The 57,671-nt window shown below is 47.8% G+C and carries 47 protein-coding genes (2 of these 47 running past the window's edge); 38 read left to right on the top strand and 9 right to left on the bottom strand.

Annotated features, from left to right (window positions below; all coding sequences use genetic code 11):
- The 23 genes from Q4Q52_RS02975 to Q4Q52_RS03085 all read left to right on the top strand — a co-directional run.
- Positions 1–56: the 3' portion of a hypothetical protein gene (locus tag Q4Q52_RS02975; RefSeq protein ID WP_006080046.1), read on the top strand. The gene continues 400 nt to the left of window position 1, outside the view; the window shows 56 of its 456 coding nt (coding positions 401–456); its start codon lies beyond the left edge, outside the window; it ends in the stop codon at positions 54–56.
- A 270-nt stretch (positions 57–326) separates the two neighbouring features.
- A complete protein-coding gene (locus Q4Q52_RS02980) occupies positions 327–1,811 on the top strand; it encodes an NAD(P)H-hydrate dehydratase (RefSeq protein WP_311989806.1) in 1,485 nt (494 codons plus the stop codon).
- 102 nt (positions 1,812–1,913) lie between these two features.
- The gene (gene tsaE, locus Q4Q52_RS02985) at positions 1,914–2,372 is read left to right on the top strand and encodes a tRNA (adenosine(37)-N6)-threonylcarbamoyltransferase complex ATPase subunit type 1 TsaE (protein ID WP_106651688.1); all 459 of its coding nucleotides are present in this window, start codon (positions 1,914–1,916) and stop codon (positions 2,370–2,372) included.
- A gap of 8 nt (positions 2,373–2,380) precedes the next feature.
- The gene (locus Q4Q52_RS02990; protein ID WP_311898582.1) at positions 2,381–3,802 is read left to right on the top strand and encodes an N-acetylmuramoyl-L-alanine amidase; all 1,422 of its coding nucleotides are present in this window, start codon (positions 2,381–2,383) and stop codon (positions 3,800–3,802) included.
- Between the two features lie 13 nt (positions 3,803–3,815).
- Positions 3,816–5,702 (top strand): DNA mismatch repair endonuclease MutL, encoded by a 1,887-nt coding sequence (gene mutL, locus Q4Q52_RS02995; RefSeq protein ID WP_371824968.1) that lies wholly within the window; start codon positions 3,816–3,818, stop codon positions 5,700–5,702.
- Positions 5,695–6,621 (top strand): tRNA (adenosine(37)-N6)-dimethylallyltransferase MiaA, encoded by a 927-nt coding sequence (gene miaA / locus Q4Q52_RS03000; RefSeq protein WP_106651685.1) that lies wholly within the window; start codon positions 5,695–5,697, stop codon positions 6,619–6,621. The genes mutL and miaA overlap by 8 nt, the downstream gene beginning before the upstream one ends.
- 92 nt (positions 6,622–6,713) lie before the next feature.
- A complete protein-coding gene (gene hfq, locus Q4Q52_RS03005; protein WP_006084207.1) occupies positions 6,714–6,986 on the top strand; it encodes an RNA chaperone Hfq in 273 nt (90 codons plus the stop codon).
- Positions 6,987–7,009: 23 nt separating this feature from the next.
- Positions 7,010–8,317 (top strand): ribosome rescue GTPase HflX, encoded by a 1,308-nt coding sequence (gene hflX, locus Q4Q52_RS03010; RefSeq protein ID WP_106651684.1) that lies wholly within the window; start codon positions 7,010–7,012, stop codon positions 8,315–8,317.
- Positions 8,318–8,353: 36 nt separating this feature from the next.
- Positions 8,354–9,493 carry an FtsH protease activity modulator HflK gene (hflK, locus tag Q4Q52_RS03015; protein WP_106651683.1) on the top strand — a complete coding sequence of 380 codons (1,140 nt, stop codon included), beginning with the start codon at positions 8,354–8,356 and terminating at the stop codon, positions 9,491–9,493.
- A 3-nt stretch (positions 9,494–9,496) separates the two neighbouring features.
- Positions 9,497–10,390 (top strand): protease modulator HflC, encoded by an 894-nt coding sequence (gene hflC / locus Q4Q52_RS03020; protein ID WP_311890132.1) that lies wholly within the window; start codon positions 9,497–9,499, stop codon positions 10,388–10,390.
- Between the two features lie 370 nt (positions 10,391–10,760).
- The gene (gene petA, locus Q4Q52_RS03025; RefSeq protein ID WP_106651681.1) at positions 10,761–11,351 is read left to right on the top strand and encodes a ubiquinol-cytochrome c reductase iron-sulfur subunit; all 591 of its coding nucleotides are present in this window, start codon (positions 10,761–10,763) and stop codon (positions 11,349–11,351) included.
- Positions 11,351–12,565, top strand: a complete 1,215-nt coding sequence (locus Q4Q52_RS03030; RefSeq protein ID WP_006080061.1) for a cytochrome bc complex cytochrome b subunit — start codon at positions 11,351–11,353, stop codon at positions 12,563–12,565. The genes petA and Q4Q52_RS03030 overlap by 1 nt, the downstream gene beginning before the upstream one ends.
- The gene (locus Q4Q52_RS03035) at positions 12,565–13,263 is read left to right on the top strand and encodes a cytochrome c1 (protein WP_311989807.1); all 699 of its coding nucleotides are present in this window, start codon (positions 12,565–12,567) and stop codon (positions 13,261–13,263) included. Before Q4Q52_RS03030 ends, Q4Q52_RS03035 begins: the two co-directional genes overlap by 1 nt.
- A 96-nt stretch (positions 13,264–13,359) precedes the next feature.
- Positions 13,360–13,989, top strand: a complete 630-nt coding sequence (gene sspA / locus Q4Q52_RS03040; protein ID WP_006080065.1) for a stringent starvation protein SspA — start codon at positions 13,360–13,362, stop codon at positions 13,987–13,989.
- Positions 13,989–14,426 carry a ClpXP protease specificity-enhancing factor gene (locus tag Q4Q52_RS03045; RefSeq protein ID WP_006080066.1) on the top strand — a complete coding sequence of 146 codons (438 nt, stop codon included), beginning with the start codon at positions 13,989–13,991 and terminating at the stop codon, positions 14,424–14,426. Before sspA ends, Q4Q52_RS03045 begins: the two co-directional genes overlap by 1 nt.
- A 192-nt stretch (positions 14,427–14,618) precedes the next feature.
- Complete coding sequence (locus Q4Q52_RS03050; protein ID WP_311989808.1) at positions 14,619–15,203, top strand: aminodeoxychorismate/anthranilate synthase component II; 585 nt, start codon at positions 14,619–14,621, stop codon at positions 15,201–15,203.
- Positions 15,204–15,410: 207 nt separating this feature from the next.
- The gene (locus Q4Q52_RS03055) at positions 15,411–17,891 is read left to right on the top strand and encodes a prolyl oligopeptidase family serine peptidase (protein WP_311989809.1); all 2,481 of its coding nucleotides are present in this window, start codon (positions 15,411–15,413) and stop codon (positions 17,889–17,891) included.
- Positions 17,892–18,095: 204 nt separating this feature from the next.
- Positions 18,096–19,241 (top strand): HDOD domain-containing protein, encoded by a 1,146-nt coding sequence (locus Q4Q52_RS03060; RefSeq protein ID WP_006084202.1) that lies wholly within the window; start codon positions 18,096–18,098, stop codon positions 19,239–19,241.
- Between the two features lie 55 nt (positions 19,242–19,296).
- Entirely contained in the window at positions 19,297–20,208 is a 912-nt protein-coding gene (locus Q4Q52_RS03065) for an alpha/beta hydrolase (protein WP_063881800.1), read from the top strand.
- Between the two features lie 308 nt (positions 20,209–20,516).
- Positions 20,517–21,734, top strand: a complete 1,218-nt coding sequence (locus Q4Q52_RS03070) for an aspartate aminotransferase family protein (RefSeq protein WP_311989810.1) — start codon at positions 20,517–20,519, stop codon at positions 21,732–21,734.
- A 127-nt stretch (positions 21,735–21,861) separates the two neighbouring features.
- Positions 21,862–22,881, top strand: a complete 1,020-nt coding sequence (gene astA, locus Q4Q52_RS03075) for an arginine N-succinyltransferase (RefSeq protein WP_012197665.1) — start codon at positions 21,862–21,864, stop codon at positions 22,879–22,881.
- Between the two features lie 9 nt (positions 22,882–22,890).
- Positions 22,891–24,351 (top strand): succinylglutamate-semialdehyde dehydrogenase, encoded by a 1,461-nt coding sequence (gene astD / locus Q4Q52_RS03080; RefSeq protein ID WP_286992888.1) that lies wholly within the window; start codon positions 22,891–22,893, stop codon positions 24,349–24,351.
- Between the two features lie 209 nt (positions 24,352–24,560).
- Positions 24,561–25,364, top strand: a complete 804-nt coding sequence (locus Q4Q52_RS03085) for a DUF1338 domain-containing protein (protein WP_311989811.1) — start codon at positions 24,561–24,563, stop codon at positions 25,362–25,364.
- 99 nt (positions 25,365–25,463) lie between these two features.
- Here Q4Q52_RS03085 and Q4Q52_RS03090 read toward each other — a convergent pair whose 3' ends face one another.
- The 4 genes from Q4Q52_RS03090 to crp form a co-directional block, all read right to left on the bottom strand.
- Complete coding sequence (locus tag Q4Q52_RS03090) at positions 25,464–26,792, bottom strand: ATP-binding protein (protein ID WP_071939969.1); 1,329 nt, start codon at positions 26,790–26,792, stop codon at positions 25,464–25,466.
- Complete coding sequence (locus Q4Q52_RS03095; protein ID WP_006080080.1) at positions 26,789–27,463, bottom strand: response regulator transcription factor; 675 nt, start codon at positions 27,461–27,463, stop codon at positions 26,789–26,791. The genes Q4Q52_RS03090 and Q4Q52_RS03095 overlap by 4 nt, the downstream gene beginning before the upstream one ends.
- Positions 27,444–27,791 (bottom strand): PepSY domain-containing protein, encoded by a 348-nt coding sequence (locus Q4Q52_RS03100; protein ID WP_006080081.1) that lies wholly within the window; start codon positions 27,789–27,791, stop codon positions 27,444–27,446. Before Q4Q52_RS03100 ends, Q4Q52_RS03095 begins: the two co-directional genes overlap by 20 nt.
- 82 nt (positions 27,792–27,873) lie before the next feature.
- Complete coding sequence (crp, locus tag Q4Q52_RS03105) at positions 27,874–28,509, bottom strand: cAMP-activated global transcriptional regulator CRP (protein WP_006080082.1); 636 nt, start codon at positions 28,507–28,509, stop codon at positions 27,874–27,876.
- Between the two features lie 430 nt (positions 28,510–28,939).
- Here crp and Q4Q52_RS03110 point away from each other — a divergent pair, with 430 nt between their 5' ends.
- A complete protein-coding gene (locus Q4Q52_RS03110; RefSeq protein ID WP_311890139.1) occupies positions 28,940–29,719 on the top strand; it encodes a sel1 repeat family protein in 780 nt (259 codons plus the stop codon).
- Between the two features lie 126 nt (positions 29,720–29,845).
- Here Q4Q52_RS03110 and thpR read toward each other — a convergent pair whose 3' ends face one another.
- Positions 29,846–30,391 (bottom strand): RNA 2',3'-cyclic phosphodiesterase, encoded by a 546-nt coding sequence (gene thpR, locus Q4Q52_RS03115; RefSeq protein WP_311890140.1) that lies wholly within the window; start codon positions 30,389–30,391, stop codon positions 29,846–29,848.
- A 199-nt stretch (positions 30,392–30,590) separates the two neighbouring features.
- On the opposite strand from thpR, the gene Q4Q52_RS03120 reads away from it, so the two are divergent.
- The 7 genes from Q4Q52_RS03120 (at position 30,591) to Q4Q52_RS03150 (ending at position 40,069) form a co-directional block, all read left to right on the top strand.
- Positions 30,591–32,810: an EAL domain-containing protein gene (locus Q4Q52_RS03120; protein WP_311989812.1), complete on the top strand. Its 2,220-nt coding sequence runs from the start codon at positions 30,591–30,593 to the stop codon at positions 32,808–32,810.
- An 82-nt stretch (positions 32,811–32,892) separates the two neighbouring features.
- Positions 32,893–35,442, top strand: coding sequence for an ATP-dependent helicase HrpB (gene hrpB / locus Q4Q52_RS03125; RefSeq protein ID WP_311989813.1), 2,550 nt, complete (start codon positions 32,893–32,895; stop codon positions 35,440–35,442).
- A gap of 82 nt (positions 35,443–35,524) precedes the next feature.
- Complete coding sequence (gene mrcB, locus Q4Q52_RS03130) at positions 35,525–37,849, top strand: penicillin-binding protein 1B (RefSeq protein ID WP_311989814.1); 2,325 nt, start codon at positions 35,525–35,527, stop codon at positions 37,847–37,849.
- A gap of 152 nt (positions 37,850–38,001) precedes the next feature.
- Positions 38,002–38,280 carry a peptidylprolyl isomerase gene (locus Q4Q52_RS03135; protein WP_006084190.1) on the top strand — a complete coding sequence of 93 codons (279 nt, stop codon included), beginning with the start codon at positions 38,002–38,004 and terminating at the stop codon, positions 38,278–38,280.
- 90 nt (positions 38,281–38,370) lie between these two features.
- Complete coding sequence (locus Q4Q52_RS03140; protein WP_063881784.1) at positions 38,371–38,766, top strand: DUF2391 family protein; 396 nt, start codon at positions 38,371–38,373, stop codon at positions 38,764–38,766.
- Between the two features lie 159 nt (positions 38,767–38,925).
- A complete protein-coding gene (locus Q4Q52_RS03145) occupies positions 38,926–39,156 on the top strand; it encodes a hypothetical protein (RefSeq protein WP_006080092.1) in 231 nt (76 codons plus the stop codon).
- A 211-nt stretch (positions 39,157–39,367) separates the two neighbouring features.
- Positions 39,368–40,069, top strand: a complete 702-nt coding sequence (locus Q4Q52_RS03150; RefSeq protein ID WP_006084189.1) for a DUF3581 domain-containing protein — start codon at positions 39,368–39,370, stop codon at positions 40,067–40,069.
- Between the two features lie 81 nt (positions 40,070–40,150).
- Here the strand turns inward: Q4Q52_RS03150 and Q4Q52_RS03155 are convergent, their stop codons facing one another.
- The 4 genes from Q4Q52_RS03155 to dsrO all read right to left on the bottom strand — a co-directional run bounded on the left by Q4Q52_RS03155 (position 40,151) and on the right by dsrO (position 46,788).
- Entirely contained in the window at positions 40,151–41,455 is a 1,305-nt protein-coding gene (locus Q4Q52_RS03155; protein WP_311989815.1) for a PAS domain-containing methyl-accepting chemotaxis protein, read from the bottom strand.
- Positions 41,456–41,790: 335 nt separating this feature from the next.
- Entirely contained in the window at positions 41,791–44,898 is a 3,108-nt protein-coding gene (locus Q4Q52_RS03160; protein ID WP_311989816.1) for a tetrathionate reductase subunit A, read from the bottom strand.
- Between the two features lie 35 nt (positions 44,899–44,933).
- Positions 44,934–46,016: an NrfD/PsrC family molybdoenzyme membrane anchor subunit gene (gene nrfD, locus Q4Q52_RS03165; RefSeq protein ID WP_311989817.1), complete on the bottom strand. Its 1,083-nt coding sequence runs from the start codon at positions 46,014–46,016 to the stop codon at positions 44,934–44,936.
- Positions 46,006–46,788, bottom strand: a complete 783-nt coding sequence (dsrO, locus tag Q4Q52_RS03170; protein ID WP_259582659.1) for a sulfate reduction electron transfer complex DsrMKJOP subunit DsrO — start codon at positions 46,786–46,788, stop codon at positions 46,006–46,008. The genes nrfD and dsrO overlap by 11 nt, the downstream gene beginning before the upstream one ends.
- A gap of 344 nt (positions 46,789–47,132) precedes the next feature.
- Here dsrO and Q4Q52_RS03175 point away from each other — a divergent pair, with 344 nt between their 5' ends.
- The 7 genes from Q4Q52_RS03175 to Q4Q52_RS03205 all read left to right on the top strand — a co-directional run.
- A complete protein-coding gene (locus tag Q4Q52_RS03175) occupies positions 47,133–49,145 on the top strand; it encodes a PhnD/SsuA/transferrin family substrate-binding protein (RefSeq protein ID WP_311989818.1) in 2,013 nt (670 codons plus the stop codon).
- A complete protein-coding gene (locus tag Q4Q52_RS03180; protein ID WP_311989819.1) occupies positions 49,145–49,765 on the top strand; it encodes a response regulator in 621 nt (206 codons plus the stop codon). The genes Q4Q52_RS03175 and Q4Q52_RS03180 overlap by 1 nt, the downstream gene beginning before the upstream one ends.
- 360 nt (positions 49,766–50,125) lie before the next feature.
- Entirely contained in the window at positions 50,126–53,800 is a 3,675-nt protein-coding gene (locus Q4Q52_RS03185; protein WP_311989820.1) for an ATP-binding protein, read from the top strand.
- Between the two features lie 112 nt (positions 53,801–53,912).
- The gene (locus Q4Q52_RS03190) at positions 53,913–54,566 is read left to right on the top strand and encodes a hypothetical protein (protein ID WP_006080105.1); all 654 of its coding nucleotides are present in this window, start codon (positions 53,913–53,915) and stop codon (positions 54,564–54,566) included.
- Between the two features lie 48 nt (positions 54,567–54,614).
- Positions 54,615–55,835 carry a hypothetical protein gene (locus tag Q4Q52_RS03195; RefSeq protein ID WP_011845750.1) on the top strand — a complete coding sequence of 407 codons (1,221 nt, stop codon included), beginning with the start codon at positions 54,615–54,617 and terminating at the stop codon, positions 55,833–55,835.
- On the top strand, positions 55,823–56,695 hold the full coding sequence (locus Q4Q52_RS03200; protein ID WP_311989821.1) for a Wadjet anti-phage system protein JetD domain-containing protein: 873 nt from the start codon (positions 55,823–55,825) through the stop codon (positions 56,693–56,695). The genes Q4Q52_RS03195 and Q4Q52_RS03200 overlap by 13 nt, the downstream gene beginning before the upstream one ends.
- Before the next feature lie 402 nt (positions 56,696–57,097).
- Positions 57,098–57,671, top strand: partial view of a dicarboxylate/amino acid:cation symporter gene (locus Q4Q52_RS03205; RefSeq protein ID WP_311989822.1) — the 5' end (the start) only. 671 nt of this gene lie beyond the right edge of the window; 574 of the gene's 1,245 nt are visible here — the first part of the coding sequence; it begins with the start codon at positions 57,098–57,100; its stop codon lies off the right edge, out of view.

The following is a 57,671-nucleotide window of genomic DNA, read 5'->3' on the forward strand; positions in this document are numbered from 1 at the left end:
AGAAAACTCAGCAACAACGTTTGGTCCACAGCACGATTCGGATGGACGATATCTAAACCGTCATCGCTTCTCAGTTCCCAAAGCCAGCCTAGTGCTGGCTTTTGTCTTTGTGTCATCTGTGTATCGACGACTTTTGCGCTACTTTGCTCCATTTGGACGGGTATCTGCGCCTGAACTGATTTACGTCATGATTTCCCAATCCGATTCTTGCTACTTTCTTGATCTATTGGCTGATTTTATTATCGGCCTTGCTCAATGCTGCCAAGACTCCTATGGTGAGGTAACTCATTGTGGAATGAAGTTGTTGGCGTCTAAGGAGATCCTTCATGGCACAAGATCTATCGCAATTTCCCAAGGCCTTATTTACCCAAGCACAAGTTCGCCAAGCTGAACAGCGTGCTGTGTCGCAGGGAGCCTCTAGCCTCTATGAATTGGTCGAGCGTGCTGGCGCGGCGGCTTTTGAGTGTTTAGTGAAGCATAACCCCAACGCCTCTTCTGTGTTTATCCTCGCTGGCAGCGGTAACAATGGTGCCGATGCCTTAGTGTGCGCTCGTTTAGCCCTTGCCAGTGGTATGGCCGTTTCAGTGATGATGACGTCAGCTGCAGGCACGCCTGAGTGTCAGCAAGCATTGGCCCATTATCTTAAAGACGGCGGAGAGTTACTGCCGAAAGCCGTTGCGCCCATTCTTGCGGCCAAAATCATCGTCGATGGTTTACTCGGCACAGGTGTGCGAGATGCCGTGCGCGACGATATGGCTGAGTATATTCGCGCCATCAATGATAATGCAGCTTGGGTATTGAGCCTTGATTTACCGTCTGGAGTGATTGCCGATACCGGCGCTGTGGCGGGTGTTGCTGTGATGGCGGATGTCACCTTGTGTTTTGGTGGCTGGAAGCAAGGTTTGTTAACGGGTAAGGCGCGGCATTACAGCGGCGAACTTGAATTTGCCGCTTTAGGATTAACACCTTTCTTCGCTGAAGCGAGTGCACAAAGAGTCGGAAAAGAGACGCTTAAAGATTACTTTGCCGCCAGAGCGCGCGATAGCCATAAAGGCCAGTCGGGTAAGGTCACTGTTATCGGCGGTGATATGGGCATGGCTGGCGCCGTGCGACTGGCCAGTGAGGCATGTCTGCGTGCCGGTGCTGGATTAGTTACTGTGATCAGTCGACCTGAGCATCAATTGACTGTGAATGTCTCTCGTCCGGAATTGATGTTCTGGGGTTGTGACTTAGTCGATATGGAAGTGTATCTGCGCCTTGGTTGGGCGCAGGTTATCGTACTTGGCCCAGGTTTAGGTAAGCATGACTGGGGCTATAACTTGTTTAAAGCCGTGGGCTTAAGCGATAAACCCTGTGTTTTGGATGCTGATGCTTTAAATCTACTCAGTAATGAGCCGCGTCGGCAAACCAATTGGGTGCTAACACCGCATCCGGGTGAGGCGGCGCGTTTACTCGGTTGCTCTGTGGCAGAAATTGAGCAGGATAGGTTTGCGGCAGTGCGGGCTATACAGCAAAAGTACGGCGGTGTTGTGTTGCTAAAAGGCGCTGGAACCGTCATTTTTGATGGCAAACAAATGGTTGTTGCGCCTGTTGGTAATCCTGGGCTTGCCAGTGGTGGGTGTGGTGATGTGTTATCTGGTATTATAGGCGCGCTCATGGCTCAAGGAATGGATAACATGCAAGCGACTGTGCTGGGTGTTGTTGTACATGGTTGCGCCGCCGATCTTGCGGCAATACAGGGAGAACGTGGCATGTTAGCGAGCGATTTAATGCCTTTTATTCGCCAATTAGTGAATAGTGATTTACTCTAGGCGGTATGTGAGACTCAAGCGGGGCTGGACTTTGTTCTGTGCCCTGTGCCTTTTTAGGCTTGAGTCGCTTCTCCATCAATAACAGCAGTGATATAAGCGGATATGACAGAGTTAACTTTTTTCTTAGACAACGAAGACGACACTATTGCGGTTGGACAAAAATTAGCCCGCCATGTCCAAGCGCCTTTGACTCTGTATCTTACGGGTGATTTAGGTGCCGGTAAAACGACGCTGAGTCGCGGCTTAATTCAAGGTTTAGGTCATAAAGGAGCCGTTAAAAGCCCGACTTACACTTTAGTTGAACCATATGAGCTGGATGGTGTCGAAGTTTATCATTTTGATTTGTATCGTTTAAACGATCCAGAAGAACTGGAGTTTATGGGTATTCGTGATTATTTCACGGATAAGAGTCTGTGCATTGTTGAATGGCCAGATAAGGGAGAGGGTTTATTGCCCGATGCCGATGTCCATATGCATTTAAGTTATCAAAATAGTGGGCGTGAAATACGCATAGAGGCCTTGTCAGAGCTAGGTGAAAAGTTATTAAAAGCGATAAAATAAAAACTAAAATGATAAAAAATAACCCCTTTTTTCAAATTATTATTCTTTCTTTATGTTCTTTTTTATCTGTGACGGCCCATGCGGCTAATCAGTTAGAAAGCGTACGTATTTGGGCTGCGCCTGAGTCAACTCGAATCGTGTTTGATTTAAGTGAAGCGCCAGATTACACCTATTTCTCTTTAGATGGCCCTAATCGCTTAGTGGTGGATTTAAAAAAGTCCGCCACTAAAGTTGCGCTTAAAAATCTTGAAAACAATAGTAAGTTAGTCAAGGGCGTGCGAGTCAGTAAGTCGCCGACTAAGGGCGATTTGCGCTTAGTCATAGATTTGGTGAAGCCACTGAATGCGAGCTTGTTTTCGTTGCCCGTAACTGCGCCCTATGGCAATCGTCTCGTGGTTGATTTAGAAGATAAAACCTTAACAACCGCCACCGCAGTTGTGTCATCTACCCCTGTTAAAACGGTTACTCAAGCGGCAAAGTCATCCCGTGACATTGTGATTGCTATCGATGCGGGCCATGGTGGCGACGATCCCGGCTCCATTGGCCCTTCGGGCGTTTATGAAAAAAAGGTGGCCCTGGAAATCGCCAGACGTGTTTCGAGTAAAATCAATGACACGCCCGGCATGCGCGCTGTGATGATCCGTACCGGCGATTATTTTGTGAATCTGAATAAGCGCTCTGAGTTGGCCCGTAACAGTAAGGCCGATCTGCTCATTTCTATCCATGCCGATGCTTTTACATCACCCAATCCGCGCGGGGCCTCTGTGTGGGTATTATCTATGCGTCGTGCTAACAGTGAAATTGGCCGTTGGTTAGAGCAAAAAGAAAAACATTCTGAGTTGCTGGGCGGCGCGGGTGAGATTATCCAAAATACGGATAATGAACAGTATCTTGCAATGACCTTGCTCGATATGTCGATGAACAGTTCGATGGCCATTGGTCATTCAGTTGCGGGCGATATTCTTAAGGATTTAGGCAGCGTGACTGAATTGCATAAGAGTCGCCCAGAATCGGCGAGTTTAGCTGTGCTGAAATCACCGGATATTCCTTCTATCTTGGTGGAAACGGGCTTTATTTCGAATCCGAAAGAAGAGCGTTTGCTGTCGAGTAGCCGCCATCAAGAAAACATCGCTAATGCTATCTACAAGGGTGTGAGTCGTTACTATCACAATAATCCGCCGGCGGATACCTTGCTTGCCCAGCGAGGCGGCGCAAGCTCTAGCAGTACTAAATCGACAAAAGAGAGAACGCCAACCGCTTATGTGGGAAGTTCAACGGCATCGAATGTCAAACATAAAGTCAGTCGTGGTGAGTCTTTATCAGCCATTGCGCAGCGTTACCGTGTGCCTATGTCTAGCATCAAACAAGCGAATGGGATGAAGTCCGATGTGGTGCAGTTAGGACAAACGTTAGTCATACCCCAGAGTTAAATAGGAAAGCATGATGGGCATTCAGATCCTGCCACCGCAATTAGCCAACCAAATTGCGGCGGGGGAAGTGGTTGAGAGACCCGCTTCCGTAGTCAAAGAATTGGTCGAGAATAGCCTCGACGCAGGAGCGAGCCGAGTCGATATTGAAATCGATAAAGGCGGCAGCAAGCTGATTAAAATTCGCGATAACGGCTCTGGCATACCCAAAGATGAACTCGCATTGGCCTTATCGCGCCATGCGACTTCAAAGTTGCACACCTTAGACGATCTTGAAGCTATCCTCAGTTTTGGTTTCCGTGGTGAAGCGTTAGCCAGTATCAGCTCAGTCTCACGCTTAACGTTGACGTCGCGAACTGCAGATCAAACCGAAGCATGGCAAGCCCATGCCGAAGGTGCCGACATGGCGGTTAAAGTCATGCCCGCCGCGCATCCTGTTGGTTCGACGATTGAAGTGGTGGATTTATTCTTTAATACGCCGGCTCGCAGACGCTTTTTAAAGAGCGATAAAACCGAATTTACCCATATTGATGAATGGTTAAAGCGCATTGCATTAGTGCGCGGCGATATCCATTTTACACTGACCCATAACGGCAAGACGGTACGCAATTATCGTCCCGCCATGAATGAAGCCCAGTATTTACAACGTTTGACGCAAGTAAGTGGTCGTCCATTTGCTGAGCAAGCGCTTAAGATTGAATGTCAACACGATGATTTGCGCCTCAGTGGTTATTTACAGTCACCTTGGTCGCCGGTGATTACTGATACCCATTATTTTTATGTCAACGGACGGCTTATCCGTGACCGCTTAGTCAATCATGCTGTGCGCCAAGCCTTTGCCCAAAAAGCAGAACTGGAGCAACCCGGTTATGTGTTGATGTTGGATATCGATCCCCATCAAGTGGATGTAAACGTGCATCCTGCTAAACATGAGGTACGATTCCATCAGAGTCGCTATGTGCATGATTATATTTTGCAGGCACTGCAATCGGCGCTGGAAGAAGCAGGGGAACTCAATGTCGTTCACTCTAGTTCCTTGGATGAAGTTGAAGATGTGTTTGTGGATGCTCCAACAAGCGCAGTTGGAATAGCTGCCCCTTTTGCACTTGGTGCTGATTCATTTGAGTCTGCTCAAGATGCAGTTTCCACTGCCGTTCAAGTAAAATCGGTCGGCGCAGGACGAGAAGGCGCCAGTTTTGGCACTCAAACCAATGCCTTTGGCAGCATGGCCACGCCAAGGGACAGTAGTCGCAGCAGTTATTCTGCAAGTGAATCTCGGCAACGTACTGAATTACCGTCAAAAGCGGCAATTGCAAGTTATGGTGCTTTATTGCAAACACCTTCTTACAGTGTAAAAGATCAAGATTATCAGCCATCTTTACCTATGCCTGCTATTTTAGATGGCCAATATTGGGTAATGGCGACGGCGGATAAACTGAGTCTATTGCCAATAAAATCAGTAGCATTGGCGACGCGTTGCCAAGAGATTGAGGCTAAGCTAGCGACCGGATTAATTGGTCAGCCTTTATTGATGCCAGTGTCTGTCGCGGCCGATGCGGATTGGCAGGCTGTGCTCGATGAACATGACACGCTAATCCGCCAGTTAGGTTTAGAACTAACAATTCGTTACCAGCAGTTGATTATTAAAAAAGTGCCCCCATATATCAGAGAGAGCCAGTTAGCCAAAGTGATCCCTGAGTGGTTACAATCGCTGCGTTTTGAAACACCTGCGCCAAGCGCATTGGCATTTTGGTTGGCAAAACACAGTTTAACGGGATTCGTTTCGGCGCCAGAAATTTGGGCAGCATTTTCGCAGTTAGCTGACGAGAAAAAACAGCTTATTGCCAACAAAGCAATATCATTACCTTGGCAATCGTGGCTAGAAGAGCAAGCAAGTGAATAAAGAATTACAGCCTAAAGTGATATTTTTGATGGGGCCAACGGCCTCAGGCAAAACTGCTTTAGCATTAGAATTGGCCGAAAAGCATAACTGCGAAATCATTTCGGTCGATTCAGCATTAATTTATCGCGGTATGGACATTGGCAGCGCCAAGCCTTCAGCCGACGAATTGGCCCGTGGGCCACATAGATTGATCGACATTCGCGATCCTAGCGAAAGTTATTCGGCAGCCGACTTTAGAGCCGATGCGATAGCCGAGATAGAACAGATTGTCAGCATGGGTAAAACGCCAGTATTAGTTGGCGGAACCATGATGTATTTCAAAGCGTTACTCGAAGGTTTATCACCTTTGCCGAGTGCGGACGAGGCCATTAGAGCCGAGATCCAAGCGCAGGCGGATGAAAAGGGATGGGAAGCACTGCATGACCAATTAAGGGAGATAGATCCCGTGTCGGCAGAAAGAATTCATCCTAATGATCCACAAAGACTTTCAAGAGCGCTGGAAGTCTATAGAATAAGCGGCAAGAGTATGACTGAGCTGACTCAGACCAAATCTGCTCCCTTGCCCTATGACGTAGTGCAGTTTGCTATTGCACCGCGTGAGCGCAAAGTGTTACATGACTTAATTGCGCAACGTTTTGCGATTATGCTCAAGCAGGGCTTTCTTGAGGAAGTCACAGAGCTGAAAGCCCGTGGAGACCTGCATTTAGACTTGCCTTCAATGCGTTGTGTGGGTTATCGACAGTGCTGGCAATATCTCGATGGTGAGTTTGACTATGATACTATGGTCGAAAAAGCGGTTGCTGCTACTAGGCAATTGGCTAAGCGTCAATTAACATGGTTGCGCAGTTGGCCAGAGTTGAATTGGCTCGAAAGTGGTGCTGAGGGGAATTTAGTTACACTTATGCGTCAATGCCGCTAGCTTATTAGCCCTTGCTGTATAATACTAAAACTAAACAAAAAACTATCACTGATATCGATTTATTTTATATAAATTAAAAAGGAAATAATAAAATGGCTAAGGGGCAATCTTTACAAGACCCATTTTTGAACGCATTGCGTCGCGAGCGCGTTCCTGTATCAATTTACTTGGTTAACGGCATTAAACTCCAAGGACAGGTAGAGTCGTTTGATCAATTTGTCATTCTGTTGAAAAACACAGTGAGCCAAATGGTTTATAAACACGCTATTTCTACTGTCGTGCCAGCACGCCCATTCAACGTTACTGGTCACCAAAATGCCCAAGGCGGATATGGTGCTCAAGATGATGCGCCTAGTGGCGAATAAGTTTTATCTAAGGAGTTTACTTCTTGTTTGATCGTTATGAGGCGGGAGAAACTGCGGTTCTTGTCCATATCGACTTTTCCGATGAGGAACGCCGAGAAGATTTAGTCGAGCTGCAGCTATTAGTAGAATCAGCTGGAGCCCGATCAGTCGGGGTGATTACTGGAAGTCGACGTTCGCCGGATCGCAAATTTTTTGTGGGTTCTGGTAAAGCTGAAGAGTTAGCCGCATTAGTGGCGGCGACCGAAGCCAATGTGGTGATTTTTAATCATGCATTGAGTCCAGCCCAAGAGCGTAATCTTGAGCAAGTGTGTCAATGTCGAGTACTCGACCGTACGACGCTTATTCTCGATATTTTTGCTCAAAGAGCGCGAACTCACGAAGGTAAGTTGCAGGTGGAGCTAGCGCAATTGCGCCATATGTCGACTCGCCTGATCCGTGGTTGGACGCATCTTGAAAGGCAAAAAGGTGGTATTGGTTTACGTGGTCCAGGGGAAACCCAGCTCGAAACCGATAGACGTTTGCTCAGAGGACGGATTAAAAATATCAACAAACGCTTAGAGCGAGTTGATAAACAACGTGAACAGAGTAGACGTGCACGTAAGCGCAGTGATTTGTCGACAGTATCATTAGTCGGCTACACCAACGCCGGTAAATCAACGCTGTTTAATGCCTTAACATCTTCCGATGTTTATGCAGCAGATCAGCTGTTTGCCACACTCGATCCCACGTTAAGAAAGTTAGATTTACCCGATGGTGCCGTGATACTCGCGGATACAGTAGGGTTTATTCGTCATTTGCCCCATGATCTCGTTGCTGCATTTAAGGCGACTTTACAAGAGACAAGGCAAGCTGAGTTACTACTGCACATTGTTGATTGTGCAGATGAAAACATGGCGGATAATTTTGATCAGGTTCAATCTGTACTGAAAGACATCGAAGCCGATGAAGTCATGCAACTCGTGGTATGTAACAAAATCGATTTACTCGAGGATGTAACCCCAAGAATTGAATATAACGACATAGGCAAACCCGTTCGAGTTTGGGTTTCAGCACAGAAGCGTTTGGGATTTGATTTGCTATTGAAAGCCATCACTGAGCTTATCGGTGAGGTGATTAAAGAGCTAACACTAAGAATTCCGGCAACTGCTGGACATTATCTTGGCCAGTTTTATCGACTGGATGCGATACAGCAGAAAGAGTACGACGATCTGGGGAACTGTATTTTGTCTGTTCGTTTATCGGACGCCGATTGGCGCCGATTAGCTAAACAGAGTCAGGGTGAGTTAGAAACCTTCATCTACGAAGATTCGATAGATGAGGCTGTTTGTTAATAATCTAATTTATTTCATCCACTTATGGAGTGCTAAATGGCTTGGAACGAGCCCGGTAACAAGGGTAATGATCCTTGGGGAAATAAAGGTGGTAACGACAAAGGACCACCGGACCTTGACGAGGTTTTTCGTAATCTTTCAAAGCGCTTTGGCGGCAAAGGAAATGGCTCAGGCCAATCTTTTAGTTCGTTTAGCCTAATCATCATTCTTGCTGTTGCTTTGGTTGTTTGGGGACTTTCGGGTTTTTATACAATTAAAGAAGCGGAGCGTGGTGTGGCACTGCGATTTGGTCAACATAATGGCGAAATAGGACCAGGTCTTCATTGGAAAGCGACTTTCATTGACCAAATTTATCCCGTTGACATTCAATCGGTTCGCTCTATTCCTGCGTCTGGTAGCATGCTGACATCCGATGAAAACGTCGTGAAAGTTGAGCTTGATGTGCAGTATCGTATTTTAGATGCTTACTCATATCTGTTCAGTGCCGTCGATGCGAACGCCAGTTTGCGTGAAGCGACCGACAGTGCATTGCGTTATGTCATCGGACATAACAAGATGGATGATATTCTGACTACTGGCCGTGATGCTATCCGTCGCGATACGTGGAAAGAGTTAGAGCGCATTCTTGAGCCCTATAAATTGGGTCTGGCGATTGTCGATGTTAACTTCTTGCCGGCACGTCCGCCTGAAGAAGTGAAAGATGCCTTCGATGATGCGATTTCTGCCCAAGAAGATGAACAACGTTTTATTCGTGAAGCTGAAGCCTATGCCCGTGAGATTGAACCTAAAGCTCGTGGTGAAGTTGAACGTATGGCACAACAAGCGAATGCTTATAAAGAGCGTGAAGTCTTAGAGGCTCGCGGTAAAGTGGCTCGATTTGAGCTGTTATTACCTGAGTATCAAGCTGCGCCTGAAGTGACTCGCAAGCGTTTGTATCTCGATACAATGCAGCAAGTGATGACTGATACGAATAAAGTGCTGATTGATGCCAAAAACAACGGCAACTTAATGTACCTACCGCTAGATAAGTTAATTCAGCAGAAGCCTGCGACAATTGAGCTGGAAGCTAAGCCACAGCAAAATGTCAATTCTTCATCTGTATCAACGACTCGCGCGAATGAGCCTTTGAGTGGACGTCCATCCCGCGATGATCGTACTCGCCAAGGGAGGGAGTAATCCATGGGTAGATTAAGCGTTATTCTTATCGCCGTACTTTTAGGTATTGGTTTGTCATCTTTAATGGTGGTGAATGAAGGCGAGCGCGCAATTGTGGCGCGTTTCGGTGAAATTTTAAAAGACAATGTGGATGGCAAGCAAGTCACTCGCGTCTATGGTCCAGGTTTACACGTTAAAGTACCTGTGATCGATAAAGTAAAATTACTCGATGCCCGTATTCAAACACTCGATGGTGCTGCGGATCGTTTTGTAACTTCAGAGAAGAAAGACCTTATGGTCGATTCTTATGTGAAGTGGCGTATTTTGGATTTCGAAAAATATTACCTGTCTACAAATGGTGGTATTAAATCGAATGCTGAATCGCTTTTACAACGTAAGATCAACAACGATTTACGAACTGAGTTTGGTCGCCGCACAATCAAAGAGATTGTCTCTGGTAAGCGTGATGAGTTACAGAATGATGCATTGGAAAATGCTTCAGAAAGCGCTAAAGACTTAGGTATTGAAGTTGTCGATGTGCGTGTAAAGCAAATCAATTTACCCGCTAACGTCAGTAACAGTATTTACCAACGTATGCGTGCTGAGCGTCAAGCTGTGGCAAAAGAGCATAGAGCACAAGGTAAAGAGCAATCTGAAATTATCCGTGCAACGATCGATGCTAATGTAACAGTGAAGATTGCTGAAGCTGAGCGTAAAGCCTTAACCATTCGTGGTGAAGGTGATGCATTAGCGGCTAAGATATATTCTGATGCTTATAGCAAAGATGCTGAATTTTTTAGCTTTGTTCGTAGCTTAGAAGCCTATCGTGCTAGTTTCTCAGGCAAGTCAGATATCATGGTATTAGAGCCTGATAGCGAGTTCTTCAAGTATATGAAGAGCACTTCACCCAAGAAGTAATACGTTAAAAGTGTTGATCTAATAGGCCCTGTTACCCAGGGCCTATTTTTTTATCTGGCGATTGTTAACTTAGATAGAAAAGTTAAGGCTAATTTATATTAGCGATGCATGCTTTATGCCGATGTCACAGACAAGATGCTCAAAAAACCTTCCAAATTGATTAAAACGGCTTAATAGTTGGGGCTTTTTTCGACTTTTTTCAAAAAACACGCAATCTCCCTAACTTACTTGCGTGTTTTCACTATGATCTGCTTCTAATTTTTAGCTATAATGAGCCCCGCTTCAAACTTCGATTTTTGACCCTAGTGATGACTAAGGGCCGAAAGTCTTTGAAATATAAAAATTCCAACACCCTCTGGGAGATAAGTGGATGAGCAATGCGCCAGTCGATACCGGACGTCGCAGATTCCTGACAGCCGCAACCGCCGTAGTAGGTGGTGCTGGTGCCGTCGCTGTAGCGGTTCCTTTCATCAAGTCATGGAATCCGAGTGCCAAAGCGAAAGCTGCAGGTGCACCGGTCGAAGTAAATATCAGTAAAGTAGAGCCAGGTCAGCTGATCCGTGTTGAGTGGCGTGGAAAACCTGTATGGGTTGTCCGTCGCACAGATGCTGTGATCAATGAACTGCCAACACATGATGATAAGTTAAGAGATCCTGCTTCTGCTGAAATGCAGCAGCCTGAATATGCAACAAATCCTTTGCGCTCAATTAAGCCAGAGTATTTTATTGCTGTCGGTATTTGTACCCACCTCGGATGTTCACCTACTTATTTACCAGATTCATTTGGTGAGCAAGTTGAAGGTGTCACTTCTGGTTTCTTCTGTCCATGTCATGGCTCTAAGTTCGATATGGCTGGCCGCGTCTTCCAAGGCGTACCTGCTCCATTGAACCTAGTTATTCCTCCACATCAATACGTTGATGATGGCACCGTGATTATCGGTGTAGATAAAGGAGTGGCGTAATGGTTAAGAATTTAATTAATTGGATTGATGCGCGTATCCCTATGACGGCGACTTATAACCGTCACGTGGGTCAGTATGCGACGCCAACTAACTTTAACTTTTGGTACTTTTTCGGTTCGCTAGCGATGTTGGTATTGGTTAACCAATTACTGACGGGTATCTGGTTGACGATGAACTATGTACCAACAGCAGAAGGCGCATTCGCTTCTGTTGAGTACATAATGCGTGACGTTGAATACGGTTGGTTGCTGCGTTACATGCACTCAACGGGTGCATCAGCCTTCTTCGTAGTGATCTATCTGCACATGTTCCGTGGTCTGATTTACGGTTCATATCAGAAGCCTAGAGAACTACTGTGGTTGTTCGGTATGCTGATTTTCCTCGTGCTGATGGCTGAAGCCTTTATGGGTTATTTGCTGCCATGGGGACAAATGTCGTACTGGGGCGCGCAGGTAATTATTTCTCTGTTTGGTGCTATCCCTGTTATTGGTGACGATTTAACCCTGTGGATCCGTGGCGATTACGTGATCTCTGGTGCAACATTGAACCGATTCTTCGCACTGCACGTGATTGCGCTGCCGTTAGTATTAGTGGTACTCGTGTTCTTACACTTAATTGCGCTACACGAAGTGGGTTCAAACAACCCTGACGGTATCGAGATTAAGAAGAACAAAGACGAGAATGGCTGGCCAGTCGATGGTATTCCATTCCACCCATACTACACAGTTAAAGACATCATGGGCGTTGCAGGCTTCCTGATTGTGTTTTGTTATGTGTTGTTCTTCATTCCTGAAGGCGGCGGTTACTTCCTTGAAAAGCCAAACTTTGAAGCGGCTAACCCGATGAAGACACCTGAACACATTGCACCTGTATGGTACTTCACACCTTTCTACGCCATTTTACGTGCCATTCCTGATAAATTAGCAGGCGTAATAATGATGGGGCTATCGATTGCTGTACTGTTCGTATTGCCTTGGTTAGATCGTTGTAAAGTTAAATCAGTTCGCTACCGTAGCACACTGCACAAGTTGAACATTGCTCAATTCGCAATTTCTTTCATAGTGTTAGGTTACTTAGGTGTAGTTCCTGCTACGCCGACGCTGACGATAGTTGCACAGGTGTTTACTTTTACTTACTTTGGTTTCTTTGTGGCGCTGTGGGTATACAGCAAGAATGAAAAAACTAAACCTGTTCCAGCGAGGTTGACACACTAATGAAAAAATTACTGATTGCATTAGTCACCTTGTTGCCGACGCTGGCTATGGCCGCAAGCGGGCATAAAATACATTTAGAAGACGCTAATGTTGACCTGCATGATAAAGCTTCTTTAGAGCGTGGTGTGGACCTGTTCCAACATTATTGTTCTGGTTGCCATAGCACTCAGTATCAGCGTTATGAACGTGTCGCTACTGATCTCGGTATCTCTATTGATGACATGCGTAACAAGTATATGTTCACCGATGCCAAAATTGGTGAGCTTATGCAAAACGCGATTCCGCATAAAGATGCTGCTAAATGGTTTGGTGCTACACCGCCTGATTTAACATTAGTTGCACGCGTTCGTGGCGAAGATTGGGTTTATTCCTATCTAAAAGGCTTCTATAAAGATCCTAGTCGCCCATTTGGTGTGAATAACACAGTGTTCCCATCTGTTGGTATGCCACATGTACTCGAAGAGTTGCAAGGCACACCAGTTAAACAAGAAGATGGCACTATTGTGGTGACTGGCGCTAAATTAAATGCGGAAGAATATGATCAAGCGGTTCGTGATATCACGGGTTTCTTAGTCTATTCGGCTGAACCTGTTAAGCTAGAGCGTCAAGCTATGGGTTGGTGGGTACTCGGATTCCTGTTTATATTCTTTATTGTGGCCTACCTCTTGAAGAAAGAGTATTGGAAAGATGTACACTAGGCACCAATAACGGGTAAAATGTAATATCCGCATAGTGTAAACGGGGGGCTTAGCCCCTCGTTTACTTTTGTTTTATTTCGATTCTGGAGGGTATCAATGGCTGTTGCTGCCAACAAACGCTCTATCATGACACTGTTTTCAGGTGCTGATGATCTGTATAGCCATCAAGTACGTATCGTGTTAGCTGAGAAAGGGGTTACTGTTGATGTTTTACAGGTCGACCCTAACGAAATGCCTGAGGATTTGCTCGAAGTAAATCCATATAACTCAGTGCCAACTTTGGTAGATCGTGAACTCGTTTTATACGAATCACGCATTATCATGGAATATTTGGATGAGCGTTTTCCTCATCCGCCTTTGATGCCAGTTTATCCAGTATCTCGCGGCCAAAGCCGTTTGATGATGCACCGCATAGATACAGACTGGTATTCGCTAGTTGACCGTATCCGTAAGGGTGATCGTGTTGAAGCCGCTCGTAAAGAGCTGACTGAAAGCTTGATCGCTATTGCACCTATCTTCGGTGAAGTGCCTTACTTCATGAGCGAAGAATTTGGTCTAGCGGATTGCTACCTTGGCCCATTGTTATGGCGCTTACCTGTGTTAGGTATTGAGCTAGATAGCCGTGTAGCTAAAGATATCAAAGCGTACATGACACGTATTTTTGAGCGTGAATCGTTTAAAGCTTCTCTAACTGAAGCTGAACGCGAAATGCGCATGGGTATGTAATGAAACCTTTGACTCCAAATCGTCCTTATTTACTAAGGGCTTACTATGATTGGTTGATGGACAACCAATTGACTCCTCACGTTGTGGTGGATGCCTTTGTTGAAGGCACTCAAGTACCGCAGCAATACGTGAAGGATGGCCAGATAGTGTTGAATATCGCTGCTGGCGCAGTGGGCAATTTGCAAATTAGCAATGAGTTTGTGGAGTTCAATGCGCGTTTCGGTGGTGTTCCCCAGCAGGTGATGTTGCCAATGGCGTCGATTGTCGCTATTTATGCCCGTGAAAACGGTGCTGGCACTGTCTTCGATATTGAAGATGCTTACCTGGTGGACGATGAAGTCGATTCATCTTTATCGGTTGTTGAAACAAACGATAAAGCACCTGAGCCGACAGATGAACCACCTAAGCGTCGCAGCCATTTAACCGTCGTAAAATAACGACCGCTAAATAGCTGTGGTGAAATGCCCAAGTTGTTTTAAAACTAAGCCAGTCCTATGACTGGCTTTTTTGTCGCTGTATTTTATCGCCGTAATTGGCTAAACCTTGAGGATAAGGTGTGGTAGCATTTGCGCCCGCATTCATCCGTCGGATATGCGTTACCTTTACCCATTTAGGCCAATGGATCTTGTATGTTGCTAATGATCGATAATTACGACTCTTTTACCTTTAACTTAGTGCAGTATTTTCAGCAGCTAGGGCAAGAGATAGTGGTTAAACGTAATGATGAAATTAGCATCGCCGAAATCGAGGCACTTGCGCCTACTCATCTGGTGATTTCGCCCGGCCCTTGCACTCCCAATGAGGCGGGGATTTCCCTTGCGGCGATTGAGCATTTTGCCACGCGTATGCCGATCCTAGGTGTGTGTTTAGGGCATCAGGCGATGGCGCAGGTTTTTGGTGCCAATGTGGTGCGTGCCTCGCGGGTAATGCACGGCAAGGTCAGCGCCATTGCGCATACTGGCCAGCGGTTATTTGAGGGATTAAATCAGCCCTTAACCGTCACACGTTATCACTCGTTATTGGTAGATGCTGTGCCTGAAGGTTTTGTTCTCGATGCTTGGTTTGATGATCCAATCCATGGCCGAGAAATCATGGCCATGAGCCATCAAGACTTACCGCTGTATGGGGTGCAATTTCATCCCGAATCCATTCTTACCGAGCAAGGTCTCGAACTGTTAGCTAATTTTTTAGCGCAACCTACTGTGCCTGTATAATTTCCTCGCCCTAAAAACTCCTCGCTCTAAAAATTCCCCGCACTATATTCGTAGTATCAATTTCTGTTACAAGATTTATCCTTTTTTTAAGCAAGTTTAGCGATTAACTATGCTATAACTGCGGCAAAACTACGCGAATAGGCAAAACCAGCAGATAAACTAGACTGGGTCATTTAGCCGTTGCGATAACAATAAAAGGAAGGACAAATGAGAAGCGTAATGCGAAATTTGGGTTTAAGTGCGTTAGCGGTTGCCGTGTTGGCAGGTTGCGCAGCGACATCGACTGAAACAGCACCTCCTGCATCATCCCCGCAAGCATTCCAAGTTCCCTTAGCCCAACCGCCACAGGTTTCACAGGCGCTTACGCTTAATCAAATTATGGCAAATCCCGATTGGATGGGGGTTTTCGCTAAGGAGGCTTACTGGAGCGACGATAGCCAAAGCGTGCTGTTTGCCCGCCAAGCGAGTGCTTCACCTCTGCGCAGTTATTATCAGCAAGGCATCAATGACAGTCGCGCCGTCGAGCTAGCGCTTGATAAATTACACGCGGCAGATCAGCAGTTTGGCGTGTTTGATCGCACTAAGTCCCACAAGGCTTATCTGTATCAGGGCAACATTTTTGTTAAGCAATTAAGCACAGATAAAATCAGCCAACTGACTCGTCAGCGCAGTGCCATCGATGGCGTGCGTTATCTCAATAATGGCGATATCGCCTATTGGCAGGGCGACAATGTTTTCCAAATTCATCAAGACTCAGGCTTAGTCGAGCAACTTGCTGAAATTAAAATGGCGAAAGCCCCAGAAGGTGTAAAAGAGCCAACGTCTTACCTTGCCAAGCAACAGCACAGATTGATTAAGTATGTGGCGCTGCAGCAAGAGAATGCTAAAGCCAAAGCACAGTACAAAGATGAATTGCAAAAAAGCGACCCGACGCTCGCCGCCAGCACTTGGTATTTAGGCGATAGCGAAGTGGTGTCAGAGCTTAGCCTGTCACCGGATGGCCGCTATATTTTACTCGCCTTGACCGACAAGAATTACACCGGTAGTAGCGAACACGACATCATGCCTAACTACTTAGGCAGCGACGGGTATATCGACCCTGTACCCGTACGTGCACGTGTGGCTGAAGATACGCCGCCAGGACAACGCTTTGTAGTGCTTGATTTAAACCAGCATAAACAAGTCGATATCACTATCGAGGGCCTGACTGGTTTTGATGAAGATGTGCTTGCCAAAGTGAAAGCTGAGAATGCTAAAGCGAAAGGCGAAACTTACCAAAGCACTAAAGCGCCACGCAAAATTCAGCTGATGCAAGATTGGGGCTGGACCCAGAGCGCGATTCAGTGGCATGAATCGGAAGATAAATTAGCCCTGATGCTAGAAGCCACCGATAACAAAGATCGCTGGATCGCCAGTGTCGATCTCGCTAAAGGTAAATTCACCACAGAACATCGTTTGCATGACGACGCTTGGGTGAATTACGACTATAACCAATTCGGTTGGTTGCCGGGGACGGATTCGCTGTACTATTTGTCGGAAGAATCAGGTTATTCGCAGCTCTATGTGAAAGGACTCGGTGAAAAGCCGCGCGCCTTAACCCAAGGTAAGTTTGTAGTGAGCGACATCCAGCTGTCACCGGACGCGAATTACATCTACTACAAAGCTAACCAAACTCACCCTGGCATTTATAACGTTCACCGGGTGAACTTAGCCACAGGTAAAAATGAGCAATTAACGCAGTGGGATGGCAACTTAGATTACAGCCTAAGTCCTGATGGCACTCAGCTACTACTTAATGCTTCACGCCGCACACAGCCTAATGAACTCTATGTTCAACCCATTGGCGGTGAGTTAAAGCAACTGACGTCTTATACCAGTGATGCCTTTAAAAACTATCCATGGCAGGCACCAGAAGTGGTCGCTGTACCTTCAAGCCATGGCGCCGGCAAGGTGTACGCCCGCGTTTATTTGCCACAAGGCTATGATAAATCCCGTGCCGAGAAATACCCTGCGGTGATTTTCAACCACGGTGCAGGTTATCTGCAAAATGCTGACTATGGCTTTAGCGGTTACTTCCGCGAGTTTATGTTTCACAACCTGCTGACTCAGCAAGGCTATGTGGTGATGGACATGGATTACCGTGGCTCTAAAGGTTATGGCCGAGATTGGCGCACCGCGATTTATCGCAATATGGGTCATCCAGAAGTGGAAGACTTAAAGGATGGCGTTAGCTGGATGGGAACCAATACGAATGTCGATACGGAGCGTGTCGGGACTTATGGTGGTTCCTACGGCGGATTCTTAACCTTTATGTCATTGTTCACTGCACCAGACCTGTTCCAAGCAGGAGCCGCACTGCGTCCTGTGGCGGACTGGGCACATTATAATGCGCCTTATACCTCTAACATCTTAAATACGCCTGATGTTGATCCTATCGCCTATGAGCGCAGCTCTCCGATTGAGCATGCTCAAGGATTAACGAAACCACTGCTTATTATGAGTGGCGTAATGGATGACAACGTTTTCTTCCAAGACAGCGTGCGCATGGTGCAGCATTTGATTGAACTGGAAAAACCGACCTTTGAAACGGCGATTTATCCTGTCGAGCCCCATGGCTTCCGTCAGCCTTCTAGCTGGTTAGACGAATACCGCCGTATCTATAAGTTATTCGAACAAGAACTCAAATAACTCAGCTCGATTTCCTGTAAAGGCCTCTATGTGAGGCCTTTTTATTGGGTAACTGAGTAGGAAATATCCGGTATCACACTATGTTTGTGTTCTGCGACTTTGCGTTATTGCTAAGATTAAGTGTATGTGCTGAAATTGTAATGATTTTGAGAGTTTGATTGTTTTGACGTCACTCAAGCATTAGCGATATAGGAAAGATTTATAGTGGCGATTTCGGTTGCGGGCGGTGTAAGACCCGGCAAAATTATAGAGATAGAGCACAGACTCTACCAACAGTTGATCCTCGGAAAGCATAAAGCGAGCCCGACTCTTTTGGATGACCTCGACCTTGAATTAGAGGCCGATGCGAATAAGTTAGATGTTGAGCGCGAAGCGATTTTGGCACGTTTGATGAAGCAAATTAAAGCCAAAGAAGTGTTCGAAGCCGTGTCGAGCCAGTTGCATGAAACGGTCAATAACGCCATCGAGCATCAACTCGCGTCCCCCGAACTGGTTCTGGCTAAGTCAGAGATCAATGAATCGCAAATTCTGTTGCTGGAATTACTGCTGGCAAAAAATCTTGATGCGACGCGATTAAGACCGCTGATCAGCAACTTAAGTTGGTTGTGCCGTGACTTAACCAATATGGTCAACAGCCCGTCTTTTCGCGCTCGCCGGCCTCAGAGCTCAGATGTGCGAGTCACCGATATTAAATTGGTGATGAATTACATCGGCATCGAAAATCTGCGAACGATTATCCCTTATTTTTGCCTGCGTAATTGGCTGCCGAGCGCCAATGCTAAGTTGCTGTGGACTACCCGTAAATTATGGCGCTACAGCATAGTCAGTGGCATTGCGGCCAATGCGTTGGCTCAGCTTCATAATACTGACTCAGCCTTAGTTTACAGTAGTGCCTTGCTCAATCAATTAGGCACCTCGGTTGTGCTAAGTTTGAGCGCGCGCTTATTCGATCAAACTTGGGGCTCTTGGATAAGGGAAGCCAGCAGCAGCCGTGACAAGGAAGTGTATGATGCTGTGATTGCCACTGAGTTTCCGGCCAAGGCTGTGTTTGAACAAGTGTTAAGTCATGGTCATAAACTAAACTGGCAGTTATTAGAGCTGCTTAAGTTTGAAGCTAGCCCTTTGACTGGGTTATTGAAGGAGCTAGACCTGACCTTAAGTTATCGGGAGTTGTCACCGCAGGCGGCATTAGTCGCACGGGCAAACTGTTATGCTAAAGTGGTGTTACTCGAAGAGATGCGTCAAATCGATCCCCAAGAAAAGCGTTTAATGTTTGATTATTACGAGTTAACTGAGCAAGAAGTACTGCGCTTAAAAGCACAGAATTATAGAAAGTTAGATCTGCTGTAATCCACGACCTGCGACTTGAGCGTCGGGATGGCGGCGTTTAAGTAGAGGAAGGGATATGCCAAGCTGGCAAGCATCTGTACTGAATACTATTTTATCTTATGTCGCTAGGCCATCCATCAGTCGCGGCAAGGCCAAAGTCCCTCTAGCGCAAGTGCGTAAAAAGTTGCTTGATCTCGATAAACGTTGGCTACCTTGGCCGGATAAGTTAGTCAGTGCCACCATCCCTTTGCAACACTCTAGCTTGCTGCACTATGTGCTTCTCAATGAGCAAACTCGCCTTGGCAATCTGTTTTATATCCGTGGCGGAGGTTTTTGTTTTAAAACGCCCCATGCCCACGCAAGATTGATCGCAGATATCAGCCAACGTTGTAAATTGGATGCCTATATTCCTGATTATCGTCTCGCACCTGAGCATCCTTTTCCTGCGCCATTTGATGATGTGCTTGAAGCCTATAAGCGATTAATTGCGCTTAAGGGCGCTGAGAATGTGATCCTCATGGGCGACTCTGCTGGCGGCAATTTAGCCCTGAGTTTGTTGCTGGAATTAAAGCGTTTAACCCTGCCTTTGCCGACGGCTTGTATCTTGTTATCTCCCGCGTTGGATTTAGCACTAACCGGAGATACTGAGTTGATACTCGCGGCTGACGATCCCTTCTTCACCATCGAAGCTTTGCTGCGTTTACGTGGCGCTTATCTTGGGGGGGCCGACCCCATGTCAGCAAAAGTTTCCCCCTTGCAGGGGGACTTGGCAGATCTGCCGCCCATCTTAGTGATTGCGGGTACGCGGGAGCTGTTATTGCAGGATTCTGAGCGCCTAGTCGCTCAAGTCAAAGCCAGCGGTGGCGAGATAACGGGCTGTTTTTACCCTAACATGCCCCATGTGTTTCCCTTGTTCAATTTATTGCCAGAAGCCCTTGAGGTGAGGTCGAAAATTAGCCATTTTGTGCTTTCACACTTGATTCGTTAAAATGGTGTAGTTATTCACATTCAGTGAATAGCTAGCAAAATGAGGGGTAAATAACTTTTTTTCTGACTAATTATGCTGAAAGCCACGGGCATAACCGCTTGTATAGTTCTTAAACTGCAATCTTTATGCACTTTGGGTGGAAGTGCGAGGATTGATGTTTGTGAAAAACTGGTATTTTGATCACATTTTCGCTAATAATGGTTATTAATAGACACAAGCAATCCCAGTATCACTAACTCTAGATAAAGATACCTATGGGACTCTGACGGTGCAAGGCGCCGTTAAACAAACACAAAGGACGAAGAAGAATGAGCGTTGATATGAAGTTAGACCGTGCCCAGTTTGACGCAGTGATGGTGCCTAATTATGCGCCTGCTGCTGTGATCCCTGTTCGTGGCGAAGGAAGCCGAGTTTGGGACCAAGAGGGTAACGAGTTTATCGATTTTGCTGGCGGTATTGCGGTAAATTGCTTAGGTCACTGTCATCCAGCCCTTGTGAATGCCCTTAAAACACAAGGCGACAAATTATGGCATCTGTCAAATGTAATGACGAACGAGCCTGCCTTAGAATTAGCGACTAAATTAGTTAACAGCACGTTTGCCGACAAAGTGTATTTTGCCAACTCTGGCGCCGAAGCCAACGAAGCCGCATTGAAACTTGCCCGTCGTTACGCCTTAGAAAAACACGGCGTTGAAAAAGACGAAATCATAGCGTTTGATAAAGCCTTCCACGGCCGTACCTTCTTCACCGTTAGCGTTGGTGGGCAAGCTGCCTATTCCGATGGTTTTGGTCCTAAGCCACAGAGCATTACTCACCTGCCATTTAACGATGTTGCTGCATTAGAAGCTGCAGTAACGGACAGAACCTGTGCCATCATGCTTGAGCCGCTGCAAGGCGAGGGCGGTATTATTGATGCCGATCCTGCATTCCTAAAAGCTGTGCGTGAATTGGCTAACAAGCACAATGCGCTAGTGATTTTTGATGAAGTGCAAACAGGTGTGGGTCGTACTGGCGAACTGTACGCTTACATGGGTACTGAAATTGTGCCTGACATTTTAACCACAGCTAAAGCACTCGGCGGTGGTTTCCCTATCGCAGCTATGCTGACAACGGCTGAGATTGCTGAACATTTAAAAGTGGGCACTCACGGTTCTACCTACGGTGGTAACCCATTAGCCTGCGCTATCGGTAATGCTGTGTTAGACGTAGTGAATACGCCTGAAGTGTTAGACGGCGTTAAACATCGCGAGCAGTTATTGCGCGATGGTTTGAACAAAATTAATGAAAAATATCATGTATTTTCAGAAGTACGCGGTAAAGGTTTGCTGTTAGGGGCAGTTCTTAATGAACAATACCAAGGCCGTTCACGCGACTTCTTGGTGGCCTCTGTCGCTGAAGGCTTAATGAGCCTGATGGCGGGTGCTAACGTGGTACGTTTTGCTCCTTCTCTGGTGATCCCTGAGGCAGATATTGCTGAAGGTCTAGCTCGTTTTGAACGTGCTGTGGCGAGCATAGCTGCCGCCTAAATGACCAAAGGAGTGTTGAATTTATTCGCACTCCTTTTTTGTCAGGGAATACTTACGTGCATCATTACCTGTCTTTTCGAAGAGAGGTGCCTTGATGCACGGCAAGCCAAAGTGAGGAGACACTAAGATGTTAATCATACGTCCTATTCAGGCTGGCGATTTTGAAGCCTTATATCAAATTGCCGAAGAGTCTGGTCATGGTTTTACGTCATTACCCGTGAATGCCGATTTGCTCAGACATAAAATTGCGCGAGCAGAAGCCTCATTCGTCAAAACCGTCGATGCGCCCTTCGATGAAGGTTATCTGATGGTGCTGGAAGATACCGACACCCGAGAAGTGGTGGGTACGTGCGCTATCGAAGCAGCCGTGGGAATGGAAGATGCGTTTTACCATTATCGACTCGGTACCGAAGTCTATCATTCCGAACAAATTGACGTGCGCAACGAGGTCGAAACCCTCACCCTTTGCCATGACTACACTGGCGCCGCCGAGATGTGCACCCTGTTTTTGCGTGAAGCGTATCGCAAGGGCAACAATGGCCGCATGTTATCCCGCAGTCGCTTTCTGTTTTTAGCGCAACATGCAAAGCGTTTTGGCGAAACTGTAATTGCCGAAATGCGCGGTGTGAGCGATGCCGATGGTCATTCACCTTTCTATGGCTGGCTGCAAAAACACTTTTTAGGCATTGATTTTATTCAAGCAGATTATCTTTCTGGTTTGGGTAAAAAGGCATTTATGGCCGAAATGATGCCACGAAATCCGGTATATGTTTGTCTATTGCCAGAAGAAGCGCAGAAAGTGATTGGCGAAGTGCATACCAATACCCGTCCCGCATTAAGTCTGCTGCAGGCCGAAGGTTTTAGATGCCGCGGTTATGTGGATATTTTTGATGGTGGTCCAACGGTTGAGTGTCGTTTATCGGACATTCGCGGCGTGCGTGAAAGCCGTTTATTAACCGTTGATATTGGTGACATGGTCGAAGCCGACACTCAATTTATTATCTCAAATACTCAATTAGCCAATTATCGAGCGACGTCAGCCGCACTGGCTGTGGACGACAAATCCGAACATATCATCATTAGCCCTGAGCTGGCCGCGGGTTTGTTACTCGCAAAAGGCGATCAAATCCGTATTTTGGCAATGTAGGAATAACAAATGACACATTATATTCAAGGTCAGTGGCATGCTGGCAAAGGTCATGACGTGGCCTCAATTAACCCAGCCAATGCTCAAACTATTTGGACAGGTAAAACTGCCACCGCAGAACAAGTTAACGCCGCCGTTGATGCCGCGCGCGCCGCGCAGTTTGATTGGTTTATGTTAGGTTTCGATGCACGCTTAGCCATAGTCGAAGCGTATCGCAGCCAACTTGAAGCCAACAAAGCGGAATTGGCTGAAACGATTGCCCAAGAAACGGGTAAACCTCAGTGGGAAACGGCGACCGAAGTCGGCGCTATGATAGGCAAAATTGCACTATCAGCCGCGGCTTACAATAAACGTACGGGCACTGAAGCCAACGATACGCCAGCGGGACGCGCGGTTATCCGTCACAAACCCCACGGTGTTGTGGCGGTGTTCGGTCCTTACAATTTCCCCGGTCATTTGCCGAACGGTCACATAGTACCTGCGATGCTGGCTGGGAATACGGTGATTTTTAAACCTTCTGAATTGACGCCTAAAGTTGCCGAGCTGATGGTTAGCCTATGGGATAAAGCGGGTCTGCCTGCTGGCGTGCTCAACTTAGTCCAAGGTGAGGTGGATACGGGTAAAGCACTGGCTTCTCACCCGCAGCTCGATGGTCTGTTCTTTACCGGCAGCTCACGCACGGGTCATTTTTTACATCAACAATATGCAGGTCATCCAGGCAAGATTTTAGCACTTGAGATGGGTGGCAATAACCCACTGATCATTAAAGGTGTGCAGGATATTAAAGCTGCCGTGCACGATATTTTGCAGTCGGCTTATATCTCATCTGGCCAACGTTGCACTTGTGCGCGCCGTCTATATGTAGAGCAAGGTGAGCAGGGCGATGCCTTGATTGCCATGTTAGTCGATGCGGTCAAACAGATTAAAGTCGGTCCTTGGAACGCGCAGCCACAACCTTTTATGGGCTCAATGATTTCTGAAACTGCCGCCAAAGGTATGGTTGCGGCGCAGACGAATCTGCAGAACTTGGGCGGCGTATCGTTAGTCGAGTTAACCCATTTAGAAGCGGGTACGGGCTTAGTCTCTCCTGGCCTTATCGATGTGACGGCTATCGATGTCTTGCCGGATGAAGAATACTTCGGACCTCTGCTACAGCTAGTGCGTTATAGCGATTTCGATCAAGCTATCAAACTGGCTAACCAAACGCGTTACGGTTTGTCTGCGGGTTTACTGGCAGATAGCCGTGAAGATTATGACTATTTTCTCGCGCGCATTCGTGCAGGGATTGTTAACTGGAACAAACAAATCACTGGCGCATCGGGCGCGGCACCTTTTGGTGGCGTTGGCGCATCGGGTAACCACAGGGCGAGCGCTTTCTATGCCGCCGATTACTGTGCTTATCCCGTCGCTTCGGTCGAGGCCGATGCAGTGAGCTTACCCGCGACATTAAGCCCAGGTTTGAGCTTATAAGCGGGTAAAGATTTGTCTTTTATGTGGTAAAGAGTACGTGGTAAAGAGGAGGAAGGACGAATGTTCTTCCTTTTTAATAACAAGCAGTAACGTAACTTGAGCTTCTACTGTGGGTATGTGTGACGCTGCAACAGTGGCATCTAGGTCGTTACATTTAGTGTTCGCGGCAAAATAACAGCAATAACCGCAGCACAATAAAAGGAGTTTTTATGCATACCGACATCAACGCGTTATTTGCCGCCCTGTGGCAAGACTATATTCAAATGACCCCTTCGGCGGCAAAAGTGCATGCGCTGCTGGGCCATGGTAAGCCGATCATCAACGATCATATTGCCCTGCGTACTTTCAATATCGCTAAGGTGAATTTGGACGTGCTTGCTAAGCATTTTACTTCGTTAGGTTATGTGCCTTGCGGTGATTATAAGTTCGAGCAGAAAAAACTGATCGCTAAGCATTTTGAACACCCAGATTCGACTCAGCCTAAAGTGTTTATCTCTGAGCTGTTAGTTGAAGAATTTAGCCCAGCGCTGCAAGACACCATTCAAGGCTTAATCGCCCAAGTGGATGTAGCGGCGACAACGGCGGACAACTTTATTTACTCGGGTCGCCATTGGTCTTTAGATTCTAAAACCTATCAGGATTTATTAACTGAGAGCGAATATGCGGCTTGGGTAGCGGCTTTTGGCTATCGCGCTAACCATTTCACTGTGTCTATCAATCACCTCGACGGTTTTGAAACTTTAGAGTCAGTGAATGATGCCCTGAAGCAAGCGGGCTTTGTGCTTAATGGTTCAGGTGGCGAGATCAAAGGTTCGCCAGAAGTGTTATTAGAGCAATCGTCGACTATGGCCGATAAGATTGGCCTTGAATTCACCGATGCGACAGTGGAAATCCCAAGTTGTTTCTATGAGTTTGCGCTGCGTTATCCTATGGCCAATGGTGAGCTTTATACTGGCTTTGTGGCTGCGTCTGCCGACAAGATTTTTGAAAGTACGAACGTGAATAAAGCCTAACGTCATCAGACATTAAGCATAAAAAACGCCATCAATTCGATGGCGTTTTTTTATGAGTATTTTAAAGAGAGCATTTAACGCTGAGCATGTTAAGCGAGACTAACTGAAGGTCAGTTCGATCCTCAGTCCACCTAAGCGAGTGCTGTGGCTAAACTTAAGCCCAATCTCATACTGTTCGGCAATTTCCTTCACTATCGACAAACCTAAACCGTGCCCCATGACAGACTCATCTAGTCGAGTGCCTCTTTGAGTGAGTTTATCGAGTTCATCATCGGCAACCCCAGGACCATCATCATCGATACAAAGGCAGAGACGTTCCTGTTGGCGTGATAGCTGAATACTGACTCGGCTCTGGGCCCATTTAAAGGCGTTGTCCAGCAGATTGCCTAGGAGCTCCATGCCATCTTCCCTGTGGATCGGCAGCCTGAGAATATTAGGGTCGAGTTCGAAATCACATTCGATGGTTTTATTGCGGTGAACTTTGTTTAAGGTGTTGGCTAGGCTGTGTAAATCCCTTGGGATCACCAATTGCGCCGCAGGAAGCATATCGCCAGTGATCCTTGCCGCGGCCAGTTTGCGCTCGACCATCTTGTGGATAGAATCCAGCTGTTGCTGCAAGGCAATGGCGGTTTCAGGATCTTTAAGACCAAGGGCTTCGACCTGTTGCTGCATCACGGCCAGCGGGGTTTTAAGCCCATGGCTTAAGTTACCTAAGTTATTGCGGCTACGCTCAATTTGCTTGGCTGTGTACTCGAGTAACTCGTTGTAAGTTTTAGCGAGTGGCTGCACTTCGGGGGGGATGTTATTCAGCTCCAGCGCGTTAATTTCGCCTTCTCTTAGCCGCGAAAGCGCGTGCTGAATATGCTTAACTGGCTTAAAGGATTGGCGCAGGATCAGGAAGATCCCCGCGATCATCGCAACTAACATCGCCAGATTGATCCCAAGCTTAGTGCCATAGACTTCGCTAAATACGCGTCTGCCGATACTCAAGTCTTGGGCGACGGTTAAGGTAGCGCTGACATTGGCACTACTCGAATTTAATCCCAGTGATAACAGCTGCATATCGTTATTTTTTGGCCCTTTAGCTTGCCAGACACGGGTTTTATTCGGCGCGAGTGGCTCGATATCTAACTGCATATCCCACAGGGAGCGCGAGCGAATGACTTCATTAGGCAGGTTAAGCTGGAAATAGCGGCCTGAATAGGCGGGCTTATAGAAACTGGAAAGCTGGCTTTGATCTATGCTGATGTCCCCATCGTGGATATGGGTTGCCAACATAATATGTTCGAGATCCTCTTCTAAGCGATTGATAATAGAGTCATGGAAAGCCTGACGCAGCATGGACTCAAATAATATGAGCCCAATGACTGTGCCTATTACCAGTAAGCCAGTTAACCATAAACTGAGCTTAGTGCGGATCGAGATCATTCAATAATGCCGTGGAAGATATAACCTTGGCCGCGACGGGTTTCGATAGCGGTTTTGCCTAATTTTTTACGTAAGTGGGTCACATAAACTTCGACCACATTACTCTCTTTTTCATCGTCAAACTGATACAGCTTATCGGTGAGCTGTGTCTTAGATAACAGCTTCTTAGGCGACATCAGGAAGATTTTTAACAGTCTGAATTCCATCGCCGTTAGCTCAAACAATTGGTCTGCCACTTTCACCGTTTGCTCGGCTTCGTCTAAGATCACGCCGCCATAGCTTAATTGCTTGCTAGAGGTGTTTAAACGGCCATGGGCACGGTGGATAAGAGCTTGAATACGGGCCAATAATTCCTGTGCATGGAAAGGTTTACCTAAGTAATCGTCGGCGCCAGCATTAAAGCCTTCGACTTTTTCATGCCATTGGCTGCGTGCGGTCAGCATGATGACTGGAGTGCTGATCCCTTGATTACGCCAGCCTTCGAGCAGTTCGAGGCCGTTGCCGTCGGGCAAGCCGATATCTAAGATCACGCAATCGTATTGGGTTTCTTTGATCAGATAATCGGCTTCAAGCGCTTTGTCTGTAATATCGGTCACATAGCCAGCGAGTTTGAGTTGTTTCTCCAGCTCGGTGACTAGCATTGGGTTATCTTCAACGAGTAACAGTTTCATGTTTTCGACATTCGCTCGGTAATGCTATTGAGTGATCGGCTTGGCCATTGGTTGCATCAATACTGAGATTGACGATTTGGCCACGCTGAACTTTGATTTGCAAATCATAGCGCCATTTATGATCTTCTTGATAGAGATGAGCATCAATTAGTTCACCTTGGCAAAACTGATTAACTACGGCGAGTGTACCGTTTAAGGACAGTATTTGCCCAGAGTTGACGAGTGCCTTGGCTTGATAGTGTTCTAATTCAATAGGTTCGGCATTCAATTGCATTGGATGCGCCAGCGTGAACAGGCTGAAAAAACAGATTAAAAACAGCCGTTTCATTTGAGCTCTCCAATAAAAAATGGCCTAGAATTTATTCTAGGCCACTTTAATAAGGCAGGCTTAAATCAAGCTGAAGACTAACTTAACGGGTACCGTATACCACGATGGTCTTACCATGAGCTTGGATCAAATTCTGTTCTTCTAACATCTTCAAGATACGACCCACAGTTTCCCGTGAACAGCCAACGATTTGGCCTATCTCTTGACGAGTGATCTTAATCTGCATGCCATCAGGATGCGTCATAGCATCAGGCTGTTTCGCCAGATGTAACAGCGTTTGGGCAATGCGGCCAGCCACGTCTAAGAATGCGAGATTACCCACTTTCTGGCTGGTGCTTTGAAGGCGATAGGCCATTTGCGCAGACAGTTTCATCAGAATTTCAGGGTTAACTTGAATTAACTGTCTGAATTTCTTATATGAAATCTCAGCGATTTCACAAGCTTGCTTAGCACGAACCCATGCAGTACGTTCGGCTTGCTCTTCAAACAAACCTAGTTCACCGATAAAGTCACCTTGATTCAGATAAGAAAGGATCATCTCCTTACCTTCTTCATCTTTAATCAATACCGCTACAGAACCTTTTACTATGTAATAAAGAGTATCTGAATCTTCACCAGCATGAATAAGAGTGCTCTTTGCAGGGTACTTATGAATGTGACAGTGTGATAAAAACCATTCCAAAGTTGGATCAGGTTTTGGCTTACCAATCAGAGCCATGTTGGTGTTCCTCGATTGATTAAAACGAAAGTAAGAGTATTCTAAATAAGCATTTTACGTCAATTAAACTAACAAAAACTTGATGGAAGTCTTACTTTAGAATAAGTGAATAAATGCAATTAACCATCTAAAATTAGAGCTTATTTTGCTACTTTAGTGATTTAAGTCAACTAAATCGGCGTGAAACTCGCTGGATTCACTTAACTCTGTCGAGTTAATCACATCTTACCAGTCTAATTAAGCCGTTTTATTATAGATTATGGATAAAACAGGCCCCTAAATTACAGTATAAGATGTTTCACTTTTTAAATTCGGCGCTTATTTGCTTCAACGTCCCCCATTATCCTGAGGTTTGTGCGTATTTAGGCTCGACTTATTGGGTTAATTCTGGCTAACTTTGTGGGCAGTCGCTTTTAAGAGAGGTAAGCAAGTGAAATACAGATTATGGGTTTTAGGTGCAGGTTTAAGCTTAACGATTGGGCTTAGCTCTGCGGCGCACGCATTTTCTATCCCGCAGCCTGCTGCCGAGCTCGCAGCCAGTAAGTTTGTGCATATACAGGTGACGGCAGAGCAAGGCGACGCCGATGCCCAATTTTTGCTGGGATTAATGTACCTTTCTGGCCGTTTTGTGGCGCAAGAAGTGCCCTCTGGTTTGCACTGGATATCTCTTGCCGCCGAGCAGCAACATGAAAAAGCCCAGCAAACCTTAGCCGACCTGTCTTTTGAAGGCCAATTAATCAAGCGAGACTTATCCGTGGCCGAGCATTGGTATCGAGCCTTGAGTGAGCAGGGTAGTCGTTGGGCACAATTCCGTTTAGGTTTTATTTATGCTTCTGGCGGCGATGGTGTGCAACGTAATTGTGGTAAAGCGGTCGAGCAATTTTCCCAAGTGGGTGATGATGTTGCCTTAGGTAATGTGGCGTGGATTTTAGCGACTTGCCCAGAAGCTGAGTATCGCGATGGCTATAAAGCGGTCGAGTTATCCTTAAAGTTGCTCAAAGTGAATGAAAACGACCCGACAAATTTAGATAATCTGGCTGCGGCTTATGCCGAAGTCGGCGATTTTGGTGCGGCAATTTCTACGCAGCAAAAAGCAATTGAAGCGTTAAAGATGAGCGCCGAAATGACTAAGACAGATGAATTTATGCAGCGTTTACAAACTTACGAGCAAAAGCGTGCGTATCGCGAAACCTTACGTTTACTCGAATAAGGCATTGGTTATAGGAGCCCTTTAATTAAGCTCTATTGGTTTATTCATGTGTTAATTGATGCATAGATTTATAAGTTGAAAATAAAGCCTGAGTTAATACTCGGGCTTTTTTGTTTTTGATCCACGCTAATCGAGCGTCCAAGAATGTAGGATGTGATATTCCACACCCGTGCTTGTGCTTTTTGAATGATATAAATGCAAACATTCGGGCGTTAACGTTAGCGTATTCATGTCCTTGAGTTGCAATAACGCCGACTCATTTAGCGTCCATTCTTTAGCCTTCCTAAATAAACTGATGTGCGGGCAAAAGTGGTGTTCACTGCTATGCAATTGCAGGCGGCCTGCGATTGCTTGCGTCTGCTTAGCTAATTGCGCTAACGGCGGCTCAACGTCATCGCCTTTCAAGCAACAAACTTGGGCATTGGGCCATAAGTCGAGCTGGTTAAGCTGAGTGTTGAATCTAGGCTTAGCTAAGCGGTCAATTGCATCAAGGAGGGCGATGCGTTGCCCGTCGTCCACTTGTCCTAAAAAGCAGAGCGTTAAATGCATATTACTGACGCTAACCGCTTTCGCCTCCGGATTGAGGTGGCAAATCAGTTGCTGCTGTAAATCACTCAGCCTTGTCATTTGTGCAGCGGTAGGCGCGAAGCCGAGAAATAGCCTTTGTTGCATCGGTTTATCGTCCTTTGTGGCGTTCAACACGGATTATCTCTGGGAACACTTTGACGTTTAGCGTCTTTGAGCGTTAATCTAATTGTTGAATTTATCGGCTAATTTACGACTCAAGCAGACGTTTAATTCACTGTGGGCCTATACTCAATATACGTCGATAATACCTTAAATGGATTTTTAGGTAAGGAAGTCACTTTTCATGTTAGTAGGTTTAGCAAATCCACTCCAACAGGCCTTGGTGAGTATTTTTAGTGAGTCTCCGCTAGAAACCTTAGAGCAAAATGTTGACCGAGCACTTGAAACCATTACATTGCAGCTGCATTGTGACGGGGTATTTGTATTAACCGGCAGCCAGTCTCTGGATCGTTTACGCACGCGTAATTTGTATCTAAAACCCCAATTTGCCAAAGGCCAACAAACCCGAGTCTGGCCCTTAGCACGCATGCCATTTTTTCGCTCCCTTGTCCGCACCCCGCGACTATTAAATCTGCCCGATGTGAATACCTTGCCTGCCGATGCGCAGGCCGAGCGAGCCCTATTAAGGGACTGGGACGTGAAGAGTCTATTGGTATTGCCACCTGTGGTATTTGGCGAAACGCGTATCGCGCTGGGCGCGGTGAATTGCTCCGAGTGTTGCGAATGGAGCGAAGAGTTTATTCAGGAATTCAACCACGCCGCTGTGATGATTGGCTCGGCGATGGAACTGACGCGTATCGCTCTGAGCATGCTCGCCAGTGAGCATAAATACTGTGAAGTCTTCAATCAGTTACCCTTAGCCTGCGCCTTGTTAGATAAATATAATCAATTGACTATGCTCAATAAAGTCGCCCTGCAAACGCTGCCAATCCAACATGGTTATGATTTATTCGACATGGTGCGTGAGGAAGAACATGCCATGTTAACCGATACCTTGCATGTGGTACGTGAAGGTGTGCTTGGTCAGGCTTGGTGTGAGTTACCGTTGAAATCTATCCATCAATTGGCTTGGTTGAAACTCAGTTTTAGCCAGATCAGTGGCGATAAAGATACCTTAGTCATGATTGCCGAAGATGTCAGCGAGAAGTATCGCCTAGCCGATGAGCTGTCGTTCCATGCCAATTATGATGCGCTCACAGGATTGCCCAATCGGTTGCATTTCGAAGCCCTATTAGAAAACCTGCTGCACGCCCACGACGATATGCCCATTTGCGTGGCGTTTCTCGATTTAGACCAATTCCAAGTCATCAACAATATCAGTGGCCATCAGGCGGGCGATAAGCTGCTTTGCCAAGTGGCCTTACGCTTAAAACAGCTCGTGCGTAAGGGCGATATCGTCGCCCGTTTAGGGGGGGATGAGTTTGGTATCTTGATGCATTACTGCAATGTGGACTCGGCAAAACAAATCGCAAAACGTATCTGTACCCAATTGGCGAATCATGAATTTATTTGGGAAGGTCGCAGCCACAATGTCAGTGTCAGCATGGGGATTGCTAAACTCGATAAAAAAGCCGCCGACATTTATACCGTGATGAGTCAGGCCGATGCTGCTTGTCGCTTGGCGAAGGATCAAGGCCGTAATGGCTGGCATTTATACAGTGCGAGCGATCCTAAAATGAACCGTCTTTATACCGAGATGATGGCGTCGGTGGACATAGTCGGCGCACTGGCGTTAAACCAATTTGAGCTTTATTTTCAAAGCATAGTACCATTAAACCGCGAGGAGTCTGGTCTGCATTTAGAGATCTTACTGCGTATGGTGCAGGCCAACGGCACGATTGTGTCTCCAGCCATTTTCTTGCCCGCCGCCGAGCGATATAACTTAGCTTCTAAGGTCGACTTGTGGGTGATCGATAACTTGCTCAAGTGGGGCGGTTGCCATTTAGATATCTGGCAGCAATTGGATCTCGTGTCGGTGAATTTGTCAGCGACGTCTTTGGGCGACCATGAGTTTATGAACTGGCTAGAAATGCGTTTAATGGCCGAACCTGAGCTGGTGGACAAGCTTTGCATCGAAATCACTGAAACCGCGGCCGTGAGTCAGCTCGATCAAGCGACAAAGTTACTCGATATACTGCGCCCGCTCAATTGCAAGTTAGCCCTCGATGACTTTGGGGCTGGTTTTTCTAGCTTCGCCTACCTTAAGCGCCTTAATGTGGACTTTGTGAAGGTGGATGGCCAGTTTGTGGTGAACATCTGCGAAGACAGTGCGGATCAGGCGATCGTTAAATCTATCTGCCAACTCGGCCAAGATATGGGCTTTGATGTGGTTGCCGAATTTGTCGAATCCCAAGATATTGGCCGGAAACTGCAAACCCTTGGCGTCGACTATGCCCAAGGTTACGCCATCAATAAACCGATACGGTTAGCTGAATTACAGTCTGGACTCAGTCAGCCTTGGCTCGAAAAACGTGAGACCTTTGCCGCCTATCCACAACTCTAGTGTTCAGTACACTTATCTGCCGAGCCGGATTATGTTGCAGTGAAATGGTACTCACCGTCGATTGTTAGTACACTGACGGCCTGTGTTGGCCGCTGATGTCTTTTTCTTGAACTCTCTACCTATTCATAGCTTATTAGCACCGCTGCGTGCGGCTTTTTCTCGTCACGCTCAAGTGATCCTCGAGGCTCCGACAGGTGCGGGTAAATCTACCGCATTACCTTTGGCTATGTTGGATTGGCCAGAAATCAGCGGACGCATTTTAATGCTCGAACCGCGGCGTGTCGCTGCGCGCAGTGTGGCGCACTATATTGCCCATTGTCGCCAGCAAAAGGTGGGGCAAGAAGTGGGCTATCGCGTGCGCGGTGAAGCTAAAGTCAGCGCTAATACCCGCTTAGAGATTGTCACCGAAGGCATACTCACGCGGATGATCCAACAAGATCCCGAGTTAACTGGGATTGAGATGATCATCTTCGATGAAATTCATGAACGCCACCTCACTACCGATTTAGGCCTCGCCTTAGCGCTCGAAGTGCAAGCTTCACTGCGGGACGATTTAAAGATATTAGCCATGTCGGCCACCTTATCTGGCCTTGCCTTAGCTGAACTCATGCCAGAGGCTGTGACCTTACACAGTGAAGGCCGTAGTTTTCCCGTTGAGGTTGAATATCGCCCCGTGCCGACGCAGCAGCATTGGATCGATCATCTTGGCCGCTGCGTGCTCGATCTGGTCTCGGCCTGTAGCGCCGGTGTTGATAAAACGGCTAGCAATAATGCCGTGCTCGTGTTTTTACCCGGAAAAGGCGAAATATCACGATTGCAGCAGTATCTGCGTGAGCGTTTAGCGGATGATGCTTTTCTGATTTGCCCCCTTTATGGTGAGCTTTCAGGTGCAGAGCAAGATAGCGCGATTGCGGCAACTACGGACGGCAGGCGCAAAATCGTGCTAGCGACTAACGTGGCGGAATCGAGCTTAACCATTGAAGGTATAGGGTTTGTCATCGACAGCGGCTATAAACGTCAGGCCAGTTTCAACCCTAAAACTGGCGTCACTCGTTTAGGCTTAAAACGCATTAGCCAAGCCTCGGCGACTCAGCGCAGTGGCCGCGCCGGACGTTTATCTGCGGGCATATGTGTGCGTTTGTGGAGCCAAGAAGAACATGGCCGCATGCTCAGGGCCGATGAACCCGAGATCAGCCAAGCGGATCTGGTGGCTATGGCCCACGATTGTGCTTATTGGGGCGCAAAATCTTTCAGTGACTTGATGTTGTTAACGCCGCCACCGAGTGTGAATGAGGCGCTGGCGTGGCAATTACTGCAGCGCTTAGGCATGGTCGATGGCCAAAATAAACTGACTCCCCACGGAAAAGCGGCCTATGAGCTAGGGTGTCACCCAAGGCTTGCCCATATGTTATTGGGCGCGAAAAGCTTAGGCGCTGATTATGAGCAAACTGCGCAATTGGGCAGTTTGGCCTGTTTGCTGTCGGGGATTTTAGAAGCGCGCGGTTTGCCTAAAAAGGGCGCCGATATCATGAATTACTTGCACTTTGCCTGTCAGGGGCAAGCGGGACAGCAGGCAAAACAGTGGCAGAAAAAGCTCGGTTTAACTGCTGACTTAGTGAAGGTCGCGACCCATGCTCACCACAGTGATGTGGGATTATTGCTGGCACTGGCGTATCCAGATCGCATCGCCAAAGCCCGAGGCGTTGAGGGTTATCAATTAGCCAATGGGACTGGCGTGGTGTTAGCAGCCGAAGATGCCTTGTCGCAAACGCCTTGGATGGTGGTGGCGGATTTCCAAGAAACTGAAGGCAGAAACGCTGGGCGGATTTACTTGACGAGTCAGCTTCAGCCGAGCTTGTTCGATAGCGAGCTAAAAGACTTGCTGGAAATCCACGAGATCTGTGGCTGGGATGAAGGCAAAGGCCGAGTGATTGCCGAGCGCCAATACAAGGTCGGACAAATTTTAGTGAAAACCGAGACCATTGCTAAGCCTGAGCGCAAGCAAATTGTCGCGGCCTTACTAGCTTATATTCGCCAGCAAGGATTACAAATTCTCAATTGGAACGCTAACTTAGAGCCGTTTCAATACAGGCTTAAACTTGCGACTGAGTTCGATGCGGGCAGTGACTGGCCCAAGGTCGATGATGGGGCGTTATTAGCGAGCCTAGAAACTTGGCTGGCGCCTTACCTCGAAAATGTGAATAATCTGCCGCAATTAGTTAAGCTCGATTGCTTTGGTTTTGTGGCAAACTGTTTGAGCTGGCAGCAGAAACAGCGACTGGACGAATTATTGCCAACCTCTTGGCCGTTAGTCACCGGTACCTCTGCGCCAATCGTATACGATGAGTCTGGGCGTGCGCTGCTGCGGGTGCGTCTGCAAGAAACCTTTGGCATGGCACAAAGCCCTATGCTGGCGCAGGGCAAGCTAAAGGTGACAATGGAATTACTTTCTCCCGCTCAACGTCCATTGGCTTTGACGGCGGATTTAGCTAGTTTCTGGCAGGGACCTTATGTGGAAGTGAAAAAGGAAATGCGCGGCCGATACCCAAAACATCTGTGGCCGGACGATCCTGTGAATACACTACCAACAAAATTTACCAAGAAGAAAACCTTGGGTTTAGCTCAGCCATAGCAGTGACACTGGTTTTTAAATCGCGTGAAAACACGCCCTGATTCGCACCACGCTTGCTATCGTGGCTGATGTCTTTAAATGCATGAATGATGAAGTAGATATGACGACTAAGACGACAAAAAAAACACCCGCTTCCCGTAGGGCCAACAATGGCCGCGGTTTATTTCGACGAATGTGGTCAATCACTTGGAAATTAGCCTTAGCCGGATTAGCTGTAGTGACGTTCTACAGTATTTATCTCGATCAAATTATTGCGCAAAAATTTGAAGGTCAAAAATGGCACTTGCCCGCGCAGGTGTTCAGCCGTTCTATGGCGCTGTATCCCGGCGCGGCGGTCAGCCATCCACAAATGATGGCTGAGCTTAAGTTGCTCGGCTATCGCAAAGTCGCTAACCCACGCCAAGTGGGTGAGTTTTCGGCATCGAGCACTCGTATCGAATTGTGGCGTCGACCGTTCCTGCATCCTGAAGGCGATCAAGTAGAACAAAGAGTCATGATAAGCTTCGACAGCAATGGCGTCAGTTCAGTCACCCGAGTGTCGGACAAACGCCAGCTTGCCGTATTCCATCTTGAGCCTGTGTTGCTCGATCGCATTATTACTGGCGACGGCGAAGACAGGTTGTTTGTGCCGACCGAAGAAATGCCAAAGTCGATTGTGCAGGCGTTACTGCTGGTGGAAGACCGTAGCTTTTACGAACATCATGGGGTGAATCCTTTCGCGATTGCGCGCGCCGCGTTTGTAAACATTAGCGCCGGTCGCACAGTGCAAGGTGGCTCGACGTTAACCCAGCAGTTAGCGAAAAACTTTTTCCTATCGAGTGAGCGTTCTTTACTGCGTAAGGTGCGCGAAGCCTTGATGGCAGTGATTATCGATTTTCGTTACAGCAAGGACGAAATCCTCGAAGCCTATCTTAACGAAGTGTATATGGGGCAGGATAAATCCCGCGCCGTTCATGGTATGGGTTTGGCATCGCGTTTCTATTTCGGCCGTCCTATCAGTGAGTTGACTATCGCCCAGCAGGCATTTTTAGTGGCTGCGATTAAGGGACCGTCTTACTACAATCCATGGCGATATCCGGATCGCATTCAAGAGCGTCGCGATCTGGTATTGCGATTACTCATGGATGCGGGCGATTTAACCACGGCCGAGTACAAGGCGGCGGTAGAGTCACCTCTGGCGATCCGTAATCTTAATAAACCCGCACACCAGAAATTACCTTCCTTCTTCGCCCTAGTAAAACAGGAAGTGAACGAGCGTTATGGCGAGGCGTTACTGAAGCAATCTGGGGTAAAAATCTATACCACGCTCGATCCTATGGCTCAAGAAGCCGCCGAAATTGCGGTGACTCAAACCCTTAAGAGCTTAGATAAGAGCAACAAGTCATTGCAGGTAGGCATGGTGGTGACCGACAAATACACGGGCGGTATCGCGGCAATGGTCGGCGATAAAACCCCTGGATTTGATGGCTTTAACCGTGCGGTTGAAATTCGTCGTCCGATTGGCTCGTTAATTAAGCCCTTTGTGTACGCCACGGCACTGGCACCCAATAGCCAATTTACCTTAGCGACTCCCCTTAAAGATCAGCCTATTACCTTAAAGAGTGAGCAAGGTAAGACATGGTCACCGCAAAACTTCGATAAGAAGTTCAGCGGCCAAGTGCCTTTGTTAACGGCGCTGAAAAAGTCGATGAACGTCCCGACAGTAAATCTTGGGATTGCGGTGGGCGTGGATGCCGTCGCGACAACTTTGGCTAAGTCGGGCTGGCAGGAGCCGTTAAACGAGTATCCTTCTATGTTACTTGGCGCCGTCAATGGCTCGCCATTAATGGTGGCGCAGGTGTACCAAACCTTAGCCGATAGCGGGGTTTACCGTAAATTAACCACAGTGACGGCTGTGTTGGATGCTGATAAAAATCCATTGCCCGTGACGCGATTACCTAAAGAGCAAGCCATCTCACCCGATACTGACTTTTTGATCCAGTACGCTATGCAGCAAGTGGTCAATACGGGTACCGCGACGCGCTTAGGCAATGCCTTCCCAGGCGTTGGACTGGCGGGTAAAACAGGCACAAGTAACGATAGCCGCGACTCTTGGTTTGCGGGCTTTGATGAGCGTAATGTTGCTGCCATTTGGGTGGGGCGTGATGATAACGGCAAAACCAGCTTGTATGGCAGCAGTGGCGCCATGGCCGTGTATCTTGCCTTCTTAAAGGAACGTCCACCTATTAGTTTGCGTTCTATCCAAGTGAATGGCGTCGTGAAGGGCTTTTTTGACCGAGATACCGGCGTGGCGAAGGAATCGGATTGCAGCAATGTTGATGCGCTTCCGGCATTAACCGCGACTTATCGTCCGGTGAATAATTGCGGCGAGCCTTTGCAATGGTGGCAGAAAATACTCGGCCAATAGGCTTGATAATCGACCAATCACTCACGCATTTGTGCGTTGAATATAAAATCTTAAGTAGTAGAACCTATGCGAATGGAAATGGCGTTATCGAGAGTACACGCGTGACGCCATCTTCCCTTAGCCTAGGTCGTTAACCCAAAGTGAGAAATAACATGTTTAAAACCGCTGCCGCCGTGCATATTTTAGTGAAACACAAAGAGCAGGCTGAGGATATAGTTAAGCAGCTGAATAATGGCGCTAATTTTGCGGTACTCGCCAAGCGTTTTTCTTCTTGCCCTTCGGCCAAAAAAGGCGGCGATTTAGGCGAGTTTAAAAAAGGCCAAATGGTGCCCCAGTTTGATAAAGTGGCTTTTTCGGGCGAGTTATTAGTGCCGCACATAGTTAAAACTAAGTTTGGCTGGCATGTGGTTAAAGTGCTTTATCGCACTTAATACTGCAGGATTAAGCCCTTATGTAGCGCGTCTTAGCCGAACGTTATTTTCGGCTAATCAAATGGATTGGAATATTAAGGAGCGATGAGCATGACCTTTAGTTTTAATACCGAAGATGCGAGCCAAGTTTGCGTGGGGGCATTTGCGCTGGCGGTGCCTGTGGCGTTTTCTGAGGAAGCCTGGCATCTCGGCGAAACCTTGCCCGTGCTCAATATCGCCATGCTCTTTAGTTTATCGCTGTTATTTCTAGGGGTTTTTACTTACCACAGTGTGTTCCAGCAAAATATTAGTGCCCGAGTCCCTGTGTTTATTTTCCGTATCGTGGTGGCGTATTTGCTCACTGCGCTGGTGGTTTTCCTCGTCCTGCTGTGCCTCGATAAAGTGCCATTCTTTGAAGACCCGCTGACCTCGATCAAACGGATCATCGTCATCACTATGCCAGCCTCTATGGGCGCCATTGTGGTGGATAGCTTCGATAAGGAATGATGCACCCTTAGCCAAACCTCATGACTTTTGTCACTGGTGGATTAGGGTTATTTTGCGCATACTTATGCCCATACTCTGACTTTGATTAATGTCTAGAGTCGAAATAAGCCTGAGTTTTTAGCCTGATAACAATAACGCCACTAGATAAAGGAAATGACTATGAATACTGGAGCCCTCGCTTTACTTATCCCGATACTCGCCATTGTTGGCGGATATGTGGTGGCGATTATGAAAATCCGCGACAAGCAAGGAGTGTCGAGCCGTGAGCAAGAGGCCGAAAATCAAGCCTTGCGGGCCGAGTTAGCTACCTTGCGTCAGCGTGTCGAAGTGCTAGAGCAGCTAGTCACTGACGATAGTTTTCAATTGAAGCGTGAATTTAAACAAGTCTAACTATTTGTTCCTTGTTCAATGGAAGGCGCTAGCCTGTTAACCTAAGTTAATATCCTTGTAATTTGTTTGGCTTTACAAATGTGGGCATGGTGTTACTTTGTACATCTTCCGTGGGATCAAGTCATCGGGTGAGTTAAATACCTAATTTAAGGTAGACTCGTGATAATTTTGTTATCCATCCCTGTATTGAGTTATTACAAATAGAGTTTATATGTTTCTAGCGCCTTATTTTTCCGAGCAAAATCAAGCCATTTCCGTATCCGCACAACAAGCCAGCGACTTCGCGAAGAAAATTGCGCAGGACTTTAATCCCATACACAATGTGGGCGCAAAACGCTTTTGCGTGCCGGGAGATTTATTGTTTGCCATAGTATTGACTCAATATGGCCTGAGTCAGAGCATGAAATTTAGCTTTGCGGGTATGGTGGGCGCGAGTGTAGAACTGCAATTCCCGGAACAAGTGAGCGAGAGTTTTTCGATTCGCGATGGCCGCGAAAAAACCTATCTTAATGTGAGTCGTCAAGGCGATGTAAGTTGTTGCGATGCGCAGACAGAATCCTTTATTCGTCAATATGTTGCTTTCTCTGGGCATAATTTTATCGATATCCTGATCCCTTTGATGAAACAACATCAAGTGATGATCAACCCAGACCGACCTTTAGTGATTTACGAAAGCATGTCGTTTGACTTAACCACCCTCGATTTTGTGCAAGTGACCTTATCGCTCGTTGACCAAGATTTAAAAATCGATGGTAAACGTGGCGATGTGACACTGCACTTTGAATTACACAGTGGCGATACTTTAGTCGGCACAGGTATCAAAACTTTAGTCATGAGTGGATTACGTCCTTATGACGAGGCGCTGGCGCAGCAAATGTGCGCCACCTATGAAGGCAGTAAAACTGATTATTGATTGACGGAACAATCACATGGCGTTTTTGTCTGCAGATAAAGCGCCATTCAATCCTTGATAGCGCGATGAAATGCGAGGGGATTAATGGCCGTTGATTGAAAGTTGAGAGACGATTTGTGAGACGTTTTCTGCCCCGTTGCGTATTTCTCCCATCACCAAAGTGACCTCGGCTAGCTGTTGTTTCCCTTCCTGTGCGATACCTTCAACTTCGTTCATCATGTCTGTTGCACTTGTGGTGAGCTGGGTATTTTTAGTGACTACGGCGGCAATTTCACTGGTTGATTTACTGGTTCTGGAAGCGAGCTGCCTCACTTCATCGGCGACAACCGCAAAACCTCGGCCTTGTTCACCCGCACGCGCGGCCTCAATCGCGGCATTTAATGCCAGCAAATTGGTTTGATCGGCAATCGAGCTAATGGTCGCGACTATGGCTTGAATACTTTGGGATTGCTCATTCAATTGAGTAATCGCCTGAGTCGTTTTATGGGTTTGCTCAGCAATGGCATTGGAGGTATTGACGGTCGCATTAAGCAACTTAACGCCTTGTTCCGCTTGCTCAACGGTGCGTTGCGATGTTGTGAGCGCAATATTTGCGGCTTCACGCACAGCGTGGCTTTGCTCGATCCGCTTGCTGATATCACTGGCGAACTTAACAACTTTAACGACCTTTCCATGTTCATCCATAATGGGATTGTAAGCCGCCTCCAGCCAAATTGAGTCGCCATAAGCATTTTTGCGCTCAAATAGCCCTTTGCTATAGCGACCTTGCTTAAGCTCGTCCCAAAAGTGTGGATTTTGTCGATAAAACTCATCGAAACAGAAAATTCTATGATGTTTGCCCAAGAGCTGTTCTTTGCTGTATCCCATTGTTTTTAAAAAGTTGGCATTTGCCTTCAGGATAGTGCCATCTGGGGTAAATTCAATAATGGCTTGGGAGCGATTTAGGGCATCAAAGATGGCGGCTTGATCGTCAAGCTGTTGCTTATCTTGGGTAATTTCAGAAGCTGTTTTCATTATCTTCACGACTTTTCCCGCCTGTTTTACTGGGAAGTAAGTCGCCCTCAGCCAGATTTCTTGGCCATTTTTATTCACTCGCGCGAAATTCCCCTCCTGCGGATGACCGGCTTTTAAATTACTCCAAAATTGTTGGTAGGCAGGAGAATTAGCATAGGCCGCTGAGCAAAACAGCTTATGGTGTTGGCCAACAACTTCATTAAGTGAATAACCGACTACTTTTAAAAACAAGGCATTCGCATCGAGAATCTTCCCATCAGGCGTAAATTCTACTGTGGCAATACTTTGATTAATGGCGTCTATGACCGACTCCGCTTCTTGGCGCTTGTTTTCGCTCACTTCTAGGCTTTTACGTAATGAAGAATTGAACACTGAGATACTCCTGATGAGCTTAACTGACTCAAAAACCGCTGGTCTTTATTGAAAGCTCGATATAACGAGCTGGATATACAGATAAATATAGCTGTGATTTTAATGTGTGGTTTATTTCTATGAAACACGTGATCGGGATCTATATACCTAAATTGAGCAAAAGAAGATCACTTTTTTTGGTTTTAGCTTGACTAGGCTTTGGTTTTAGCCCGACCAGACTTAGCGGCTGAGCGGATAACGAATTTTAGCATGCGATTCGGGTTAGTTAGGTTGAATGAATGCCATAGAAAAAGCTGCCAAAGGGCAGCTTCTTAAGCGTTATCTATGCTCGGCGGTTAGCTAAGTTTTTCAATCTTAGCGGGTAGGCCTTGTCTTGCCGAGGCGCCACTTGCCCAGTCTACCAGCGGATAGCGGCCGTGACGACTGGGATCGAACAGATTTAAGTCGTTCATGTTGATCCCGACTCGGATCAGCGGATTGGCGACGATTTTAATCTCGTCAATCACAGTGTCACGCGCGCCGAGTTCTTTATGGCCATAACCGTGTTCGATAGCGATGCAGTCTGGGTGCACTCCGGCAACGCATTCCACTAAAGCGATCACGCTGCCGTTAGGCGTGCTGATTTTTACCGTGTCGCCCGTGCTGATGCCAAGGCGAGTGGCGGTTTTCTCGTTCAGTCGCACCGGATTATTAGGGTGTACTTGGCGTAAACGATCCGAGCCAATACTCATAGAACTCATGGTATGGGACTTGTAACTGCTGATCAGCAAAGGCCACTGTGACTTATCAAACGCCTTATCGAGCGGCGTACCATCGGCCAAGGCGGGTTGATATAAGCGCGGACAACCACTCATAAATTCCCCCGTTAAGCTATTGCGACGACTGCCGACGTCGGGATTCCACAGCATCATAGGTTTAGGCCAGACTTTACTCGGATTCCCCGCGTCATCGCGTGCACCGCGCATTTCTTCAAAACGGCCTCCACGAGCAAATAAGTAACTGACTTTTTTGACTTCATCAGGCGTGAGTCTGGTATTGAGTTCACTTTGAATGCGGCTTACACCGCTAAGATACATGTCTTCAGCATTGATATCGGCGACGGCTTTACCTAAATAGGCCACGTTGGCAGCGCCGTAAAGTGAGTAATCCGCTGCGCGCGTTAACGGATGTAAGCTGCCATCGGCGGCCTTAACGGCATTTTCGCCAAAGCCGGGTAGTTGCAACTTCATCGCCACTTGGCTCAAGAAAGACTCCATGCACACCACATCACCACTGGCCATTTTCGCGACTCTTGGCTCGACAATCGGCCAACGACCTGTGGCAACTTTGGTTAGTGTGCCTTGCCATGCTGAGGTCCAACCCCAAGACTCGTACGTTAACGTGTCGGGCACAATGTAGTCCGACAGCGCCGAAGTTTCGTTGATGAAGCTGTCGATGCTGATAAACAGTGGCAGCACCTTAGGATCTTTCAGTTGTTCACCAATGGCTTCCCCTAAACCCGCTTGACCATAAATCGGATTGCCCATGTGGTTAATCCATGCTTTGAGTCGATAGGGATAACCGTGCACCGCCGCGGTTAAATGTTCGCCCAATAAGGGCGATGAAATCGGAAACCAAGGCTCCTTGGCGGGATAAGGCGATTCGCCCGCTTCGACTTTACGGCGATACTCTGAGGTTTTTTCGTAGGGGAATTTAGATCGCGATAGGAATACGCCCTTAGGCTCGACCATGCCGTCAAACTCCTGCAGATTATACCTTGGGCCTTTACCAAAGGCGGGGAATGAACCGCCGGAGGCTAATGCGCCGCCCTTCAAATTGATGTTGCCTATCATAGCGTTGAGCATCATGATCGCCCACGCGCTATAGAAACCATTGGCGCTCATCGTGCCGCCGTGGGAGATCACCGCGGCCTTAGTGCCATGGCTGGTAAACTTATCTGCGAGAGCAATAATCTGCGCTTCGCTGATATCGCACTCCTTGGCATAGTGTGCCATCTCGAAGCTGTGCGCCGCTTCACTTAACAGTTGGAAGCTAGATTTAACCGCAATCGTGCCTTTAGGTGTGTCGACACTTTGATTAACGTCGAGCTTGGCTTTCTGACTTTGGCTCGCCAAAACTATCTTGTCACTCGCGGCATCGACAACCAACTGCGAGTCTTGCTCGCCGTAGGCTTTGCCGTCGAAAGGTAAGCCAAGATCGCTGGCAAAGAGATATTGGCCATATCTTGGATGGGTAGGTTCGCTGACGATCAAGAATCCTGCGTTACTGAAGCCACGGTAACCTGATGCTTTTGCGGCATCGACATTGGGCGCACTCAAAAAATCGGCGGCGTAGCGCTGGTTATCAATAATCCAGCGCAACATGCCCATGGCGAGAGCTGAGTCGGTGGCGGGGCGGATCGGCAGCCAAGTGTTGTTGCCCGCGCAAGGTTGGTTCGAAGTATTGGGCAGCATGGGCGACACCACCACATAACTGAAATTGCTGTTATTCACCCGCGCGTTAGCCAGTTGTCTCGCTTGGCGTTTAAAGGGATTGCCCGATTGCTGCGGCGACGTGCCGATAAAGAGTAAAAATTCACTATGGTCCCAATCGGGTTTTAAGTGGGCGTATTTTTTCAAATCATCCAATAAGGCTCCGGCGCCGGCGCGGTAGGTAAACCCGCAATAAGCACCGTGGTTGGCGAAGTTGCGGGTGCCAAAGCTGTTGAAGGTAAAACGTTTGATAATGGCATCGCGGCCTTCATCGGAGGCGTTTGAGACCAGTAACTGGTTGGCCTTAGGGCCGTATTCTGGATTATTGGCATCGAGCGGCGTGGCGATATCTCGAATTACTCTTAAGCCTTCAACTTGGCCTTCGCCAAATAAATCGCCGCCTTCGACGACTTCATTCAGCAACTGCTCAAAGCTAATGCTCTGCCATTGGCCACTGCCGCGCTTACCCACGCGCTTAAGACATTGGGTAACGCGGTGTGGGCTATCCAATTGTTCTAGCATGGCATTACCGCGAGCGCAGGCGGTGGAACGCCCCTGTAGACCTTGTTCTTGAAAGGCGCTTAGTCCGACAAATGCGGTTTTGATTGGCGTATCGAAATCGATATGTTCCCGCGATGACAACGGATGATAAGGATTACCGCTGATGCGGATGATCTTATCGGTTTTTTGATCGATACGAGCGCGCACGCCGCATTTGGTCCAGCAACCTAAGCACATAGTATTGGCGACGCGCTGATCGTCATTGCTGATCAGCTGACCTGACTGTAAATCGACTTTGTATTCAGGCGCTAAGGAATTGCCATGCAGCGGATCTTGGGTCGGTTTTCCTGAGGTGCCATTGACGACACCTTTGCCCATTTGCGCTAACGTATGGCTATAACCCGCAGCAAATAATCCCACACCACCCGTGACAGCGGCCCCTTTGATAAAACGACGTTTACTCTTATCCATGATGGACTCCTTCATTCTGTAAACTAATTGGGTGCTCAGCGAGCAAGCTTTGCTGTAGGCGTGTGGCGAATAAGTTCGGAGACCAGCGCCATTAATGCCAGCCAAAGACCGAAGGTGCCGGCTATGCCTAATAGCCCTTCGGGTCCCCAAGGCAGTTGATAGAGGTAAGTCCCTGCGCCGTATTTAGGATCGGTTTGCGCTTGGATTAACACTATCCAGCGAAATCCCCACGCGAGATGAATGGCCGTGAGGCTGACGATTAGCATTGCAACATTGGGTAAGTGACGAATGGCGAGCATCAGTGCCAGCACGGCGAGTGTGACCAGTACCCAAATTGCAGCAAGTTGCCAGCTTGGGCTGGTTTCAAGCAATAACGCGGCTTCAGGGGCCGAGCCCTTATCGAATAATGCCCAGCCGATAAGGCACAGGGCGAACAGACCAAAGCTGGCCCTTACCCAGAGTAATAGCTTGTCTTGGGTACTTTGTTGGTAGCCTTTTAATAATCGATTCAATACCGCCAAAGTGCCGCAGGCAGCAAGCAGGGCGCTCATCGCCATCAAAGGTGGCAGCCAATAGGTATGCCACAGTGGCCGCGCCTTAATGGCCATGGTTTCCATGCCAGTGTAGAGGGCAATACTGCAGGCACTTAGGGCTGTGATAATCGCGATCGGCTTGATGAATTTGTCACTGTTCCAATCACCGAATCTCAATAATTGGCCTATTTTATTCAGCCAATCTGAGTCTTGATGCGCGGTGTGCTTAGGCAGATATTGACGCAGTAATAGCCAAGCAAATAGCGCGCTGGTGCCCGAGAATACCGGCAGTAAAAAGGCGCCATACCACATCCAAGATTCAGGGCGAACTTGCGCATAAAAATGCCAAGCCCGCAGCGGTTGGTGTAAATCGGCGAGCAAGGCAATAGGCGCGACTATGCCTGCGGTCAGCATTAAACAGGCGCAGAGTTTCAGCAGTCTGTCATCGGGTTTCGCGTGACTAAACAAGTGTATTGTCGCGACCCACACACTGGCATAGGCCAGACCCATCATAAAAAAGTATTGCACCGCCCAAGGTAGCCAAGTAATGGCGATATCTGGGGTAAAGATTTCTTTAATGACCATGGTGGATCTCCTCGCCAGTATCGGTAAGTAAGGTTCTAACGGGGGCTTGGCCGCTAATCTTGTGCTCAAAAGCGCTGCTCATGCCGATGTAGAACACCCGTGGCGCAGTGTTGGCTGTCGGTTTGAGTACCTTGATATCGGTTTTATTGGTGGCGAGCAGTTGGCTTATTTGGCTGTGGGGATCGTTAAGATCGCCAATCACACGGGCTTCTCCCACACAGGTTTCGACGCAGGCGGGCAGTAATCCCGCATCCAACCTATGGGCGCAGAAGGTACATTTGTCGGCGGTATTAGTGTCGTGGTTGATAAAGCGGGCATCGTAGGGACAGGCTTGCACGCAGTAGCCACAGCCAACGCACCATTCATTATTGACGACCACTATGCCGTCTTTGCGCTGGAAGGTCGCGCCCGTAGGACAAACGGGAATACAGGGCGGGTTTTCGCAGTGATTACAAAGCCTTGGCAACATCAAAAAGGCGGGCGGGGTGGTATCTTCCTGCTGCGAGACTTCATACTGCTGCACTGTGGTGCGAAATTGCCCTAGGGGCGGTTGATTCTCGATAGTGCAAGCGACGGTACAGGCTTGGCAGCCCACGCAGCGGCGCAAGTCAATTACCATGCCGTAACGTTTACCCACTTGGCCTTCGCTGGCACTGTGCACTTGAGGGCTGCGCTTATCATCCTGTGCATACACTTGCACCACAGGGATGAGTGCGGCGCCAACACTGACGCTGGCCATTTTGCCGAGAAACTGACGTTTACTCTTGTCCATACAGATTTCCTTCACTCTTGCAGATGGCGAATAAACTGGCTCATAGACCTAGCGTTAAGGTTTATGGCGAGGTTTACAGGCATTCTGTAAAAGGCGAGGCGGCATAACTATAGTGGTTTTCCACATATCAGGCGTGGGTTTGATCTAGCGCAACAAATATCCGTTAGAATAGCCTTCAAAATGATAGGGTTTTATTTTTTACGGCTTTTAAACTTCAGTTTGGCCTGCTTTCAATTTGAATTGGACCTACTTTTAACTGGATTTTAGCTTGAGTTGAGCTTGAGTTGAGCTTGAGTTGAATTTGAGTGATTGGGGATAAAGGATTGCACTTCACGTTATTTAGGATGATGAAAACAGTGTTTAGCTCAGCTATGTCGCTCAAGCGGCCGTTATCGATTCAGGGGCAAATTGCAACTAAGGTGACAACACGAATGATTTTCAGGATGGCACTAGCCGTGGCGTTAGGGTGCTTGCTCGCTTCGGCAAACGTGTTTGCCGCCGAGCCGCAGAATCAAAGCGCGCCTTCGGATGTAATGGACGCAGAGGCTATAGCTCAAGTCGCTACCGAAGAGCCCGGTTATCAAGTGGTCGATGTGGGCGTGTTAGCCATCCGCGGTTATAAGGCGACGATTAACCGCTGGCAGCCGTTAATGGGTTGGCTCGAAACCCAAATTCCCAACAGTTACTTCAGGTTACATCCTCTCTCCCTCGATGAGTTAGCCAAGGGCGTTGAAACCCAAGGGCTCGATTTTGTGATCACCAACCCAGGGCAATCCGTGTTGCTGGCGCGGCAATATTCCCTTACTTGGTTGGCGACCCTGCGCAGCCCGTTAAATAATGGCGCGGCGATGCAAGTGGGTTCGGCGCTGGTGGTACGCGCCGATTCTCCCTATCAAACTTTAACTGATCTCAAAGGACGTCGGCTCGGGATAGTGTCGAAAAATGCCTTCGGCGGTTACTTGACCTTAGTGTACGAAGCGCAGCTAAAGGGCATAGATTTGCCTCGCTTTGTGGGTGAGATTATTCCGCTGGGGTTCCCGCTAGATAATTTGTTGTATCAGTTAGATGATCAAAAAAGTGGTAATGATGCGGCGAAAGATAATCGGCTGGATTCGGCTGTGGTGCCTGTGTGTCAGCTTGAACAGATGCAGGCAGAAGGGCTGATTAATATCGGCCATTATCGGGTGCTCGATAACCAAACTCCGGTGGGATTTCATTGCCAAGTCTCGACTCGTCTCTATCCCAACTGGTCCATGGCGAAGACCAATCGCGCCTCGCAATCTCTAGCTAAAAGCGTGACCCAAGCGCTGCTGGCACTGCCCGAAGATCACCTCGCCGCTAAGTCTTCCGATTCAGCGGGTTGGACCACGGCCGTGAGTCAGTTGGCGATCGATCAGTTACTTAAAGATCTCGACATGCATCCCTTGCAAACACCTTGGTGGCAAAGGGCGTGGCAGTGGGTCAAGTTACATCAACAATGGGCTTGGTTTGCGTTAGGGATTTTGGTTTTACTCAATGCGTACCATTTCTGGTTGGAGTATCGTTTTAGTCGTCGCGGCCGCGAGTTGATAAACACTCAGCGCCAGCTCAATGAAAACCGTGCGTTACTGGAACATGCCCAGCGTATCGCGATTGCTGGCGAGCTTGGCGCTAGCCTCTCCCATGAACTCAATCAACCTTTGGCGGCGATTGGCCATTATTGCCATGGCGCCGAAGTGCGATTACAACGGGGGACTAGCCCTGAGGAATTGCAATCGGTATTGACGTTGATCCAGCAGGAAGTTACACGGGCCGACAGCATTATCAGCCGTTTACGCAACCTGTTGAAGAAGCGGCCTGTGTCGAAACAACCTTTGTACTTGCATGAGCTGGTCAATGAGACTGTGCCGCTGCTCGCCTATGAGTTTGAACAACATCAAATCAATCTTGCCGTGAATGTGAGCGGCGAGCCCTATTTACAGTCCCTCGATGAAGTCGGCATGCAGCAGTTGTTGCTCAACCTGCTAAAAAACGCCGCCGATGCCTGTGTTCAGCGGCTAGAGCTTGAATCCAGTGGCACAGAACAGATCATCACGCAAAAGCCCTATGCGCCGACGATCGATATCGATCTTCGCTACCAAGAACGCACACTCTTGCTGACAGTCACGGATAATGGCACGGGTTTAACCGAAGCCGCCAGCCTGCTGATGCAAGCCTTTTATTCCACTAAATCAGAGGGGTTAGGTTTAGGCTTAGTGATTTGCCGCGATATTGCCGAGAGCCATGGCGGGACGTTTAGCCTAGAAAGCGCTATGGGTGGCGGTTGCCAAGCGCAGGTGGCTATACCGCGTAAACCTGAATCTAATGGAGCACTTTAATGAGTATTGAGTTACCTGTGTATTTAATCGATGACGATGACTCAGTGCGTCGTTCTTTGCGTTTTATGCTCGAAAGTTATGGCCTCAAGATCACTGACTTTGATAGCGCCGAAGCCTTTTTTACCGCAGTTGACTTAACCCTGCCGGGTTGTGCGCTGGTTGATGTGCGTATGCCGGGCTTGAGCGGCCCGCAGTTGCATCTTGAATTAGTCGCCAAAAATAGTCCGTTAGCTGTGATTTATCTCACCGGCCATGGCGATGTGCCTATGGCGGTAGAAGCGCTCAAACTCGGTGCGGTGGATTTTTTCCAAAAGCCCGCCGATGGCGCTAAGTTAGCCGAAGCGGTACTAAAAGCACTGGAGCATACTAAGGCCCATCATCAAGACAATCAGTATCTTGAGACTTATCAAGCGCTCACGCCAAGGGAGCGGGAGATACTCAACCTGATTGCCCAAGGGTTGAAGAACCAAGAGATCGCCGATAGCCTCTGTATTGCCATGCGTACGGTCGAGATCCACCGCGCCAATTTGATGAAAGGTATGCAAGTGGGATCGCTGGCGGAAATGATGCTGATCTATAGCCGGATCGCCGAACGCCTGCGTCTTGAAGAGAACCGCTAAAATTTACCTTTTACTGCGCTAATTGCCGCTTTGTTAGCCGCCTATTTTGGCTAAGTTGTCGTATCATTGGCGGTTAGTATTGGCTTTGCTAGTAGCTTAGTTCTGGGCTTAAAGAAGAGCTTAGTTCTGGGCCCAATTCTGGGCGTAAAGATTGTGAGCCATGGCATTAGTGCTGCGCCGCTTAATTGCCAATACACCGCGATTGCCTTATTTTAGAGGCACTATTTTTAGGTCATGATTTTAAAATCACTTTTTACAGTGCTTTTTTAAGGTCTGTGGCCCTCTTGGATTGTTTTCTCTTTGTCCTGTAGAAGGCTTCTGCAGCTTAGATAAGACGCTCCCGTTTGCATAAGGAATGAAATGGCAAGCTTGATTCGTATTGTGCTGATTGATACGCACCTTCCGGGCGTTGTGGAACTCGCCCTCAATGGCCATACCAACATTTGTGGTACTAACGCCTCAGGTAAGACGACATTACAACGTCTAGTCCCTGTTTTTTATGGCGAATACCCAAGCCGCGTGGTGCCTTCGACCCGCGACAGTTTCGAGCGTTGGTATTTGCCACACGATTCAAGCTACATCATTTACGAATATCAAAAAGCCGATGGGTTACTGTACCAAGCCGTGTTGGCCTCGGCGGGCGATGGCAAGGGCGTTAATTATCGCTTTATCGCCAAAGGTTTTGAGCTAAGCGATTATATTAAATCGCAAAATGGCGACACTATTCTGTGCCACACCATGGCGGAATTAGGCCGTGATTTAAAACGTGCCGGCATCGCCACCACTAACTTGCTCAACACCCGCGAATATCGCGCCATTATTCAAAACGATCGCACCCTATTAAGCACGGGCAGCAACCGCAGCGAACTGCGCGGCTATGCGCGCCAATTTGCCCTGTGTGAGGGCGAGCATTCCCTGCGCCACATCGAAAAACTCGCCAAAGCGGTGCACTCCAAAGAAGGCAAGATGGAGACGGTCAAATCCATGATCGCCGCCATTTTAGAGGAAGACGGAGTTAATCCGCCCAGCTCACGCTTAAATCCACAGCGCGTTGAGGCGTGGATCCGTGAAAGCCAACTTATCCAAGGGTTTGAAGTCATTCGCCCTGAGTTTGAAAAACTCGAGCAAGAATTTAACCAATTGCTCAGCGCCGAACTGCGCTTATCAAGCTTGTCCCGTGGTTATCGCAACGATGAAACCTTAGAAGCCGATCGCCAAGATATTCAGCAAACCTTATCTAAAGAGCTGAATTTAAAACTCAGATTGCTCGACGATGAATGGAAAGAGCAGCGCGATGAGCTCAACCTCGACTTATCCGCAGCCAAAGGCGATGTGGCAAAGTGCGAGTACGAACTCGATGCCATTGAAGATCAGCACAGCGCCTTTTTAGATGCCAACATAGAGCAAGCTAAGGCCGATCTTGAGATGCTGCCAAACTGGCGCACCGATGTTGAAAACTTAAGTGAACGCCATAAGCTGCAAACCGAGAAGCACCAAGATATCGAGGCGGCCTACAATGCCCGTCGCAGTAAGATTGGCGAGCAGTTAAACCGCGAGTTAGAGGGGCTGCATAGCGATCAAGATAAGCAGCGCGAAGCCCGCGATAAGCAACGTGAAGTCGCGCGCACCGATATCGATGCTTTAGAGCTGCAATGGCGCAACCAAATGGATGCGGGCAAGGCCAGCTTTAGCGAGCAGGAATACCAATTCAAACTCACTGCCGCCGAGCTTAAATTACGTGTCGATGGCGTGACTTACACCGAAGAAGAAAAGCTGAGCCTAGCGATTTTCGACGAACGTATTCACCGTGCCGACGAAGAACAAGAAAACTGCAATGCCAAGGTCGAACGCTTAAGCAGCGATGAACGCAAGCTCAGAGCCAAACGCGACCAAGCCAACGAAGCCTTGCGTATCGCCACCTTAAGGGTGAACGAGCGTCAAACTGCGCTGGATGAACTGCACCACATGCTGTTCCCGCAATCCCACACCCTATTGGAGTTTCTGCGTAAGGAAGCCCAGGGTTGGGAGCAAAGTTTAGGTAAAGTGATCGCGCCTGAACTACTGCATCGCACTGATTTACATCCCAGTTTAGTTAGCGAGTCGAGCGAAGCTTTCTTTGGTGTGCATTTAGATCTTAAGGCGATCGATGTGCCTGAATATGCCGCCTCCGAGCAAGAGCTGCGGATTCGGTTAAGCAAAGCCGAAGAAGCTCACACTAGCGCCCAAGAAATGCAGGCCGAGGCCGAATCTCAGTTAGTGGCGATTAATGGCGAGCTGGATAATCTCAGCCGTGAACTTACTTTTGCCCGCACAGCGTATAAAAATAGCCGTGACGATCTGCGTCGCCTATTCGATGAAAAGCGCAGTGAGCAAGATAAAATCAACAAAGCATTGAGCGATCGCAAAGCCCATGCGGGACAAAGACTGACCCAGCTGGATGGCGAGCTGAAACAGCTTAAACATCAGCACGAACTCTGGCTCGAAGAGCAAAAAGAGCAAGCGCTCGAAGCGCGCATGGAAAAACAAGCCTATTGGCAGGAAGTGATCGGCGCGCTCGACAATCAACTCGGCCAAATTAAAGCGACCATTGAAGGCCGCCGCGAAAGCGCCAAAATCGAGCTGAAAGCCTGCGAGACCTGGTACAAAAACGAGCTTAAATCCCGCGGTGTGGATGAGGAGAATATCCTCAAACTCAAGCAACAAATTCGCGAGTTAGAAACCAAAATTAGCCGCGCCGAGCAGCGTCGTAGCGACGTACTGCGCTTTGACGATTGGTATCAGCACACTTGGCTGATGCGCAAACCTAAACTGCAAACTCAGCTTGCAGATGTGAAGCGCGCGGTATCGGAAATCGATCAACAGCTTAAGGCGAAAACTCAGGATGTGAAGACTCGCCGTCAACAACTCGAAACCGAACGTAAAGCGTCCGATGCGGCGCAGGTTGAAGCCTCCGAAAACTTAACGAAGTTACGTGCCGTAATGCGTAAACTCGCCGAGCTTAAGTTGCCGACCAATAATGAAGAAGCCCAAGGTAGCCTAGGCGAGCGTCTGCGCCAAGGTGAAGATTTGCTGCTGAAACGCGATTATTTGATGGGTTCGGTGAAGCAATATGTAGAGCATTTCGACTCAGTGATCGCCAGCAAGTCAGGTTCGGGCCTTGCCGAAACCTGGGAGCGTGCCCGCGAAGAATCGAGCTTTATCAACGACAAAGGCATTCGTCTGCTGGATTACCGTAAGTTAGTGCCACAGCTTGAGCAATTGCTGAACGTGATAGTGCCGCAATCGATTACTGCGCTGCGCGAGCAAGGACGGATTTTCGGCGTCGACTTAACCGCCTTCTACGATGTATTAGCCGATATCGACCGCCGTATCGCGTCTCAAAGTGCTCGTATTACCCGCGAAGTGGGTGAAGAGTTATTCCTTGAGGGCGTGTCTGAATCGGCGGTACGTATTCGTTCGCGCATCAGCGAGTTAGAGTTCTGGCCTGAGCTTGAACAGTTCGTCAAAGCCTTTAAACATTGGAAAGCCGATGGCTTTAATGGCTTGCCTGATGAGGATTACACCAACAGCATGCGCCGCGCCTTAGACATTATCGGTCGCGCCGCATTAACCGGGGGCATCTCTAAGTTGCTGGAAATCGAGCTGCGCCTTAAAGAAGGTAACAGCGATCTGATTATCCGCACCGACAGACAGCTTAACGAATCCTCAAGCCACGGTATGGCGTATCTGATTTTGTGTAAGTTCCTGCTGGCATTCACGCGTTTGTTGCGTGGCCGTGCCGATGTGACCATTCACTGGCCAATTGATGAGCTGGGCACTTTGCACCATACCAACGTGAAGAAGATTTTCGATGCCTGCGAAAACAACAATATTTGTGTGCTGGGCGCCTTCCCGAACCCAGAGTCTGAGGTGCTGAACTTGTTCGCCAATCGTTACATTATCAACAAACAAACCAAGAAGTTGCAGGTGGTGAAGCCTAAGGTGAACCCAATTGCAGACATGTTGAATAAGCGTTTGTCGAAGGAGGCCATCTAATCATGCTTGAATTAAAACAAACCAAGATGTTGCAGCTGGTAAAACCTAAGGCTAACGTGAAAAGCGCAATTGCCGACATGTTGAATAAGCGTTTGTCGAAGGAGGCCATCTAATGAGTGATGCAACCCAAACCGTATTAGTTGGCACTGGCGCTTTGATTGAGTTGTTACTCAAGGGCGAGTTTATTTGCCGCACCACCAATGAAGAAGGCTGGCGCGCCCTTAAAAATAGCAGCACCCGCGAGCGGGTCGAAGCCTATTTAAACCAGATCAACCGTACCGTGGCGTCCGCCGCCGAAGGCGATGTGTTCTTCTGCGGTTATTTGCAGCTTGGCGATAGCGAACGCAAAGTAATTTCATCGCAGTTTAAAGATATCTGTCAGGCACTTATCCCGCTGGTGGAATGGCTGGTATTAGTGCAAGAGGCCAGTGGTCAAGATGCGCCGCTGAGCGAAGGTGCGCCCGTGCGTTTAACTGAGCTGCAAAGCCGCATCGAAGACACGCCGGCGTTTCGTGAGCAGTTAGCCAAACTCAGCCAATATCGTTTATTTGGCTCGACCAGTACCAACAGCGATGCGCAAATCAAGTTAGTCTTCAAACGCTTAGTCGAACTCGGCTATTTAGTGCGCCCCAATGCGGAGAAGCAAATCTATATCGCCACGGGCAAGCTGGATTATTTGTATGAAGTCATTCGGTTTATCGACGAAACTGAAGGCCTAAGCCTAGAAGCGCAGGCGGAAACGGCGACCCAGCGGGACTTAATCTAATGTTGGCACGATTAAACCTAGGTAAAAGCTGCGACCAAGGAGGCCGTGATGAGCAGTAACTTACATCAGGCGGGGGTTAAGCTGCTCAAGCAGTTGGGTCGCCATGCTGACATCATTATGGACGCCTATTTAGCGGGTTCCTTAAACGAGGATGCCCATGATCCAAGCGTGGTTGAAAAGCTTAAACAGGCCGGCATTTTGTGGCGGCCAGAGCCAGATCAAGAGCTGCGCCTTAAGCGTTCTGTGCGTGCCTTGCTCGAAGAAGGCTTAAGTGACGAGCGTAATCGCCAAATCGACTCTAACGTCGGCTCGGCTCTCGCGACCATTAAAACCTTGGCCGACCACTACAAAGAAGCCCGTCACAGCTCAGATTACAGCGCTGCCGAAGCCTATTTGTCGGATTTAAGCGAGCATGTTTATAGCTTTGCCGACAGTCTGCGTTATTCGATCCGTGTGCTCTGGGGTCGGATCAACAACGAGTTCGGTTATGTCGGTACGATCAACGCTAAGATCCGTGAAAATGAATTAGCCCAAAGCCAAGTCTCTGAATTGCTTAATGGCTTAGAGATGTTCCAGTTTAGTGAGCTTGGCGAAATCGCCGGCGATATCCGAGAGCTGCGAAAACTCTTAGTGACGACTTTGCAAGAAACCATGAGCGACTGCGCCCAGGAATTGAGCGTAGTGCAGGGGCGTTTGCTCGAACTCTTAGGTCGCTTTAGGCAAATCCGTGGCCGTACCCGTTTGCTCAAGGGCTGGTTACTCTACACAGACTTGCATCCGGATTATCGTCCTGCGGACCATGTGTCCCACAAGGAAATTCCGAGTCTATTCAATCGCGCTGAAATCTTGCTCGCACCTGCTGCGGTAGATGTTCACAACGCCAGCCAAGAACTGGAGTTGATGGGCATAGTCGCGCACATTAAAGCTATTAGTCGTCATCCCGTGATTGAAGCGGTGCGTGAGCGAGATGCGTCCGTGTCACTCACCCAAAGTGAAGATTTTGATGTGCCGGATAATCCGCTTAAACAGGCGGTGGATGAGTATTTTGTCGATGTTATTGAGTCTGGCCTGCGCCAATCTGCGCTGGAATATCTGGTGGATAAGGCATTGCCTTGGGAAGCTGAGAGCTGGATTTATCAAGTGATTGGCGGCTACGAAGGCCTACCCGATGAACACAAAGCTTACTTTGAGCTTGAGCCATTAGGTGAGCCGCATCCCATTTATAGCGGTAACTTTATCATTCGCGATGTTGAGTTATGGTTAGCCTAGGCCAGCGACAACTGCAGCTGTTGGAGAAGGCTTTTATTAAGCGTTCTCCCAAGGTTAAGCTCACGGCTAACTGGCGCGCGATTTACCGCGAGTTAGAAGTGGGCGAGTTAGATGAGTCTGAAAAACATTTGTGCTTCGCACCCAAAGACTTTGATCTGTTAAGGCAAGGCGTGTTGGCGCTAATGGGACTTGATCTCCGGGATCTGGATTTCAACGTCGATCGCATGGCGATGTCCGCCAAAAGTCATAATGAGAAGCTCGCTAAGATCCGCCCAGAAGCCGAGTATGTGTTACTCAAGTTTCTGGGCTTTCAATCGCCACCTGTTGCAATCTCCGCTTTATCCTCGCTGCGTATTCCTTTGGATGAAGCACAAAAGCACTGTCGTGAGCTTGATGTCGCAGCCATCTTAGTGGTTGAAAACTTGGATGTGTTTGATGTTATCCATCAAGCGCGTTTACCTGAGGAACTAACGAACCTCATGGTTATTTACCGTGGCAGCGGTCATCATTCACCGATTGGTGTGCGGCATTTTTTGCAAGCTATGGCAGGCGAGCTGCCGATTATCGCCTTTACCGACTTAGATCCCGCAGGGCTGCAAATCGCACACACTCTTACAGGCGTGACCCATTGCCTTGTGCCGCAACTTGCGCTGACGGCTGCTGCCGAGTTGTTGGCCATTGGGCAAATTAATTCAACCTATGATTTCGACAAGCAAGCAAAACAGACCAAATATCTTCAGCATGCCGATTTAAAGCGTTGGCAAAAATTAGCTTTTTGGTTAACTCAACACAGTATTAGCATCAAACAGCAACACCTGCTAGCTCACGGGCTTGAACTAGTGTTAGTACCATATATTTAGCCATCACGCATTCCATCTCTCTGCGTTAGTGCAATTATCTAGTTTTAAATTCTTTTATAAGTTGAATTTTAGTCATTAAGACTGAGGTTGATTTTATAATTGTTTTTAATATGTTTCCATTGTGATTTATTGGTTTTCATTCTGTTTAAAAATACGGTTTTAAATAAGTCTTTAGTCTGCTCATTGATTGAGCACAATTATTTTTTATCATTAAAAATCAATTGAATGCTAACTTTCCGTGATACGGTTAGCTTAATTTAAGATGAAAAAGTGAAATTTATTCATTGAATTAACGGCTAGCATGTTTCACTATCCCCTGCCTAAGCCAAAAATGGATTGGCAATTGTGCTCATCATGGAAGATGAATAACAAAAAAACTACATTTCTGGGGAAACCACAAGCATGATGAAATCACTTTCGACGCGGATCTTTATAGGTCTGTTTGCGGGTCTTATTTTCGGCACAATAGTGCAGTACTTCTTAAACGATATCGGCTTCTTCTCGGACAATTTGGTCGAGCTTGCCGGCGGCGTTGGCACTATGTTCGTCAATATGATCATGATGCTAGTCGTGCCATTAGTGTTTGTGAGTATTGTTTGTGGTGTCTGTGAGCTGCAAGATCTCAAAAGTTTTGGCCGTTTAGGCGGTAAGACCTTTGGTTTTTACATCATCAATACCTTTGTCGCGATCGCGACGGCATTATTAGTCGTGCTGTTACTCGACCCTGGTAAAGGCGTCGATATGAGCAGCACAGACGGCGTGGCGATTACTGCTACTGAGCTGCCAAGTTTGATGGCACTGGTGATCGACATAGTCCCGCGTAACCCTGTAGCGGCGTTTATGTCGGGCAATATGCTGCAAGTGATCTTTATGGCTTTAATGCTTGGCGGCGTGATTAAGTCACTCGGTGAGCATGTCGCTGGCGCAGTGCAAGGTTTTCAAACCGCGAATAAAATCATGATGAAGCTGATTTCTG

Origin of the sequence: Shewanella sp. SP1S2-4 (assembly GCF_031932075.1) — a bacterium.
Taxonomy (GTDB): Bacteria; Pseudomonadota; Gammaproteobacteria; order Enterobacterales; family Shewanellaceae; genus Shewanella; species Shewanella baltica.

Coding starts and splice junctions, on each gene's coding strand:
- tsaE (WP_106651688.1), top strand. CDS start 1,914: ATGACAGAGTTAACTTTTTTCTTAGACAACGAAGACGACACTATTGCG.
- petA (WP_106651681.1), top strand. CDS start 10,761: ATGAGCAATGCGCCAGTCGATACCGGACGTCGCAGATTCCTGACAGCC.
- mutL (WP_371824968.1), top strand. CDS start 3,816: ATGGGCATTCAGATCCTGCCACCGCAATTAGCCAACCAAATTGCGGCG.
- hflK (WP_106651683.1), top strand. CDS start 8,354: ATGGCTTGGAACGAGCCCGGTAACAAGGGTAATGATCCTTGGGGAAAT.
- Q4Q52_RS03030 (WP_006080061.1), top strand. CDS start 11,351: ATGGTTAAGAATTTAATTAATTGGATTGATGCGCGTATCCCTATGACG.
- Q4Q52_RS03045 (WP_006080066.1), top strand. CDS start 13,989: ATGAAACCTTTGACTCCAAATCGTCCTTATTTACTAAGGGCTTACTAT.
- Q4Q52_RS03120 (WP_311989812.1), top strand. CDS start 30,591: ATGTTAGTAGGTTTAGCAAATCCACTCCAACAGGCCTTGGTGAGTATT.
- astA (WP_012197665.1), top strand. CDS start 21,862: ATGTTAATCATACGTCCTATTCAGGCTGGCGATTTTGAAGCCTTATAT.
- nrfD (WP_311989817.1), bottom strand. CDS start 46,016: ATGGTCATTAAAGAAATCTTTACCCCAGATATCGCCATTACTTGGCTA.
- Q4Q52_RS03035 (WP_311989807.1), top strand. CDS start 12,565: ATGAAAAAATTACTGATTGCATTAGTCACCTTGTTGCCGACGCTGGCT.
- Q4Q52_RS03065 (WP_063881800.1), top strand. CDS start 19,297: ATGCCAAGCTGGCAAGCATCTGTACTGAATACTATTTTATCTTATGTC.
- thpR (WP_311890140.1), bottom strand. CDS start 30,391: ATGCAACAAAGGCTATTTCTCGGCTTCGCGCCTACCGCTGCACAAATG.
- Q4Q52_RS03090 (WP_071939969.1), bottom strand. CDS start 26,792: ATGATCTCGATCCGCACTAAGCTCAGTTTATGGTTAACTGGCTTACTG.
- Q4Q52_RS03085 (WP_311989811.1), top strand. CDS start 24,561: ATGCATACCGACATCAACGCGTTATTTGCCGCCCTGTGGCAAGACTAT.
- Q4Q52_RS03195 (WP_011845750.1), top strand. CDS start 54,615: ATGAGCAGTAACTTACATCAGGCGGGGGTTAAGCTGCTCAAGCAGTTG.
- Q4Q52_RS03175 (WP_311989818.1), top strand. CDS start 47,133: ATGATGAAAACAGTGTTTAGCTCAGCTATGTCGCTCAAGCGGCCGTTA.
- hfq (WP_006084207.1), top strand. CDS start 6,714: ATGGCTAAGGGGCAATCTTTACAAGACCCATTTTTGAACGCATTGCGT.
- mrcB (WP_311989814.1), top strand. CDS start 35,525: ATGAATGATGAAGTAGATATGACGACTAAGACGACAAAAAAAACACCC.
- Q4Q52_RS03200 (WP_311989821.1), top strand. CDS start 55,823: ATGGTTAGCCTAGGCCAGCGACAACTGCAGCTGTTGGAGAAGGCTTTT.
- Q4Q52_RS03095 (WP_006080080.1), bottom strand. CDS start 27,463: ATGAAACTGTTACTCGTTGAAGATAACCCAATGCTAGTCACCGAGCTG.
- Q4Q52_RS03070 (WP_311989810.1), top strand. CDS start 20,517: ATGAGCGTTGATATGAAGTTAGACCGTGCCCAGTTTGACGCAGTGATG.
- Q4Q52_RS03150 (WP_006084189.1), top strand. CDS start 39,368: ATGTTTCTAGCGCCTTATTTTTCCGAGCAAAATCAAGCCATTTCCGTA.
- astD (WP_286992888.1), top strand. CDS start 22,891: ATGACACATTATATTCAAGGTCAGTGGCATGCTGGCAAAGGTCATGAC.
- Q4Q52_RS02990 (WP_311898582.1), top strand. CDS start 2,381: ATGATAAAAAATAACCCCTTTTTTCAAATTATTATTCTTTCTTTATGT.
- Q4Q52_RS03050 (WP_311989808.1), top strand. CDS start 14,619: ATGTTGCTAATGATCGATAATTACGACTCTTTTACCTTTAACTTAGTG.
- Q4Q52_RS03160 (WP_311989816.1), bottom strand. CDS start 44,898: ATGGATAAGAGTAAACGTCGTTTTATCAAAGGGGCCGCTGTCACGGGT.
- crp (WP_006080082.1), bottom strand. CDS start 28,509: ATGGCTCTGATTGGTAAGCCAAAACCTGATCCAACTTTGGAATGGTTT.
- Q4Q52_RS03100 (WP_006080081.1), bottom strand. CDS start 27,791: ATGAAACGGCTGTTTTTAATCTGTTTTTTCAGCCTGTTCACGCTGGCG.
- dsrO (WP_259582659.1), bottom strand. CDS start 46,788: ATGGACAAGAGTAAACGTCAGTTTCTCGGCAAAATGGCCAGCGTCAGT.
- Q4Q52_RS02980 (WP_311989806.1), top strand. CDS start 327: ATGGCACAAGATCTATCGCAATTTCCCAAGGCCTTATTTACCCAAGCA.
- Q4Q52_RS03140 (WP_063881784.1), top strand. CDS start 38,371: ATGACCTTTAGTTTTAATACCGAAGATGCGAGCCAAGTTTGCGTGGGG.
- Q4Q52_RS03185 (WP_311989820.1), top strand. CDS start 50,126: ATGGCAAGCTTGATTCGTATTGTGCTGATTGATACGCACCTTCCGGGC.
- Q4Q52_RS03190 (WP_006080105.1), top strand. CDS start 53,913: ATGAGTGATGCAACCCAAACCGTATTAGTTGGCACTGGCGCTTTGATT.
- hflC (WP_311890132.1), top strand. CDS start 9,497: ATGGGTAGATTAAGCGTTATTCTTATCGCCGTACTTTTAGGTATTGGT.
- sspA (WP_006080065.1), top strand. CDS start 13,360: ATGGCTGTTGCTGCCAACAAACGCTCTATCATGACACTGTTTTCAGGT.
- Q4Q52_RS03135 (WP_006084190.1), top strand. CDS start 38,002: ATGTTTAAAACCGCTGCCGCCGTGCATATTTTAGTGAAACACAAAGAG.
- Q4Q52_RS03145 (WP_006080092.1), top strand. CDS start 38,926: ATGAATACTGGAGCCCTCGCTTTACTTATCCCGATACTCGCCATTGTT.
- Q4Q52_RS03180 (WP_311989819.1), top strand. CDS start 49,145: ATGAGTATTGAGTTACCTGTGTATTTAATCGATGACGATGACTCAGTG.
- Q4Q52_RS03055 (WP_311989809.1), top strand. CDS start 15,411: ATGAGAAGCGTAATGCGAAATTTGGGTTTAAGTGCGTTAGCGGTTGCC.